The sequence below is a fragment of the Nocardiopsis sp. N85 genome (genome assembly GCF_028882275.1).
GTDB lineage: Bacteria > Actinomycetota > Actinomycetes > Streptosporangiales > Streptosporangiaceae > Nocardiopsis > Nocardiopsis lambiniae.
The window spans coordinates 341565-392618 of the sequence record NZ_JARBUT010000002.1; the positions used below are offsets into that span (position 1 = coordinate 341565).

The window sequence follows — 51054 nt, forward strand, 5'->3', positions numbered from 1 at the left end:
ATCACCCCGAGGGCGGTGACCGCCATTCCGGCGGTGCTCCACAGGCCGCGCACGCGGCTGGGCGAGCGGACGAACCACTTGAGCCGCACCATGTCGCGGTACAGCTCCTCGCGGACCCGGTCGACGCGGGCCGGGAAGTCGGTGGAGAAGCCGGGGGCGCCCAGGCGGGACAGGCGCACCGTGGGACGGTCTCCGAAGAGCGCGTCCAGGAGGAGCCACTCGGAGGGCAGCAGGGTCTCCTCCGCGGGCCCGTCCAGGCGGACCAGGCGCCAGTCGACGGAGGTGAAGTGCTCGTGCGGGAGCTCCTCCAGTCGGATGTAGCCGCGTACCGCCAGGTCCAGGACGGTGGCGGTGAGGTCGGCGATGTCGACCCGCTCGTCGATGAGCGTGCCGATCTGACCGGGGTGGACGTCGTCGGGCGGGGCGAAGCGCAATCGACCGTGCTCGCCCGTGGCGACGGGGGCGTGGTCCCCCTCGACGGCCTCTCGGCGCAGGGCCCGTTCGTCCCGGCCGCGGATCCGGATCAGGACGGTCAGGCCGCCGATGAGCACGACCAGCAGCACGCCGAAGACGCTCGCGGTGGCGGGGGTGACCTGGAAGGCGGAGGCCAGTGACCAGCGGCGGGTGAGGATGGGTTCGCCCTCGGCGGTGCCGGGCGGGTAGTTGACGACGATGTCCAGGCGGTCGTCGGGCTCCATGTCGGCCTGGAGGAAGTGGGCGACGGAGGACTCCGGGCCCATGTCGGAGGCGGTGCAGTACATGGCGCTGCGGGGTTCGCCCGCCAGGCAGGAGAGCGCCTCGGGGGGCATCGGGGCCATGACGGTGACGTCGGTGACCTCGACGGTGTGGCTGTAGGCGCCGATGGCGCGCCACTCCATCTGCACGCCCCGGGAGACCTCGCTGGCGGTGCCGCCGACCCGGTAGGTGAGCACGACCTCGTCCTGACCGCGCGTGGGGATCTCCACCACGACCGCGCCGGCCCGGTGGTCGACCTCGGCGTCCAGGGTCCGGCCCTCGGTGTCGGTGACCCTCACCCCGTTGATCTCGAACCGGCGATCGTGCTCGGTGTCGTAGAGCATCGTCTCGGTGAGGGCCCGGACGAACACCTCGGGGGCCTCCCCCTCGAAGCGGAGGGTCTCCTCGGCGTGCAGGACGCCCAGCGCGTCCAGTTCGAGCTTCACGGTGTTGGTGATCAGGGGGTCGTCACCGCTCCGGTGGCCGATGACGCTCGAACCCGCTGCCGGTACTGTGGTGGCCGGTGCCGCCACCGTCGCGGCGTGGGCCGCCCCCATGGGCCCCGCGGCGAACGCCACCGGCAGCGAGGACAACACGAGGAGGGCCGCCGCGATCGCGACGGCCGGGCGCCAGGAGCCGACCCACCACATGATGCGAGAGCCTATCCGGTCCCCCCGGGCGGCGATGCCCCCGGGCGGCCCGCGTACGACCACGTCATCCGCACGGGAACGTGGCCGGGGAGGGGCCCCGAGGTGAGACGCCCTCCTTCGCCCGAGGGCGAGTACTGGTCGGAGCGGCCCGGGTTCTTCCAGCGGATGGGGCTCGGGGTGTCGCTCTCCCTGGGCACCGGGCTGGCCGCGGTCGCGTTGACCGGTTTCCTGGCCATCTCCGCGATGATGCCGGGCGCGGACCCGGCGTGGTCCCATCCCGTGCCCCGGGGAGAACCGGTCATCGCGCAGGACGGCCGGGAGCCGGTCGAGACCCCGGACGGCGGGTCACCGGGGTCGATGCTCACCGACAGCCCGCTGTACCGGGCGGGCGAGCTGGGTCAGGTGACCTGTGAGGCACCGGAGCTGGACGAGGAGGATCCCGAGTCCGTGGAGGCGTTCGTCCACGCGATCGCCGACTGCCTGGACCGGGCCTGGGGCGTCTATTTCGACGCCGCCGGAATGGAGTTCACCTCGCCCAACCGCGTGTACTGGCACACGGCCGGGAACAGCCCGTGCGGCGCGTTCCCGATGGAGGGCGCGGCGGCGTTCTACTGTCAGGCCAACCAGGGGTTGTACCTGGGGGTCGAGGACATCGTGGAGGCGTCGGGGGGCAGCGATCGGCCGGAGGCGTACACGTTCCTCATCAGCCACGAGTACGGGCACCACGTGCAGGGGCAGTCGCGGATCCTCGCCGAGTTCCACTCGGCCCGGGCCGGGGTGCCGCGCACGGAGGCCGACGAGCTGACCCGGCGCAACGAGCTTCAGGCCAACTGCCTGGGCGGGGTGTTCGTGGGGGCCGCGGAGGAGCACCTGGGCTTCGGTCCGTCGGGTCGGGAGAATATCCTCGACGACGTCGGTCGACGGTCGGACCGGGGCCTGGGGCACACCCACGGCACGGCGGAGAACGGCCGGTTGTGGACCGCGCACGGAATGGACCGGGTGGATCCCGCGGCGTGCAACACGTGGGACGCCCCGGAGGACTTGGTGCGGTGAGGGTGCCGGCAGACGGATCGGCCCGGCCGATCCGGTGAGAACAGGGCGGTCAGGGGTGCAGGGTTCGGGTGAGGTGCCGGAGCACGCCCGGCGGGCACGGCGCACCGACCAGCGGGTCTTCACGCTGGTGACCGGTCTCCTGGTGGTTCTCTTGGCGTTGACGCTCCTGTCGTGGACCACGGCCGGGGATCCGTCCGACGAGAGGGCGTCCGGGGCCCTTGAGGACTGGGGCGCCGACTCCGATGAGAAGTCGGGGTGGGGGCCCTCGGGCGGGGAGCGGTCGGGGCCGCTGCCGGGAATGGTCGAGGAGCCGGATCGGCCTTCGGGGTACGCCGCGCTGGTGGCCAACCCGCTGTACGGGACGGGACGCCTGAGCCCGCTGCCGTGTCCGGCCCCGGAGCTGGACGTGACGGACCAGGACTCGATGGAGGCCTTCCTCCACCGTATGGCCGACTGCCTGGACGACGCCTGGAGCACCCAGTTCGAGCGGGCGGGGATCCCCTTCACACCGCCGCAGCGGGTGTTCTGGGACGAGCCGGGGGCGAGCCCGTGCCGAACCTATCCGTCGCAGGCGGGGGCGTTCTACTGCCGGGCGAGCGCGAGCATCTACATCGGTACGAGCGACGTGGTGGAGAAGTGGAACGGGACCCGCAACGGCGCGGTGTACGTCTCGTTGCTGGCCCACGAGTACGGGCACCACGTGCAGGGCGAGTCGGGGCTGTTGGAGTACTACCACGAGCAGCGGCGGTTGGAGGAGGACGAGCGCGCGCGCAACTCCTGGACCCGGCGCAGCGAGCTCCAGGCCAACTGCCTGGCCGGGGCGTTCCTGGGGTCGGTGCGGGTGGGGTACCCGCTGACCGATGACGACCTGGAGACCCTGATCACCGACGCGAAGGCGACGGCGGACCGGGCGGACGGCCCGGAGGAGGAGCGCACGCACGGGTCGGCGGAGAACAGCGCGCGGTGGATGCTCACCGGCTGGGAGGAGCAGACGCCGGGCGCCTGCAACACCTGGGGCGTGGCGGACCTCTCCCTGGTGGAGTGACCGGACGGACGCCGGTCGCGTTCCGTCCGCGCGGTGGGGCTCCGGGCCGCGCTCGGGTCGCGAGGACCGCCGTCCCACCCCGACGCGGGCACGGGACCACCCGTCGACGGTGACGGGCACCATGGCGGGCACAGCGCGCGAAGGCCCGGCGGGGGCCGACCCCAGGGCACCGGCTCGGGCACCTCGAACCCCACCGACGGCGACGGGCACCATGGCGGACACACCACGCGCGAAGCCCCCGCGAGGGCCGGTGTTCGAGGCCGGGGCGTTCTTCGGGCGAGGGCCCGGCGTCGTCGGGGACCGGGCGGCGGGGTTTTCCACAGGCCGGGGATCGGCGCTGTCGCGCGGACACGGAGCGTGGCAGGATGCAGGCATGTCGGATCACACGGAACCCCTCCGACCCCGCGTTCCCCCCTCCAGCGCCTCGACCCCCCTCCCCACCGTCTCCGCCCCCGACGACGTGCCGGCGGCACCGTCGACGGCGACCGGGCGGGATCCGGGCGACGCAGGCCCGTCCACCCGGCACGATCGGGTGGAGCTGAGGGTGCACGGGGTCAGCGGCGGCCAGGCCGAGGAACTGCTGGACGTCGAGCCGGCCATGCGCGTGGGCGGTGACCGGCTGGCCGGGTTCTTCCGGTGGCGGCGCGGCGCCGACACCGAGACCGTGCCCGGGGTGCGGCGGGAGATCTTCGCCTGGGGCAACCTCACCTCCGGCAGCGCCTCGCGCGCGTTCTGGCTCTTGCTGCTTCCGTTCATGCTGGTCAACGTGGCCTACTGGATGCGCCCCGGGCGGGCGGGGCGTGATCTGCGCGGACCGGCGCGGGTGGCCGACAACGTCTACGGGGCCGGGGTGCGGCTGTTGGCGTTGTCCCTGACGGCGCTCATCACGGTGGCCGCCGCCGGGGTCGGGGTGGACCTGTTGGGCTGGCAGTGCGCCGCCGGGCTGGGCGAGGAGTGCGTGCGGGCCCGGCCCTGGCTGGCCTTCTGGGCCTCACCGGAATCGGTGCTGTCGGCACCGGGGCCGGCCCTCGTGACGGGTGCGGTGGTCCCGTTGGCGGTGGTGGTGGTGCTGGGGCGGTTGTCGCGGCGCACGGCCGCCGACTACGAGATCGTCTCCTCCTCCGTGTCACCGGCCCACGATCCACGGGCGCCGCTGAGCCACGTCGACTTCTGGCGCAACAGCGAGATCATGGCGCGGCTGCGGTCGGCGCACATCGCCATGGCGGTCGGGGTGCTGGCCGTACTGATCGCGGTGCCGCCGCTGCTGCACGACCTGTCCGACGGCTCGCCGGGTCCCTGGGGTCCGGCACTGGCCGGTGCGCTGGGGGTGACCGTGCTGGTGAGCGCGGCGAGCGTGCTCGTACCCGGGGTGGATCCGCTGTGGAACGCGCGGGCCGACCGGTTGTGCCGGCTGCTGCGCGACATCACCCTGGTCTTGGCCGTGGCGACGGTCGTCTACGTGCTGTGGCCGCGGCCGGGGTGGGTGGCCGAGGGACGGCTCCCCGGGCACGCGGCGGTGCTCAACACCCTGTTCACCGCCCAGGTGACGCTGATCCTGGTGACGTTGGCCGCGGCGTTGGTGCTGTACACCGTCGACCGGGCGCACGACGGGGTGGCGATGAGGGGGATGGCCGGACCGGCCACGGCGGCGCTGGGCGCCCTGGCCGGCGGGGCGTTCTCGGCGGCGATGGTGTACCAGGGCGCGCTGTGGCTGAGCGAGTGCGGGTCGCTGTCCGCGCCCGGGGCGGACTGTCTGCCGCTGGCGACCCCCACGATCTACTCCTGGCTCCAGTTGGCGATCGCGCTGGAGGCGGTACTGGTGGTCATCGTGGCGGGGTTCTTCGCGATCCGGTTGCGGCGGGACACGCGGGCGCACGTGGCCGGGGTGACCGAGGACTACGCCCGCAGCGTGCGCGACCGGCGGACCTGGGACATCGCGCGGGCGCGGGCTCTGGGTCGGATGACGGAGGTGCTTCCGGCCGTGTTGACGGCTCTGCTGGTGCCGGCCGTGGTGCTGGGCGCTCTGGTGCTGTACTCGGTCATGTCCGGGCACCTGATGCCGGGTGGGCCGGAGCCGGCCGCGACGGCCGTGGCCGACCGGGTGCGGGTCCTCGCCCAGGGGGCGGTGTCGGTGCTCACCGGTGTCGGATCGCTGCTCGGCGGAGCCGCGCTCGTCGCCCTGATGTGGATCGGTCGCAGCGCCTATCGGGATCGGCCGACCCGGCAGGCGGTGGGCGCCCTGTGGGACGTGGGCACGTTCTGGCCGCGGGTGGCGCACCCGTTGGCGCCGCCGTCCTATGCGGAGCGGGCGGTGCCGCAACTGGTGGCCCGGGTGGCGCGGATGACCCGGGAGGGCACCGACGTGGTGTTGTCGGGGCACTCCCAGGGGTCGGTGTTGGCGGCGGCGACGGTGTGGCAGCTGCCCGACGACTGTCTGGGGCGGGTCGCGCTCATCACCCACGGCTCACCGCTGGACCGGCTGTACGCCCGCTACTTCCCGGGCTACTTCGGCCCGGGACCCTTCGCCGACCTGTGCGACCGGGTCGCGGGGTGGCGCAACCTGTGGCGGATCACCGACGCGATCGCCAGTCCGGTGCGGGTGCGTTCCGGAGAGGGGATCGCGACGGTCGGACCGGCGGAGCCGCTGCCCGATCCACGGTCCTACGACGCCCTCCCAGGGGAGGCGCGGCGTCCGGAGATCCTGGGGCACTCGTACTACACGGACGACCCCGCGTACTCCGGGGCGCTGCGCCGGACGCTCACGGAGCTGGAGGAGACCTACCAGGGGCCGTAGGGGCCCTCGTTGCGGTCGCCGCTCACGCCCTTGACCGCGGGGCGGACGTCGAGCAGGAAGATGAGGGTGGCGACCAGGCACAGCAGGACGAAGATGGCCACGTTGAAGAACACGGCGAGTGCGGACAGTCCGGTGGCGACGCCGGTGAGGGTGACCCAGAGCTTCTTGGTCTGTTTGTCCATGATCTCGAAGGAGGACGCCGGGGTCCGTACCGCCTCGATCAACGCGTACAGACTGGCCACGAAGGTGACCAGGTAGATCAGCTGCCAGATCACAACACACTCCCGATGACGTTCGCGAACGGAGATCCGCCCGTTCTCCACCGTAAACGGATCAGGGGAGGAAATCGTGCCCCGACGGGAGCGGTGTCACACGGGTTCCGATCACATCGGGGCGGATCAGATCGGGATGTGCCACAGGCAGGTGACCGAGGCCAGCAGGAAGGCCGAGGCGCCCATGATGACGGCGCCCGCGTGGTACGGGAGCTCGTCGTCGGGTCGCAGCAGGCGGTTCACCCGGCGCATGACCTCGGGTTCGGCCTCCTGGACGGCGGCCATCGCCCCGGCGGGCACCGGCGCGGGTCCGGCGGCGCCGAACCGGAGCAGCGCCATGGCCAGTTCGCGGGAGGAGCTGGTGCGGCGCGCCTGGTCGTCGGCGCACATCTCGATGAGCAGGGCGACGCTCTCGTAGTAGGTGCGCACCAGCCGCACCTTGGGAAAGGCGCGCTTGAGAGAGGAGAACGGCAGCAGCACCAGGTCGTGGCGCTGGCGCAGGTGGGCGTGCTCGTGGGCCAGGACGGCCGCCAGTTCGCGCTTGTCCAGCACGGCGAGGGCGCCGGCACTGATGACCACCTGGGAGCGGAGCACGCCCGGAAGACAGTACGCGGCGGCGGCCGGGTGCTCGATGACCCGGGCGCCCGGAACGTCCGGGTGGTCGCTGGCGACGAGTTCGAGCAGGTCGTGGTGGCGTCGGCGGACCCGCACCACCTGCACGAAGGAGGAGACCAGACCGGAGAAGAGGACCAGCGTGAGCACGATCGCCAGGACCACGGCGACCAGGTGGCTCACACCCTCCAGCCCCTGGGAGAGCTCGGCGAGGATGAGCTCACCGCTGAACAGATCCGTGGCCAGGGCCATGAGGCCGCCGGCCGCGCCCAGTCGGTACGAGGAGAGCCCGAAGGCCAGGAGCGCGCCGATCGTGGACACACCCCAGGCGAGGCCGAGTGCCTGCCAGGTGATCACCGCCGTGTAGGGCCCTCGGGAGGGCCACTTCGCGCGATGGAGCAGCGCCATCGCGATGAGACAGGAGACGGCGACGAGAGTGAGAAGGGCGGCACTGACCATACGGGTTAGTTCCTTGGCTGCTCGATTTCCGCGAGTGCGCGCCGGAGCGCTTCCGCCCCCTTGCCGTCCATGGACTGGACGAAGGCGGCGAGGGCCGCGTCACGATCACCCGTCTGCCCGAGAGCGTCGAACATCAGCTCCGAGACGTAGGATTCCCGGCTGGCTGCCGGACGGTACCGCCACGCACGACCTTCGCGTGCCCGAGTGACGACCTTCTTCTTGGCCAGTCGGTCGAGCACGGTCATGACGGTCGTGTGGGCCAGATCCCGATCGGCGAGTTCCCTGCCGACCTCACGAACCGTCATTGGTTCATTTCGTGCCCACAGTACATCCATCACCGCGCGTTCAAGTTCGCCGAGCCGATTCATGTCATCGAGTCTACTTGCGGTCGTACTACACAGCGTCGTACCCCCACGTTAAATCGCCGTGTCCTTGGGGACAAGGGCTTTCGGCCCCCGAGGCGGCACCGAAGGGCACCCCGTCCCGCCTCTCGGACCGGAGGTGAACCGAGCCGTCGGCGGGCCGATTCACTTCTTCGCGAGCCCTCGGGCACCCCGGAATGCGATACTGCCGCCCCACCGTGGAGAGAACGGGGACATGGGCACCACACCGAGCGGCCGGATGGCCATCGTCAAGGGCGACATCACCGAGCAGCGCGTGGACGCCATCGTCAACGCCGCCAACGGCTCCCTGCTGGGCGGCGGCGGGGTGGACGGGGCGATCCACCGCAAGGGCGGCAGGGCGATCCTCGACGAGTGCCGAAAGCTGCGCGCCTCCCACTACGGCGGCGGACTGCCCGCCGGTCGGGCGGTGGCGACCACCGCGGGCCTCCTGCCGGCCCGCTGGGTGATCCACACCGTCGGCCCGGTGTACAGCACCACCGAGGACCGGTCCGCCCTCTTGGCCTCCTGCTTCACCGAGTCGCTGCGCGTCGCCCACGGGCTGGGCGCGGAGTCGGTGGCCTTCCCGGCGATCTCCACGGGCGTCTACCGGTGGCCGATGGCCGACGCCGCCCGGATCGCCGCCGAGGCACTGCGCACCGCCCCGTCGCGGGTACCGGAGATCCGCCTCGTGCTGTTCGACGACGCTGCCCTGGCGACCTTCCGGTCCGCGTTCGGCCCCGTCTGAACCCCCGCTCCCCCTTCCGCTCGGTGGATCCGGATCGTCGGCGCCGCGCGGCGGGCAGGGAGGATCAGGTACCGGAGGGAGGAGAGGGAGGGGGACGACGATGGCGTACGACCGGCGATCGACGGTGGACCGGGCGGAACCGCAGCGCATGGCCGCCTCCTGGTTCCGGGTCCTCGGATACGAGGTGGAGGACCATCGGGACCTCGTCGACGGCCGGCCGCCAGGGCGCCATCGAACCCGATGGGCACACGGTCCCGGTGAACGGCCGGCGGACGTGGATCACCGCGGCCGCCGTGCGCGATCGGGCCGGTGGCCGCCGGCCGTCGTTCCCGAGCACCCCCGAACCCGGAACGGCGAGGAACCGCCGACACGTCGACGTCGACGTGGGCCCCGAACGCCGTGACACCGTGACGCCGAGGCCGGGCGCCACGGCGGCCCGGACCCCACATGGGCCCGAACGCCACGGCGGTGCGCACGGTCGAGGAGCCGGTCGTCCACCACGTGGTCATGCCGAACGTCGAGGGCGACGCGTTCCGCGTCCGGTGGGTCCGAACCCGGGTCAGGAACCCGGGGAGGCGATGGGCGGCGGGTAGTCGTCGGGGCCCAGGAGCGAATCCCACGGGGTGTGCGCGGCACGACCGGGCAGTTCGGCCACCTCGGGGACGTACCGGCGCACGTACACGCCCTCCGGGTCGAACCGCCGCGCCTGCCGGAGCGGGTTGAACGCCCGGTTGGGGCGGGTGTCGTTGCCGGTCCCGGCCACCCACTGCCAGTTGCCGTTGTTGTTCGCGACGTCCCCGTCCAGCAGGTGGTCGGCGAAGTGCTCCGCTCCGGCACGCCAGTGCACGCCCAGGGTGCGGGTGAGGAACGCGGCGGTGATCATGCGGGTGCGGTTGTGCATGAACCCCTCGCGCAGCAGCTGGCGCATGCCCGCGTCCACGATCGGCACTCCGGTGCGGCCCTCCTTCCACGCCTTCAGGGCGGCGGGGTCGTCGCGCCAGCGGGTGTCGCGGGGCCGATAGTCGCGGACGCCCATGTCGGGGAAGGCGGCGGTGACCTGGTGGTGGAAGTCGCGCCAGGCGAGTTGGCGGACGAACTCGGCCCCGCCGGGTTCGTCGCGGGCGAGCACCGCCGCCTCCAGCGGCGACAGGCAGCCGAAGCGGAGGTCGGCCGACAGGTGCGAGGTCGCCCCGGCGGGCAGGTCGTCGTGCCGGTCCGGGTAGTCGGCCAGTCCGCTGTCGAGCCAGGAGCACAACCGTTGGCGGGCGGCCGACTCCCCCATGGCGAGCGGTCGCTCGGCGAGGGAGCCGCGGCCCTCGTCCAGGCGCGCGGGGATCTTCCCGGGGTCCACCCCGTCGGGCGAGCGCACCTCGGCGGGCTCGGGGAGGACGGAGCGCCAGGGGTGCGCCTCCCAGGCCCGCAGATAGGGGGTGAACACCTTGTAGTGGTCCCCGCTCGCGGGGGTGACGTCGCCGGGCGGCACCACGGTCAGTCCCGGGTGGGAGACCACGCGCAGCCCCGCCTCGCGCAGCCGCTCGGCCCGGTTCGTGGCGGTGCGGGTGACGCCCTCGGTGACGTGGACGGTGTCGGCCCCCGTCTCCCGGGCCAGGGCGGCGACCTCGGTCACGGTGTCGCCGCGCCGTACGACCAGGTCTCCGCCGAGGGAGCGCAGGCCCTCGCGGAGGTCGTTGAGGATGTCGAGCAGGGCGCGTACCCGGTTGCGGGCGGACCGGCGCAGCAGCGCGGGATCCAGGACGAAGACCGGGAGCACGGTCTCCCCTTCGCGCGACGCCGCGTCGAGGGCCGGGTGGTCGTGCAGGCGCAGGTCCTGGGTGAACAGGACGATGGTGTGTGCCATGACACACCATCCTCTCACCCTTGGTGCGACGAATGACACCGTGAGTGGCGCGTATCGCCCCGACGGGGGGTCGAGCGTGGGAACGGGTAAGGGAAGAGCATGAACACTCTCGCTCTAGAGACGGAGAAGACCGAGGTCAGGCCGCGTTTGGGCGCCTCCAGCTGCCTGTTGGGCGTCCCCGTCCGGTACAACGGCGGTCATTCCCGGTATCGCTTTCTCACGGACGAACTCGACCGGTACGTGGAGTGGACGGAGGTGTGTCCGGAGGCCGAGATCGGCCTGGGCACGCCGCGCCCGACCCTGCACCTGCAACGCCGTGGCGAGGCGGACCGGGTGATCTCCAGCGGTGACGGCTCCGACCGCACCGACGAACTGGCGGGGATCGCCGATGCCCGACTGGCCGAACTGAGCGGCCTGGACGGGTACGTGCTCAAGAACAAGTCGCCCAGCTGCGGGCTGCTGGCCCTGCCGGTGTTCAACGAGGACAAACAGCGCGTGGACGGCAAGGGCCGGGGCGCGTTCGCCGGCCGCCTCACCGAACTGCTGCCCGAGCTGCCCGTGGAGGAGCAGGGGAGGCTGTCCGACCCGGCGCTGCGCGAGGCGTTCGTGGAGCGGATCTTCGCCCATGCCCGCCTGCGGGAGCTGTGGGAGGCGTCGTGGCGCCCCCGCGACCTGGTGGACTTCCAGACCCGGCACAAGCTCCAGCTGATGGCCCATTCCCCGGAGGGGTACCGGGAGACGGGGCGGATCGCCGCGCGCGCCGGGTCGGACGACCGGGAGGGCACCAAGCGGGCCTACACCGAGGCGTTCTGCAAGGCGATGGCCACGCGGACCAATCGGGGCCGGCACGCCAACGCCCTTCAGCACGCCTTCGGGATGATCGGCGACGGACTGGACGACGTGCGCAGGCACGATCTGCTCGCGGCGATCGAGGACTACCGCGAGGAGCGGGCGCCGCTGAGCCTGCCGGTGGCGCTGCTGCGCCACCACGGGGCGGCGGACGGCCCGGACTGGTTGCGGCGGCAGACGTACCTGCGTCCTTACCCGGACGACCTGCGTTTGAGGCATGCCTTGGCGGTGTGACGGATAGGGGAATTCCCTGTACGGAGAAAACACGGATGACTACAATGAGTGACATCCCTGATTCTTCGACAGGGCGTTCCCTGACTCCCGACCCCTCCCGAGGTCACCGGTGTTCACCACGTTCTCCCGGCGTGCCTTCGTGCTCGTCTCCTCCGGCATGGTCGTCATGGCCGCCGCCGCGCTCGGCACGCTGCCCCCCGAGGGGCTCGCCGAGCGGCTCGGCGCCCACCTCGGCCCCGATCCCGCCCTGACCACCGCCGCGGTCCGGCTGCCCCCGGGTGGAAGCCTTCCGGCTCCGCTCCCCCGCCCCGGGCAGGTCTCCACCTGCGTCCAGTCGGGACCGACCGAGGTCGTGACCGTACCCGACGAGACCGCGCCCGGCGGCGAACGGGAACTGTGGGTGCGCAGACCGCCCGGCCCCGACAGCGCCGACCTGCCCGTCCTGTACCTGCTGCACGACGGGGATCACCGCACCGCCGTGGACGAGGAGGCGCGGAGCGCGCTGGACCGGGAGATGTGCCGTACCGGGGTGGAGTTCGTCGTCGCCGTCCCCGAACGGGTCTCCGGGGAGCCCGGCGTGCTCACCCGGGCCGTCGTGCGCGCGGTCGAGGGCGGCCGGGAGCGCCCCCGCACCCTGCGCGCCGTCGGCGGCACCGGCGACGCGGCACCGGCGGCGGTGGCCTCGCCGTCGGTCGCGCAGACCGTGCTCTGGAACCCCGAGGGGACGGAGGTCACCACGGCCGAGGCGACGAGGATCCTGCTGGTCGGCGGCGACGTCGACGGCATGGCGGGCGTCCTCTCGGACCTCGGTATGACGGTCACCACCCGCTCCTCGGACGAGGATCACGCCACCGATCCGTGGGGGCCCTCATTGCCCGAGGCCGTGGACTTCCTGGTGTCCGGCTGGGCCACTACACCCTAGATCCGAGCCCGTCAACACCCACACCCCTGGGAGCATCCGCTCGGGAACACTGTGTACCTTCGTCGCTGTTGACGACAGACGTGTGCACACGACCTGGAGGGCCCGGCGGTGTCTGGAATCGTTCCCGTGGGAGGGCCGGCGGCGTTCCCGTCCCGTGTGGCGACGGTCAGCCTCCACACCTCGCCGCTGGACCAGCCGGGCACCGGTGACGCCGGCGGACTCAACGTCTACGTGGTCGAGGTGGCCCGGCGCATGGCCGAACGCGGTGTCGCCGTGGACGTGTTCACCCGGGCGACCTCCCCCGACCTGCCCCCGGTCGTCGAACTCGCCCCCGGGGTCTCCGTCCGCCACCTGGCCGCCGGACCCTACGGCCACCTGGACAAGAACACCCTGGCCGAGTACCTGTGCCCGTTCATCTTCGGGATGCTGCGCACCGAGGCGCGCGGCGAACCCGGCCGCTACGACCTCGTGCACGGCCATTACTGGCTGTCCGGCAAGGCCGGGGTGTCGGCCGCCCGCCGCTGGGGCGTGCCCATGGTGCAGTCGATGCACACCATGGCGCGCGTGAAGAACGCCGCCCTGGCCGAGGGCGACCTGCCCGAACCCGACGCCCGCGTACGCGGCGAGGACCAGCTCGTACACCAGGCGGACCGGCTCATCGCCAACACCGACGACGAGGCCCACCAGCTCAAGGAGCACTACGGGGCCCGGGACCCGCAGATCAGCGTGATCCCGCCCGGGGTCGACCTGAACGTGTTCACGCCGGGCTCCCGACGCGCCGCCCTGGAGCGGATCGGCCTGGCCCCGGACACGGAACTGCTGCTGTTCGTGGGCCGAGTGCAGCGGCTCAAGGCTCCCGACGTGCTCATCCACGCCGCCGCCCGGCTGCTCGAACGCGACCCGTCGCTGCGCTCGCGGCTGGTGGTGGGCGTGGTCGGCGGCCTGTCCGGCGCCGGCATGCGCGAACCCCGCCTCCTGGCCGACCTGGCGCGTTCGCTGGGGGTCGCCGACGTGGTCCGGATGGAACCGCCGCAGTCGCGCGAACGGTTGGCCGACTACTACCGGGCGGCGACGGCGACGGTCGTGCCGTCCCACTCCGAGTCGTTCGGGCTGGTCGCGGTGGAGTCGCAGGCCTGCGGCACCCCGGTGGTGGCCGCCAAGGTCGGCGGGTTGACCACGGCCGTCGCGGGCGACCGGTCGGGGATCCTGGTGGAGGGGCACGACCCGGCCGACTACGCGTCGGTGCTGCACCGGTTGATCGCCGAGCCGGCCTGGCGTGCGAGGCTGGCGAAGGCGGCCCCGATCCACGCCGCCACCCTGGGCTGGGACCGGACCGTGGACGAACTGCTCGACGTGTACCGCGAGAGCATCACCCCGTACGGGATGCCGACGGGGTTGCCGCTGGCCGCCGCGCGCTGACGCGCGGCGGGGGAACGGGAGGGACGGGACGACGTGGGAGAACGAACCGCGCGCGCGGCGGCGATCGAGACGATCGCCTTCGCGGTGGCCGAGGCCGACCTGGAGACGGAGCGACCCCGCGAGGAGTCGTTCCTGGTGACCCTGCCGGGCAAGGCCAAGATCAAGACCCTGGTGTGGCTGGAAGTGGGACCGCACAGTCTGACCCTCACCTCGTTCTTCTGTCGGCAGCCCGATGAGAACCACGCGGAGTTCTACCTGTGGTTGATGCGCCGGAACTCCGACATGTACGGGATGGCGTTCGCCGCCGACGAGGTCGGTGACGTGTACATCCGGGGACGGCTGCCTTTGGAGGGGGTCACCCCGGACGAGGTCGACCGGCTCCTCGGCTGCGTGCTCACCTACTCGGACGAGAACTTCAACGGCGCCCTGGAGCGCGGGTTCGCGTCGGCGATCCGCAAGGAGTGGCGGTGGCGGGCCGAGCGCGGTCACGACATGCGCAACCTCCGCGCGTTCGCGCACCTGGCGCCGGAGGATCACCTGGGCTGACACCACCGGAGGGCGGCGGGGGCGCGTCCGGGGTGCCCGACGCGGCGGAGGAGACGCGAGGGCCGTCGGACGCGGGTGGCCCGTCAGGGGTGAGGGGCCGGGCCGGAGCGAAGCGGGGAGCCCGAGAGAGCACGGCTCCGAGGAGTCGCCCCCGGGCCGGTCCCCGTTCACCGCCAGGCACTAGGCTCTTCCCCATGGGAACTCTGGTACTGCTTCGACACGGTGAGAGTGTCTGGAACGCGAAGGGCCTGTTCACCGGGTGGGTGGACGTGGACCTGTCGGCCACGGGCGAGGACGAGGCCCGCCGGGGCGGCGAGCTGCTCAAGGAGGCCGGTGTCAGGCCGGACATCCTGCACACCTCGCTGCTCAAGCGCGCGATCCGCACCGCGAACCTCGCGTTGGAGACCGCCGACCTGCACTGGCTGCCGGTCCGGCGCACCTGGCGGCTGAACGAGCGCCACTACGGCGCCCTCCAGGGCAAGGACAAGGCGCAGACGCGCGACGAGTACGGCGAAGAGCAGTTCATGACCTGGCGTCGTTCCTACGACACCCCGCCGCCTCCGATCGCCGACGACGACCCCTACTCCCAGGCCGGGGACGCCCGCTACGCGGACCTGCCGCCGGAGCTGCTGCCGCGCACCGAGTGCCTCAAGGACGTGCTCGACCGGGCGCTGCCGTACTGGTACGACGAGATCGTCCCGGATCTGGCCGCCGGCAGGACGGTCCTGGTCACCGCGCACGGCAACTCGCTGCGCGCGCTGGTCAAGCACCTGGACGGGATCGGTGACGACGCGATCGCCGGACTGAACATCCCGACCGGCATCCCGCTGGTCTACGAGCTGGACGACGCGTTCGAGCCGAAGACGGCGGGCGGCACCTACCTCGACCCCGAGGCCGCCAAGGCCGCCATCGAGGCGGTCGCCAACCAGGGCAAGAAGTAACCCCCGAGCGTTCCCGTGCCCGTACCGCCGGCGGCGGTACGGGCACGGTCGTGCCGGGGGCCGGTGTCTCAGTAGACCAAGGGCTTGGCGCCCTCGGCGACGACCTCCTCGACGAAGGCGGCGGCGCCCGCGATGCGCGCCCCCTCGACGAGGTCGGCCTCGGTGAGGTCGCGTCGGGCCGCGCACTGGGTGCACACGGTCACCGTGCCGGCGGCCAGGACGGCGGCCAGCAGGTCGGCCAGGGGGGCGGCGTGCGGGAGGGAGAACTCCTCCGCGCGTCCGGGGACGGCGAACCAGGCGGCCTCACCGGTCAGCCAGAGGGAGACGGGCACCCCCGAGGCCACGGCGGTGGCGGCGACGGTGAAGGCCTGGTTGCAGCGTTCGGGGTCATCGGCACCGGCCGTGACCTTGATCACCAGGGAAGCGGACATGGCGGTCAGCCTACCGGCGGAGGGTCACAGCCCCAACAGGACCAGGAGGATTCCGGAGAGGGCGCACACCACGCAGGCGACGTTGAGCAGCAGTGCCTCGCGGCGCCGGGGGGAGGTGTGATCGGTGCGGTCGGCGACGCCGTGCTCGACGGTCAGCGCGCCGTCCCGGGGGGCGGTGAGGACGATCCGGCCGTCCCGCTCGCTCAGTTCCCCGGTGACGCGCACCCGGGAGCCGGGGCGCACGACCCACTCGCGGTACTCGAACTCGATGGTCTCGCCCCGGAAGACACCGGAGATGCGGCCCCGTACCCGGGGGAGCAGGTCGTCGGCGGGCGAGGCGACACCGGGCTGGGGGCGGCCCACCACGCGCTTGAGGCACAGTTCCGCGTCGCGCACGCGAGGGGCGTCGCGGGGGTCGACGAAGATCCGGTCGCCGTCGAGCCGCCGGCCCTCGGCGACCAGGCCGAACAGATCCTCGGAACCGTAGTCGGCGATGGAGTCGCAGGTGCGCTCCTGCACCGCGCCGTCCCGCTGGAGGGGGATGTAGTGGCGCAGCACTTCGTGACCGTGCCAGACGCACTCCACCCCGGCCAGGCCGGAGGTGACCGCACCGGCGGGTCCGGGGGCGGCGACACCGGTGAGCGTGACGCGCTGACCGGTCCGGGCGGCCAGCGCCGCCGGTTCGATCCGGGACAGTCCCTGTTGACGCCGCCATCGCCGTAGGCCCAGGATCGCGACCGGGAGCAGGGCCAACGCGATCACGAGCAGCACAGAACCGATCACCAATAACACAGGCCGCCCCTTTGACGCGCTTCGGAGATGGGGACGCGGGCGGGTCGACACACCCCGGGGACCGCACACCACGTCGATCACCATCTTTACCAGTTCTCCGAGAAAGCGGGGCCAATTGGGCATGTCCAGTCCACCACCCCGGGATGGCGTTGGACGTCCCATGCCCGTGACGCCGCTACGCTCTGGTGTCATGCACGCTGATGTTCACGCCGATCTGGCGAAACTGTCCTTCCTGATCGGCCGCTGGGAAGGTGTCGGCGTCGCCGGATACGCCGACGAGGAGGAGTTCCAGTTCGGCCAGGAGCTCGTGTTCGAGCACCGGCCCGGACTCCCCTATCTGAACTACCGGGGCGCGGCCTGGCGGATGAGGCCGGACGGGACCCTGGGCGACCTGGTCACCGAGGAGTCGGGGTACTGGCGGGCGCTGTCGGAGGAGGACACCGCCGACCGCGAGGAGGGCGCCCCGATCGTCCACCTCGAAGTGCTCATCACCCACAACGAGGGCTTCATCGAGTCGTACGCGGGCACGGTGTTCGCGAACCGGGTCGAGATGGCCACCGACGCGGTGCTGCACACCTCCACCGGCCTCGACGTGAAGGCCTCGCACCGGCTCTACGGCCTGTTCGGCGACAACCGGGAGACCCTGGGGTACGCCTGGGACCTGGCGGCGCGCGGGCACTCGCTGCGCTCCTACATGTCGGCGCAGCTCAAGCAGGTGGGCAAGGGCGCCGAGGAGCGGTAGGGCCCGGAGAAGAGAAACGGACCCCGGGCCGCTTCCCGCCGGTGTGGGCGGGGCCGGTCGGACTACTTCCGGCGGCCCGGGATCCAGGTGTCCGTTAGGGATTCGCCGCGAACGAACGTCGCGCGAAACGCGAGCTCGTCCTAGCGGACGGCCACCTCGCCAGTCCTGAGAGAAATCATCTTCGGGACCACCTCCTTTCCTGCGTGACACCGAAGGTACGTCCTGCCGGACCCTCGGGGCAAATGTTTTTCTCGCGAGCGAAACAGCAGGTCAGATACGTGTTCTCGGTTCTCTCAACAAGAGGGCTAGGCTCGGTCGTATGACTTCGCCGCTGTTGAGCACACCGGGCGCCGTGAGCGCCGAGTCCCCCGACTCCGGGGTCGCCGCGCACTATGGCGACCCGGCCCACGAGGGCCGCGCCATCGAACGGTCGAGCGCGTGGGTGGACCGGAGCAACCGGGGCGTGGTCACGGTGACCGGACCCGACCGGTTGACGTGGTTGAACGACCTCACCAGCCAGCTCACCCGGGATCTGCGGCCGGGCGCGGGCACCGAGGCCCTCGTGCTGGACACCCGGGGGCATCTGCGCCATCACCTGTCCCTGGTGGACGACGGCGTCACCACGTGGATCCACACCGAACCGGGCGAGGGCGCCGCACTGGCGGCGTTCCTGGACTCCATGCGGTTCATGCTGCGGGTCGAGGTGACGGACCGGAGCGCTGAGCGCGCGGTGCTCACGGTGGCGGGGCCCGAGCGGGAGAAGGCCGTGGCCGCCGTCGGGGTCGAGGACGTGCCGGCGCGCGCCGCCGACGACGAGATCGACCTGTTCCTCCCCGCCGACCGTCTGATCGCCGTCGCCGAGGCGTTGACGGCCACCGGCGCGCGCCCCGCGGGCCTGTGGTCGTACGAGGCGCACCGGATCGAGCACCATCGGGTGCGCCCGGGGTTGGACACCGACGACCGCACCATTCCGCACGAGGTGGACTGGGTGGGTCGGGCGGTGCACCTGACCAAGGGCTGCTACCCCGGCCAGGAGACCGTGGCCCGGGTGCACAACCTGGGTCGGCCGCCGCGCCGGTTGATCATGCTGCACCTGGACGGGACCGCCGAGCGGCTGCCCGAGGTGGGCGCCCCCATCGAACTCGACGGCCGAACGATCGGCCGGGTGGGGACCTCGGCCCGCCACCACGAGCTGGGGCCGATCGCCCTGGGCGTGGTCAAGCGGTCCGCGCCGACCGACGCCGAACTGGTGGTGGAGGGGATCGCCGCGGGCCAGGAGGTCGTGGTGGACCCGGACACGGGCGCCAACGCCAAGATCGACCTGCGCCGCCGCCCCCGCTAACCGTGTTCCCTTCGGACCCGCGCCCCGCTTCGTTCCGTGCCCGGCGCGCCCGGAGAACGGGGACCCTCGGCCCGCCGCCGGCCTCCAGAACCCCTGGGCGCCCTCACCGGTCCTCGACGGGAAAGGGCGTGCGGTGTCCCTGAGACCGTGGATGCTGGTGGTGCGGCTGCTGCTGGAGCTGGCCGCGTTGGTCGGGTTCGGCTCTGCGGCGTGGCACCTTCTACCGGATCTGCGCTGGTCGGCGACGTTCGCGGTGCCGTTGCTGGTGGCGGCGGTGTGGGGGACGTTCGCGGTCCCCGGCGACCCGTCCAGGTCGGGGCGGGCGCCGGTGCCGGTCCCCGGGCCGGTGCGGCTGCTCGTGGAGTGGGCGGTCCTGTTCGGTTCCTCGGCGGCGCTGGCCTGGGCCGGCGCGACCGGTGCCGCCCTGGCGTTCGCCGGGGTGCTGGTGGTGTACCAGGCGTGCGCCTACGACCGGGTGCTGTGGCTGCTGGGGCGTGGGGAGGGCTCGGGCCGGGAGATCAGTTCGGGGTGAGCGGTGCCGTTCCACCGATCCACACCTCGGAGAACTCGGTGTTCTCCGGTGCTGTGAAGACGACATAACTGGTGACGGTGGTGTCGGGGTTGATCTCGTCCCAGTAGTAGTCCGAGGCCACCGTGAACTCGGCCTCGTCGTCGTTGAGGTACTCCTTGCCCTCGGTGGTCAGGGCATAGGTCCCCCACGTGTCGAACGCCGTGGGGGAATCGCCCTGGTTGGTGACCAGGAGCCGGTAGATGTGGTACTCCATTCCGGACGGAGCCGTGGACTGCATCGCCATGCCGTCGGTGATGGTGGTGTCGGTGTAACAGATGTCCACCAGGATCCGGAGCGACCCGAAGGTCGTGGAGGCACCGGTGTAGGACTCCGGTGGCACGCTCGGCGTGTGCGATCCGGCGTCCTCCCGGCCGGTCGCGGGCTCCTCCGGTTCCCGGGGCCCGGGGTCGGCCCCCGAGCCCTCGGGCGACGGGTCGGGGTCGTCCTCGTCCGGGGAGACGATCGGCGTCTCCTCGCCCGCGGTCACCCGCACCGTCGGGATCGGGGCGGCGGTGAGGGCGACCGTGGTCGCGATGCATCCGGTCCCGGCCACGAACACCGCGACGGGGATCGCGATGGCGCGCAGTACGCCACCCGACCCCCGGGATCGGTCATTGGCATCCATGTACCTGTGACACAGAACACATGTCATTCATTCCGTACAAATCATCTGAAACCACTCATACGGTGAGCACGATCTTTCCCCGGGTCCGCCCCTTCTTGCTCAACCGCCAGGCCTCGGCCGCCTCCGCCAACGGCAGTTCGTGTTCCACGTGGACGGTCAGCACCCCGGCGTCGGCCATCCCGGCCAGCTCGATCAGGTCGTCGGTGGAGGGGCGCACCCATACGTAGTGGCCGCCGAGCGCGGCCACCTCCGCGTCCGCGACGGAGAGCACCCGGCCGGGGGACCCCACCAGGGGCAGGCTCTGCGCCGCCGCCCCCGAGCCGACGAAGTCCAGCACCGCGTCCACCCCGTACGGGGCCAGAGCGCGGACCCGCTCGACCAGCCCGTCACCGTAGGTCACCGGCTCCGCGCCGAGGGAGCGCACGAAGTCGTGGTTGCGCTCGCTCGCGGTGCCGATGACCCGGGCGCCCAGCGCACGGGCGATCTGCACGCCCATGGAGCCCACTCCCCCGGCCGCCGCGTGGACGAGCACCGTCTCCCCGTCGCCCACCCGAGCCCGGCGCATCGCCTGGAGCGCGGTGAGCCCGGCCAGCGGGGCCCCGGCCGCCTGCGACCAGTCCATCGACGCCGGTTTCGGGGCGATCAGCCGTACGCTCGCCGACACCAGTTCGGCGTAGGAGCCGTTCCGCGCCCAGTCCTTGCGGACGTAGCCGTAGACCTCGTCCCCGACCCGGTACTCCGGCACGTCGAACCCGACGGCCTCGACCACACCGGCCACGTCCCATCCGGGGACCATGGGGAAGCCGGCCTCCATGACGGGGTCGAGTCCGCCCGCCGCCAGCTTCCAGTCCACCGGGTTGACACCGGCGGCCCGCACCCGGATCAGGACCTCGCCGGGGGCCACCTTGGGGTCGGGAAGCTCCGTCTCCCGCAGTCCGTCCTCTGTCCCGTACTGCCGCAACGCCATCGCCTTCATGGACGCGACCATATCCGTCCGGGGTGCCCCGGGCCGGGAGCCCGCGCCCGACCCCGGCGATCGGAGTACGGCGTCGGGATCGTCCCCGCCGTGGGGTCCGGCACGCGACCACGGGCCCCGCGCGGGGCGGCTCCGCGAGACCTCGCCCCCTGCCGGGAGGAGGGCGGCCCACTCCCGCAGGACGCCTCCACCATAGCCTTCACCTTCAATCCATTGCAACGAACAGAGCCTTTCCGTTGCATTACCTTTCATTGCCATTGCAACAGTTTCACTGCTTTCAACTGCGTCAATGCTCGTTTGGTGCGACAGGCGCGTTGCCAGATCTATGAACGCAACGTAGCTTTTCCAATATAAGAAACAGCGGGCCGATCAGGCGGACGCTGTGGAAGAAGGAGAGCACCATGCAGAGGTTCACCACCCCCGCCCCCGTATCCGTCGTTCTCGACGTCCCCACGGGGCACATGCGGTTCATCGCCGCCGACCGGACCGACACCGTGGTCGAGGTCCTGCCCGCGAACGCCTCCAAGGGCCGCGACGTCAAGGCCGCCGAGCAGATGGAGGTCTCCTACGACGACGGTGTCCTGCGGATCGAGGCCCCCGAGGCGAAGAACCGGCTCCTGGGCGACTCCGGATCCATCGAGGTGGTCGTCCGACTGCCCGCCGGCTCCCGGGTCAAGGCCAAGGCGGCCGACGCCGAACTCAGGGGCGTCGGACGGCTCGGTGACGTCGCCTTCGAGGGCGCGCGGGCCACCGTCAAGCTCGACGAGACCGCCGAGGCGCACCTGACCCTCCAGGCCGGCGACGTCTCCGTCGGTCGACTTGGCGGCTCCGCCCGGATCGACACCCACAAGGGCGACATCCACGTCACCGAGGCCGTGCGCGGCACCGTCGTGCTGAGCACCGGGTCCGGCGATATCTCGGTCGGCGCCGCCGCAGGGGTCTCCGCCTCCCTGGACGCGGGCACCTCCCACGGCCGCGTCCACAACGCGCTCAAGAACACCGACGGCGCCGCCGCCGGCCTGAACATCCACGCGACCACCGGGTACGGCGACATCACCGCCCGCGGTCTCTGACCCGCGCCCCCTCACCACCTCCGAAGAAGCCTCCCTGCACCAGCCCGGTCCGACCCCGCGCAGGGCCGGACCGAAACCACGAAGAAAGGCAGAACCCCATGACAGTCCCGAACCCGACCGCTCCGGCCTCCGCATGGTCCGGCATGGTGCCGATCGAGGACACCGCGCTGGCCGTGACCGACACCGGCGGCTCCGGCCGCCCGGTCCTCTACCTCAACGGCGCCTACGCCGGGAAGCGGCACTGGCGACCCGTGATCGACGCGCTCGGCACCGGGACGCGCCACATCACCTACGACGAACGGGCCCGTGGCCGATCGAAGCGGTCGGCGGACTACTCCTTCGAGGCGTGCCTGCGCGACATGGACGCCGTCCTCGACGCGAGGGGCGTGGACCGGCCGATCCTGGTCGGCTGGTCCTACGGCGCAGCGCTCGCGGTCCACTGGGCCGAGCGGAATCCGGACCGTGTGTCGGGGGTGGTGTGCGTGGACGGCGGCATCCCCTACGGTCTGACCGGCGAGGAGGGGCGGGAGCGGATCCGCGGACTGTTCCGTCGGATGCGGTGGCTGCTTCCGCTGGCGCGTCCGTTCGGCTTGGCCGCGCGGATGAGCGCCGACCGGCACGCCGACGTCAACATCGAGATCAACGAGGTCAACGCCGCCATCGGGCCCGTCCTGGACCGGGTGTCCTGCCCGGTCCGGTACGTCCTGGCCACGGGCGGCAACCTCGGCGCGGGCGAGGAGGAGATGGAACGGCTGCGCACCGCACTCGACACGGTGCTCGCCCGCAACCCGGGCATCCGGGTGAGCGCGAAGGTCGAGAGCAACCACTCCCACATCCTGCGCAAGGACTTCCGCGCGGTCGCCGACGCGGTGCGCGAGTTGACCGCGGCCCACGACCGCGAAGTCCGCTGAACGGACGAGGGGACACCGCCGGCCGTGTCGGGCGGTGTCTCCCGGCTCCGGCCGGGAACGGGCCCCGGCCGGGCGGGGCCGTCGGGCCGGGCCCGCTCGACAGTGTCGGACCCGTTCGGAGCGCGCGCCGCCCCGGTGACGTCGCCGACTTCGGTCATCGGCTCCGGGGGCCTCACCCGAGGCAGGGCCCGCCCTCCTCAGAGAACGACGTGGTGGTCACGACCTCACGAAAGTCGGGATGCCGTGACCACCACAGGGACCCGAGGATCACCGGGCCGTGCGCGTTCGCCTCGCGTCCGCCCGTCTCAGGCGGACAGTGCGGCCGACAGGCGCTCCTCGTGGAGTCGGTCGCCCCAGGCCTGCGGCAGCGGGGCCAGCTGCCCCACCCGCCAGCGCAACAACAGGTCGGCGAGCTGCGGGTTGCGCGGCAGCGCCGGGCCGTGCAGGTAGGTGCCCAGCACCTGGCCCTGGTAGGCGCCCTCGGTCCGGTCGTCGTTGCCGATGCCGCGCACCGTGGTGGACAGCGGGAGGGCCGACGGGCCGATCTCGGTGCGGCCCTGGTGGTTCTCGAAGCCGGTGATGCGGCCCACGCCCAGCGACGGGTCGACGTCGGCGACGATCTCGCCGACCGCGCGGGCCTGGCCCCGGCCGCTGCGGATGTCGAGGATGCCGATCCCGGGCAGCGGGTTGGCCTCGTCGTCGCCGTAGCTCTCGCCGATGATCTGGTAGCCGGCGCACACCGCGAAGACGCAGGCGCCGCGGGCGGCGGCACGGGCCAGACCGCCGTCGGCGCGCAGGCGTTCGGCGGCCAGGATCTGGGGGCGGTCCTCACCGCCGCCGAGCAGGTAGATATCGCCCTGCTCGGGGACCGCGTCGCTGGAGTGGACGTGCACGACCTCGGTGGGGATCCCGCGCAGTTCGGCACGGCGCTGGAGGATGAGGACGTTGCCGCGGTCGCCGTAGGTGCTCAGCAGGTCGGGGTAGATCCACACGATCCGCAGGGCGCTGGTGTTCGTCATGGGTATCTCCTACTGGACGCGGCCGTAGGCCGTGCGGATCTGCTGGAACGCCGTGTAGTTGGCGATGAGGTCGACCTTGGTCAGTCCGGGCTGCTCGGCCTTGAGCCTGCCGAGGACCTCGTCCACCCGGTCGGCCACCTCGAAGCGCACACCGTCGGTCTCCAGGCGCAGGGCCAGGTCGGTGCGGCGCTCGCCCATGACGAACACGCGGCGGTCGCGCAGCACCGTGTAGTCGACGTCCCACAGCCAGGAGGTGTCCTTGCCGTCGGGGATCTGCGCGTTGACCGACAGGATCACCGGGGTGCGGGGCGGGTCCAGGACGGCGAAGGACTCCAGCCACCCGGCCGGGTTCTTGGCCAGCAGCAGGCGGACCTCGACGCCCATGGTGACCACGGAGGTGTAACGGCCCGCGACGGAGGTGATCTCGCGCAGGCGCTCCACGGTGCGCTCGGGGTCCAGTCCGTAGCCGGTGGCGGTGGCGGCGGCGATCGCGGCGTTGGAGCGGTTGGCGTCACCGGGCAGGTTGAGCCGGAGCTTGAGGCGGCGGCCGTCGGGGGTGACGAGCACGTCGGAGTCGTTGTCCACGCCCCAGGTGGTCTGGGGGCGGGCCAGTCCGCACTCGGGGCAGGCCCAGTGCGGGTCCTGCTCACGGTGCAGGTGCCCACCGCACTCGGGGCAGCACCAGGAGTCCTCCTTCCAGCGCTGCCCGGCCGAGACCCAGGTGGCGTTGGGGGCTCCCAGCCCCGCCCAGGCGACGAGCGGGTCGTCGGCGTTGGCGATGACGTGGGTGTCGCTCTTGCCCAGCGCGGTGCGCCAGCGCTTGGCGAGCAGGTTGATCTCCGAGGCGCGGTCCATCTGGTCGCGGCTCAGGTTCATCAGGACCACGAACGAGGGCTGGGTGGCGACGAGGACCTGGGGCAGGTACTTCTCGTCGACCTCCAGGACGCCGTTGACGGCGGACCGGTTGTTCGACAGCGCCGTGATGTGCCCGGTGGGCATGTTGGCGCCCTGCTCGTTGGTGGCGACGTCGCCGAACTCCCGCAGGGCGTGGGAGATGAGACGGGTGGTGGTGGTCTTGCCGTTGGTCGCGCTGACCAGGGCGAGCCTGCGCCCCCTGGCGAGCTTGGAGAGCAGGTCGGGTTCGACCTTGAGCGCGATCTTTCCGCCGATCACGGAACCGTCGCCGCGCCCGGTGGCACGGGACAGGCCGGCCGCACTCCTCCCCAGTACCGATGCCAGTTGGGCGCGCAAGGGAAGCTCGCTCATGTACTCTCCACGATCGCTTGATCACCTGCGCCGATGCGTTGCGGCGGCGGGCGATGTGTCGGGCCAAGCCTATTGTCCACCGGCTATCGGCTCCGCCAGTCCAGCCGCTCCGGAGGAGGGCCGAGGTTGGGCGGCACACGCCCCACCGCCCCATCGGTCCCCACCGGGTCCGGTACGGCCCCGACGGGCGTGTCGGGAGCGGCGACGGGAGGAAGGATGCGGGGGCGGACCCCGCCGTCGTGGCCGCGTCCCTCCGTCGACGCACCGGCCACCGCGCCTGTTTCGTCACCACTGATCCGGGAGTCGTCCACTGTGGCCAGTGTTGCCGTGGACAGGGTGAGAATACCCGGATTGGTGTCGGCCAGGACAGGTCCGTCGGGGCCCAGAACGAGGGCGGCCGTGGCCGGCAGGGCGCACAGCGCGTCGGCGTCGGGGGAGAACGGTCGGGTGTGCCGGGTCGGATCGTCCTCGGCGGACAGGGGTGCGTCGGCCCACTCCTGTCCGGCCGTCGCCCGGCCCCACACCGTGGCCGATCTCACATGGCGGACCAGGTCCAGGGGGGCGACGGCGGCGGCCGCGTTGCGGATGACGGCGCCCGAGTCGGTGTGCGGGGAGGCGAAGAAACGGTCGTCGGCCGCCACCTCCGCGTCGGGGTCCTCCTCCGGCGCGGTGGCGCCTTCGCCCACCTCCTCGGCGACCGTCTCGGTGAGCCGGTGCAGCGCCGACCGCGCCGCGCCTCCCGACCGCCCGTCCGACGGGTGGACGGCGATCGCGTCGGCCACCGCCGCGGCGGTCCCCTCCTCCTGGCGCATGACGACGGGCAGCCGTCCCGGGCCGGTGAACCGCGTCAGGGCGGCCGGCACGGCGGTCCGGAACATGAGGACGACCTCCACCCCGCCGCTCCCCGCGGCGGCCAGGACCTGGTCGATCTCCCCCTCGGGCAGGGTCTCGGCGCCGCACACCACCACCGTGCGGCCGCGCCTCCCCCGGGTGCGACGGGCCTCGTCGGCCGGGACCCCGGCCACTTCCAGGAGTTCGCTCAGGGCGGCCACCGCGTAGGTGCCGTACACGCGCGCGGCGACCTCGCCCGAGGCCCGGTCCGTGGAGATGATCTTGACCTGGGCGTAGGCACCGTCCTCGGCGCGCGTGCCGACCGCCTCGAACGGGGAGAGGCGGCGTTCCAGTTCCCAGGCCCGGTCCCAGTGGCCGCCGGCGCAGCGTTCGCGGACCCGGGCGCGCTGGTCGGGGGTGAGCAGGGCGAGCGCCGGGTCGTCCTCTGCGGCGTCCCCCTCGGGGGTGATGAGGGCCCGCAGACCACCGATGAGCTCGGCGATGCCCGCCCGGGGGCCGAGCACCTCCATGAGCCGCAGCAGGAGGGTCTCGTCGGCGTCGACGTCGTCGACGGTCCCGGAGGCCGCCGCGACGGCGGAGAGGATGCGGGCGCGCTGACCGGCGTCCAGGTCGGTGCCGAGCGTCATGCACGGCAGGTCGGCCGGCAGCACCCACCGGCGCGGGGCCACCGCACAGCGCCGTGCCAGGCGGACCAGGTCGCGGGTCACCGAGCGACCGGTGAGGTCGACGACGGTGAGGTCGCCGCCCTCGCGCAGCCGGGACACGCCGATGGTGGTGAGCAGCGCCGACCATCCGGCGTCGGCCCCGCCGACGACGATGATCGCGCCCGTGTCGGCGGGGGCGGTCACCCCGTACCAGAGGGGTCGGGCCTCGAAGGCCCGGCAGGCGGCCTGCCAGGCGGTGTGCTCCCGGGCGTGCTCGTCGAGGCGTTCGCGCAGCGCGTTCTCGCGGGCGGCGCGTTCGGCCTCCAGGCGTTCACGGGCCAGCATGAGCCGGCCGGCGATCACCTGTCGGCTCTGGAGCAGGGCGAAGACGATCGGGGCGGCGATGGTCACGCAGGCCAGGACACCGCCCACCGCGAGGTTCCCGGGCAGGACCCGCAGGGACCACAGCAGCGGGCACAGCAGGGCGAACGCGCCGAGTCCGACCAGCGCGACGTGCAGCGGCCGGTTGGTGCGGGCCTCGCTGTCGCGCTGGTCGGCGATCCACTGCTCGTCGACGCCCTCCGCGTCGGCCGGGGTCGGCCGACGCGGGGGCGGGCCGGGCGGGGGCATGAGCACGGTGTACCGCCAGCCGACATAGGTACGCGCGCTCACGCCGTCCGGCCTCGGGGTGGGGGGCACCGTCCGAACACCTCCTGATCGACCGCCCGAGCGGGCGGCCGGGGACTCGGTTCACTCGGGGCACGGCCGACCCGGGCCGGCCCGTGTGGGCACGATGCTGTCACCACCGGGCCGGCTTGTCACCGTCGCGGCGTGTCTCCCGGCGACCGGGCGGTCCGTGTCCGTCGGAGGCCGTGTCCCCGAGGGATCAGTAGGCCGGGCAGCTGAGGCCGGGTTCGGGGACCTCTCCGCGCAGAAGGTAGGCGTCGATCGGGTCGTCCACGCAGGGCATGCCGTAGCCGTAGGCGGTGTGACCGGCGCCCTCGTAGGTGACCAGGGTCGCGGTGTCCAGCTGGTCGGCCAGTTCCTCGGCCCAGGCGTAGGGTGTGGCGGGGTCGCCGATGGTGCCGACCACCACGATCGGGGGCGCGTCGGGCGCGGTGAACCCGGTCGGGGCGACCTCGGTGTCGGGCCAGTAGGCGCAGGGCAGCTGTCCCCACACCAGGTCGGGGCCGAAGAACGGCGTGTCGACGGCGATCCTCTCCGCGGCGTCCCGGTAGACGTCGAGGTCGGTGGGGTCGACCCGGTCGGCGCAGTTGATGGCGGTCAGCGCCGCGTCGGCGTCCTCGTGGAACCCGTCCCCCTCCTCGTCCTCGTTCCGGGCGGCCTCTCCGCCCTCATCGGCGGTGTCGTCCTCGTACGAGGACCCGTAGGTGAGGTCGTAGAACTCCGCGAGGAGTTCGTCGGCGTCGGCGGTCTCCTCCTCCAGGGCGGTCAGGGTGTGGGCCATGTCGGTCCAGACGGTCTCGTCGTAGAGCGCCTGGCCCACCATCCCCAGCATGGTGCCGGCGTCGATGGGGGTGTCCTGGACGACGGGCGGGTCGGCGTCGAGTCGCAGGAGGAGGTCGGTCATCTCGTCCTCGGCCGCCTCCGCCCCGGTGAAGGGGCAGGTCCCCTCGCCGGAGCAGTCGGTGACGAACAGCTCCCAGGACGTCTGGAACGCCTGTGCCTGGTCCAGCGCGACCTCCACGTTGGGCCGCTCGGTCTCGACCGCGCCGTCCAGCACGAGGGCGCGGGTGTTCGCGGGGAACATCTCCGCGTACAGGGCGCCGATGTAGGTGCCGTAGGAGTAGCCCACGTAGCTCAGGGCCTCGTCGCCCAGGGCGGCGCGGACGAGGTCGAGGTCGCGGACCACGTTGACGGTGCCGATCTCGGCGAGGAACTCCTCCCCCACCGTCTCGGCGCAGTCGTCGGCGTAGTCGCGGGCCGCCCGCTCCAGGCGGTCCAGGTCGGCGTCGGTGACGGCCGCGGGGTCGTCGACCTCGTACTGGGCGGCGGCCAGCGCGTCCCAGTTCCCGCAGGCGAAGCCGCCGCTGTCGCCGACCCCGCGCGGGTCGAAGGAGACGATGTCGAAGGCCTCTCCGATCTCCTCGCTCAGCTGGGGGTGAGAGAGCATCTCCAGCCCCGACTCACCGGGGCCGCCCGGGTTGAGGACCAGCGAGCCGATCCGCTCGTCGGGACCGCCGGTGGCGGGCACCCGGGCCAGCGCGATGTCGATGGTGTCCCCGTCGGGGGTGTCGTGGTCGAGGGGGACCGCGAGGGTGGCGCACTCCAGGGCGGTCACCCACGCGCCGTCGCCGTACTCCTCGGCTGCCTCCTCGGCCTCGTCCCCCTCGTAGCAGGGCATCCAGTCCAGAGTCGTGACCGCGACGTTCTCCGCGTCCTCCGGTCCCGCCGGTGTGATCGCCGTACATCCGGCGACCAGCAATGTCACGACGCCCGCCAGCGCCGGCACCCCTGTGTACCTCACGTGTTCGCGCCCCTCTCCGCACGGCCTCGTCGCCGTGCCCCGTTTCTCGGACGGGGGATGGGACGGGGCCACCGCGAAAGTGGTTTCGGGCTCATCACGGAATGGAGCATGCCGTACGACACAAAGGGGACACGAAGGGGCGCCGGGGGAGCCACCGGCTCCCTCCGACGCCCCGTGTCGTCTCGGTCCGGCCCGGCCGGAGCCGGACGGGATCGGATCAGGCCTGGACCTGGAGGTCGATGACCTTGCCGACCTCGGCCCGCACCGGGTACTCGCCGGTGAAGCCCTGGGAGGCCAGGACGCGCACCTTCCAGTCGCCGTCGGCGGCGAAGAACCGGAAGGTCCCCTCGTCACCGGTGGCGACCTCGCCGACGAAGTCGTCGGAGGCGTTGAGGAGTCGCGCGTAGGCGCCGCGCAGCGGCTGACCGTCACGCGTCACCGTGCCCTGGATGACCGCCTGGTCTCCGGCGTCGACGTCGGCGAGGGCGACCCCGCCGACCGGTGCTCCGCAGCTGTCGCTCACTTGGTCTCCGCCTCTCCGAGCTCGACCGGCACGCCCACCAGGGAGCCGTACTCGGTCCACGAACCGTCGTAGTTCTTGACGTTCTCCAGGCCGATGATCTCGTGCAGGGCGAACCAGGTGTGCGAGGAGCGCTCGCCGATGCGGCAGTAGGCGATGATCTCCTTCTCCAGGTCGACCCCGGCCTCCGTGTAGAGCTCGCGGAGCTCCTCGGCGGTCTTGAAGGTGCCGTCCTCGTTGGCGGTCTTCGCCCACGGGATGTTGCGCGCGGTCGGGATGTGGCCCGGACGCTGCGAGGACTCCTGCGGCAGGTGCGCGGGGGCCAGCAGCTTGCCGACGAACTCGTCGGGCGAGCGCACGTCGACCAGGTCCTTGGTGCCGATGGCCTCGACGACCTCGTCACGGAAGGCGCGGATGCTCAGGTCCTGGTCCTGGGCCCGGTACTCGGTGGCGGTCCGCTCGGGGACCTCCTCCACCAGCTCGCGGGAGTCCAGCTCCCACTTCTTGCGGCCGCCGTCGAGCAGACGGACGTTGTCGTGGCCGTAGAGCTTGAAGTACCAGTAGGCGTAGGCCGCGAACCAGTTGTTGTTGCCGCCGTAGAGGACGACCTGGTCGTCGTTGGAGATGCCCTTGGCGGACAGCAGCCTCTCGAAGCCGGTCCTGTCCACGAAGTCACGGCGGACCGGGTCCTGGAGGTCCGTCTTCCAGTCGATCTTGACGGCGCCGGGGATGTGTCCCTTGTCGTAGGCGGACGTGTCCTCGTCGACCTCGACCAGGACCACGGTGGCGTCGTCCAGGTGAGCCTCCACCCAGTCGGCGTCCACAAGGACGTCGGAGCGGCTCATGGGGAACCTCCTGTTGTTTCTTTGCGTGCGGTGTCGCGTGGGCTGTTCGGTTCCCACCGGACACGGGGTCCGGTGGGCACGGAGGGGGATCAGGCCGGCTTCCCCGTCGCCAGGAGACGGCGGCCGAGAAGGTACATCTCGCATCCGGCGCAGAAGGCGAAGGCGGCGTTGAGGAAGGCGGCGGTGAGGGCGAGGGCGGTCGCGCCGATACCGAGCCACTCGGGACCCACCAGGTATCCGATGAGTCCGAGGGCGGCGAAGGCGAGTCCCACCCCTTGCGCGAACCGGGGCGGCCGGGCGTCCTCCGTTTCGGAGGGCGGGCCCAGCCGGGGCCGTACGACGGTGGAGAACAACAGGGCGTAGGGCGAGTGGCGCACACCCGCGAGGACGCCGATCGCGAACACCACGGCCTGGAACCCCAGGATCCAGGGTTGGGCGAAGGCGAGGGCGGCGGCCAGCACGAGAGTGGTCAGGACAGCGGCGAAGCGCTGTCCGCGAGGGTCGACCTGCATGACGAGTTGTCCCTGGCGTACACGAGGAGAAGGGTCGGTCGCGCGAGGAGGCGGGGGCTCAGGGGCCCGCACGCCCTAGGGACACAGACAGAGCGCGGCGGCGACGCGGCAGAAGTCCACCGCCCGTCGCTTCGTCAGATACGCGCTCGTCAAGGAAGTCACGTCCTTGACGCTACAGGCCTCTCAACCCGTTGTCACGGGTGGCCTGGATCACAGAAGGGCCCATCCGGGCCGGTGAACGGGTGTGCGGCCCGCCGCTCGGGGCCCGGATGGGGAGGCGGGTTCCCCGTATTCCCTGGTGATCCGGTCGGAAAGGGTGGTCTGAGGTTCCGATCCCCCGGGTCAGGAGACCGCGAGACCGATGGCGGCGATCACATCGGCCTTGCGCGGTTGGCCGCTCGCCCGGCGCGTCACGCGCCCCCGCGCGTCCAGGACCAGGACCGTGGGGGTGCGCATGACGTTCAGCCGACGCACCAGGTCCAGGCGGGACTCGGCGTCGATCTCCGCGTGCGCGACGCCCTCGACCATGTCCACGACCTCCGTCAGGATCCGACGGGTGGCCCTGCACGGCTGGCAGAAGGCGCTGGAGAACTGCACGAGCGTGGCCCGCTCCCCCAGGGCGGCACCGATGTCCTCGGCGGTCAGCGCCGTCGCGTCGTCGGCCTGATCGCCGGTGTCGGTGCGATCGGTCGGTTCGCCCATGGGCCCCGGCTCCTCCCCCACGGCCACCGTGCCGTGGAACGCGGACTCGTTCGCGGGGGCGGGCCGCCCCTGCTCGCGGAAACGGCCCCGCCCCCGCCGCCACAGCAGGCCCACGGCGGTGGCCGCGAGCAGCGTGACGGCGAGGGCGGTCAGACCGACGGGGTCCATCAGGCGGCCCCGGACCCCATGAGGGGCACGTTCTCGGCGACACCGGTGACCCGCAGGCCGCCGGAGACGGCCTCGGCGTCGGTGACGGTCATCCCGAACGGCATCTGCGGCATCGGGAAGGAGACCGTGATCATGTCCGAGACGACCCCGGTGAGGTCGATGGGGGCACCCTCGACCTGGATGTCGGTGGGCGTGGCCGAGACGACCCCGTCCTGGACCGAGATGTCCAGGGCCGCGGAGACCGGAACGCTGATGCCCAGGTTCACCATGGCCAGCTCACCGCTGGCGTAGGGCTTGCCGCCCTCGGTGGAGACCGTGATGCCCTCGGGCAGGAAGGGGTTGAGGATCGCGTAGGGCAGGACCGCCGAGCCGTCGATCCGACCGGCCGTGACCTCGGGCTGGTCGAGCAGCTCCGCCAGGGGCGCGTCGACGTCCTTGGCACGGACCTCGATCTGCTCCACGGGGTACTCCCCGAAGGTCGCCGAGGGAGCGGTGATGACGATCTCCTCGTAGGTGCCGCCGAGCGCCTGGGGCAGGAAGGCCCAGCCCTCGATGGAGACCGCGGGGTCCTGTTCCATCTGGAACTGCTGGGCCACCTGGCCGGCGATCATGTTCTGCGCGAGTGCGCGTCCTCCCACGTCGGCGCTTATGACGAGGACCGCGAGGAGGATGAGGAGGACGACGAGAAACTTACGCATCTGGAATCCCAGCACACTTTCTTTCGCTCCGGCGCGCCTCTCGGCCGGATGAGTCCGGCCGGTCATCGTCACACGCCACCGGCGCCCGGGGGACACCGGTCAGGAGGAACCTGTAGGGAAGGGTACTTCACCGGACTTGGACGCCCCGGCGCGTCCGACGGTTCTCCGACACATGGCCGTTTCGCCGGACCTCACGAAGTCGACGGGGTTCGCGGGGCGCGGATCCACCGGATAGGGAACTCCGCGCACGCGCACGCCGCCCCGGCACACCCTAGGGCATGTTCCGCGGACACCCACCCTGCGGCGGGACACCCCGACACCCGCCGAACACGCCCTAGCGGGGCATGAGCAGCGCGGCCAGGCCGTCGCTGGCGGCGGCCCCGGCGAGGGAGAGTTCGATCACGTTGGTGGCCACGACGTGGGAGGCGGAGCGGCGGGCGAACTCGATCACGTGCGGCTGCTGCTCGTGCTCCTCCTTGGCCAGGTCGTCGCGGTAGATCGCGTAGACGATGCGCTGGAGCGGCGCGCTGGGCACCGTGTGGCAGGCGAACAGGAGGGTGTCGGGCTCACGGTCGGCGACCTGGGCGACGACCGCCTCGGCGACGCGGTCGAAACCGGTGCCCTGGCCGTCGGCGAGGGTGTAGATCGTGATGACGCCGCGCAGTTTGGCGGACGGCGCCTGACGCACGGGCGGGCCGTCGTAGTAGTCGTCGTACGGGTCGGCGTTGCGACGCTTACGGCGCACGGGCTCCTCCAGGAGTTCGTCTTCGGGGTCCGCGTCGTCGTCGTAATCGTCGTAGTAGTCGTCGTCCTCGTAGTCGTCGTGGCGGCGCGGGCGCGCGTCCAGGGCCGCGGCGCCCCAGAGCGCGGCGACGGCGCCGAGCATGAGCAGCGGGCCTCCGGCGCCCAGGCCGAAGCGGCCGACCACGACGGACAGGATCACGGCGAGCGCGATCAGGCCGAGGACCCCCAGGCGGAGGTTGCGGTCGGCGGAGGAGCGACGGGCGACCGCGACGAGGGCCGTGACGAGGAAGACCGCCACGACGACCTGCGTGACGTTGACGAGCGTGCGCGGAATGAGATCGTAGTGGTCGCCCAGGGCGGGGAGGGTTCTCCCGAACCGGCCGCTGAGCCGGTCGGCGCTCAGGATCACGAGGGGGACGATGGTGAAGGCGCTGAGGAACAGGCGCGAGGCGAACCGCCCCTGCGCGGAGCGGACGCCGTACTCCAGGGCGCCCCAGGCCATGTAGAGCGGGCCCAGGAGGCTGATGCCGATGTGGAGCAGGCGGAACGTCGGGCCACCGAAGCCGAACATCGCGCCGATCACGGCCGCGCTCAGACCCACGGTCATCGTCAGGCCCGCGACGAGCCATCCGATGATGACCACACCGGGGCGACGTTGGGCGTACGCGGCGAGCGCGGCGGTGGCGCTCCAGCCCACCAACGCGCTCATGAATGCCAGTCCTACCGTCACCATCCCGACAATGATGATGCACGTGAACGGGTGGGTGTGCACTCCGTACCGGTACGTGGAGACCTTTTCAGGGAAGATCCCGCAGAATGACGGGCAAACCCGCTTTCTCTACTGTGAGCTTCATCACGTGAATTCACGGCCTCTCCCAGAGGCTCCGAGGGACCCGCCGGTGGTCGTAGGCTCGCAATTACGCGGGGAGCACGTCGTCGCGGACGACGCTGAACGCCTCCCCCACCCGAGCCAGGAGAGAACCGTGTCACACGACGTCGTGTCCCCGACGCCGGCGGGGGCCGCCTTCTTCGATGTGGACAACACCCTGATGCGGGGAGCGTCGATCTACCACTTCGCCCGCGGCCTGGCCGCCCGCGATCTGTTCACGACCCGCGACCTCCTGCGCTTCGCGTGGGGCCAGACCGTGTTCCGGGTGACCGGGAGCGAGCAGCCCGAGCACATCAACGCGGCGCGCGAGGCCGCGCTGGCGTTCGTCGCCGGGCACGACGTGCAGGATCTGGTCGGCCTGTGCGAGGAGATCTACGACGAGACCATGGCCGACCGCATCTGGGAGGGCACCCGGGCCCTGGTGCAGCGCCACCTGGACGCGGGCCAGTCGGTCTGGCTGGTCACCGCCACACCGGTGGAACTGGCCCAGATCATCCGCCGCAGGCTCGGGCTGACCGGCGCGCTGGGCACGGAGGCGGAGAGCATCGACGGGGTGTACACCGGACGGCTCAACGGGGACCTGCTGCACGGCCCGGCCAAGGCCGTGGCGGTGCGGGAGCTGGCCGCCAAGGAGGGATGGGACCTGGCGGGCTGCGCGGCCTACAGCGACTCCTCCAACGACCTGCCGCTGCTGTCACTGGTGGGACGGCCCAACGCGGTCAACCCCGACGGGGACCTGCGCCGGTACGCGCGCACGCACGGGTGGCCCGTGCACGACTTCCGTACGCACCGCAGGGCGCTGAAGGTCGCGGTCCCCGCGGCGGCCGTGGGCGCGGCGGTGGGCGCGATGGCGATCCGCGCGGCCGTGCAACGCAGATCGGGCTGAGCGGACACGGGAGCAAGGGGCACGGGGGCACGGGCGGGATCGGTTCCCCGAACCCTCCATGGGCCGCCGCGCGCACACCCGGGCGGACCCGACCGGAGCCGGAGAGCACCACCGGACCCGCGCGTACACGGACGGACGCGCCGAACGGCCCGGAGCACGACCGGACCCGCGCGCGGACGCGCCGAGAGGGCGGGATCCGATCCGCAGGACGACAGAGCCCGCGCCCACGCGCGTGAACCCTGGTCGGGAAGAGGCCGGGACATGGCGGGGCCCCTCCCACGGGGAGGGGCGGAGCCCGGGAAAGGCCGTCAGCGGCCCAGGGTGGCCTTGGCCAGGGCCAGCACGTGGACCGGCCGCAGACCGGCGCCGCGCGAGCGCCGCGGGCCGCCGTGGCGGTTCCCGGAGGTACCGCGCGGAGCACGGGTGTCGGCATAGGAGTCGAAGGCCGCCGCCGAACTGTGCGAGGGGGCCCACTCCAGGACCCGCTCCAGTTCCCGGGTGTCCAGGGAGGCGGCCAGCCCGGCCCGTACGGCCCGGGTGACGCTGGCGGTGGCGTAGTCGATGCGTCCGCGTCGGGCGACCCCGCGCAGGACGCGCAGTCCGGAGGCCGGGACCGGGAGCCGGCGACCGCCGATGCGGCGCAGGCAGTGGGAGAGCGGGACGGAGTCCTTGCCGGCCACGTCGAAGAACCCGGTGCCGTCGTTGAGCGCCATCCGCACGAGGGCCTCGACGCCGTCGTCCTCGTGCAGGAAGCGCACCTGTGGATCGCTGCCCAGCACGGTCGGCACGACCCGGGAGTCGAGGTACCGGGTGAGGGGGGTGTCCACGCCGGGACCGATGAGGTTGGCGAACCTCAGGAGCGCCACCTCCATGTCGGGGCGGCGACGTTGCAGGCCGCGGGTGTGCCGTTCGACCTCGGCCGCGTCGTCGGCGTCCAGGGTGGCGCTGGAGCGCACCACCAGCCGGCGCACCGTGCCGGAACGCTGGGCCGCGGCGAGCACCCGCATGGTGCCCAGGACGTTCTCCTCCCGGTGGGCACTGTGCGCGGTGTCCAGTCCCAGGTGCAGGACCAGGTCGGCGCCGGAACCGGTGACGATCCGGGCCAGGCTCTCGTCGTGCAGGTCGACATGGGCGTATTCGAACCCCGTCGTGGCGGCGGGCGGCGCGGAATCGACGCCGATCACCCGGCGCACGCCGGGCTCCGCGCCCAGAGCCTGAGCGACTCTGGCGGCCAGGGGGCTGGAGACCCCGGTGACGAGTACGACACGAGCCATGGCGACACGTTCCTTGGGAGGAGACGGTGAGTGACGGTGCGCGGACCGTTCACCACGAGGGTGAATCGGTGTCCGCGACCCGTGAGACACAACGATGTCGCGACCGGAAAATTCCGTCACGTTGGTCGAGGCATCGCCGAGGAGGGGAATTTTCTCCGCGTCCGGGGCACACCGAAGCACGCCCACGCCCGCGGAGAGACGACGACCGCCGCGACAGGTACTACTTCTTGTTGCGACGCGCGATACGCGTGCGCTTGAGAAGCTTGCGGTGCTTCTTCTTCGCCATGCGCTTGCGACGCTTCTTGATGACGGAACCCATCAGGGATCACCCTCTCGCTGACGATGGATACAGAGCATGCCGCACCGCCGTGGCGGAACCGGCAAGGGGCTCGGGTGCGAGGGCCACCGGGTCCTGCGCGGTACGCGCACCCCGGGGTCCGGGACCGTCCGAAGACTCTCGCCGATGGGTGTGCGCCCAGAGGACGTGCACCCAACGCACCCGAAGCCCCAGCTTACCGCTCCGGGTGCGCGCTCCGGGTCAGGCCCCCGGGACGGAGGGACCTTCCTGGTAGAGCGAGGCGGCCGGCTCCGCGTAGCTGACGCTGGCCAGGCGCTGCTCGACGAACGTCAGCGAGGTGACACTCGCGAGGTTGCATTCGCGCAGGTCGGGGCGGTGCCACAGGCGCCTTCCCTCGGCGGCCCGGCGGGCCATCCAGATGGGCAGCTGGTGGCTGACGCACACCGCCTCACGCCCCCAGGCGGCCCGGCGGGCGACCTTGATCATCGAGACCATGCGCTCGACGATCTGCTTGTAGGGCTCACCCCAGGAAGGCAGGAAGGGGTTGTACATGCGGCTGACGATGCGCGGGTCGCGCACCGAGCTCCGGGACAGGGAGAGACCCTCGAACTTGTTGGCCGCCTCGATGAGGCGGTCGTCCAGGGTGACCGGCAGGTCCAGCATCTTCTGAAGCGGGACGGCGGTCTCCTGGGTGCGGTCCAACGGCGAGGAGAACAGGGCCGCGATGTCGTGGCCCTCGAACCAGTCGGCGGTCATCTCGGCCATCTGCTGCCCGCGTTCGCTGAGGTGGAAGTCCGGGAGCCTGCCGTAGAGCACCTTGTCCGGGTTGTACACCTCGCCGTGCCTGAGCAGGTGCACGACGGTGGTCGTCGTCATCGTGTGCGTCTTTCCTTCGGGGATCGGATGGTGCCGGCGGGCCGGTGTGCGGGGCGACGCCGGACGTTTCGGTTCAGCCCTGCCCGGTCCGGCCCGGCGCCTCGGCGGCGGCCCGGGCGGCGGCCGGGAGGGCCTCGATCACTCGCGCGACGGCCGTCTCGTCGTGGGCCGCGGAGAAGAACCACGCCTCGAAGGCGGCGGGCGGCAGGTAGACGCCCTGGTCGAGCATGGCGTGGAAGAAGGCCGCGTAGGCCTTGGTGTCGGTGGTGCGGGCGGAGTCGAAGTCGACGACCTCGGTGTCGGTGAAGAACACCGTGAACAGGTTGCCGCCGCCCTGGACGCGGTGGGGCACCCCGGCGGCGCTCAGCGCCTTGGACACCTCGACCTCGACCTGCGCGGACACCCGGTCGATGTGCGCGTACACCTCGGGGGTGGCGCCGCGGAGGGTGGCCAGCCCGGCGGCGGTCGCCAGCGGGTTCCCGGACAGGGTGCCGGCCTGGTAGACGGGGCCGTTGGGCGCCAGTCGGTCCATGATCTCGGCGCGACCGCCGAACGCGGCGGCGGGCAGGCCGCCGCCCATGACCTTGCCGAAGGTCATGAGGTCGGGGGCGACCCCCTCCAGGCCGTACCAGCCGGAGGCGCTCACGCGGAAACCGGTGAGGACCTCGTCCAGGACGAGCAGCGCGCCGTGGGCGTGCGCGATCTCCTTGAGGCGGGCGTTGAACCCGGCCTTGGGCGGGACGACGCCCATGTTGGCGGGGCAGGCCTCGGCGATGACGCAGGCGATGTCCTCGCCGTGCTCGGCGAAGGCCCGCTCGACGGCCTCGACGTCGTTGTAGGGAAGGACCAGGGTGTCGGCGGCGCCGGCGCCGGTCACGCCCGGGGAGTCGGGGAGGGCGAACGTCGCCAGCCCGGACCCGGCGGCGGCCAGGAGGGCGTCGACGTGGCCGTGGTAGTTGCCGGCGAACTTGACGATCTTGGCGCGCCCGGTGAAGCCGCGGGCCAGGCGGATCGCGGACATGGTCGCCTCGGTGCCGGAGTTGACCAGGCGGACCTTCTCGACGGGGGCGCGTTCGACGATCAGCTCGGCGAGTTCGACCTCGCCGGGGGTCGGTGCGCCGTAGGAGGTGCCGGCGTCGACGGCGCCGTGGAGGGCGGCCACGACCTCGGGGTTCGCGTGGCCGAGGATGAGCGGCCCCCACGAGCAGATGAGGTCGACGTAGCGGCGGCCCTCGGCGTCGATGAGGTAGGGGCCCTCGCCCTTGACGAAGAAGGGCGGGGTGCCGCCGACGGCGCCGAAGGCGCGCACCGGGGAGTTGACCCCCCCGGGAACGACGGCGGTGGCCCGCTCGAAGAGCTCTGCTGAAGTCTGTTGAGTACCCACCTCACCAGTGTGTCAGCTGTGTCCCGTACAGGGACCGTGACCCGCCCCGCACCCGAACGCCCCGTCGGCCCGCCCCCGCCCTCGGGGACGTATCCGCACGTCACGGCGCGTTCGGCCGGGGCGGTCGTTCGGCGGGAGGCGTCGGGGCGCGGGCCGGAGGCGGGAAAAGCGGGTTCCTCCGGTCCGGCGGAGCCGGACCGGCGTCCCGCGCCCGGGGCGGGCGGGTCAGCCGGTGCGGAGCAGGGCGCCGACGAGGAGGTGCACGGAGGTGCAGGGGTCGCACCCGGAAGGGAGTCCCTCGGCTCGGGAGCGGGCCTTGTCCAGACCATGGGCGAAGTCGGTGAAGTCGGTCGCGCCCTTGCTCCAGCGGGGCAGGAGGGCCTTGAGTCTCCGCTCGGCCTTGTCCCCGGAGAGCAGGGGGGCACGGTGGTCGTCGAGATGGAGGATGAGCCAGGTCTCGAAGGTGGGGGTGGAGGGGACGGGTTCGACGTCCTCCTTGTGGGCCCGGGCGACGAGGTCCCGCACGTCCGCGCCGTCGGTGTCGAAGACGGCCCAGACCCTGGTGTACGCGTTCTCCAAGGCCCGGGCGGCGGTCGCGACCACGACCTCGCGCTGGGGGTGCTTGGCTTTGCGGGTACGGACGGTGTGCAACCGGACTTCGGGATTCCGGTGGAGGGAGTCGAAGTAACCCTTCTCCGTTTCTCCCTCGCAGACCACGAGGTGGACCTCCCGTTCCTCTCGGCACCGACCCCGGCGTTCGAGATGGCTTTCGCGCCTGTTCGCGTCTCTCCTCGCACGTTTGTTCACCAGAGGGATTCCTCCGTCGACACCGGTTCCGCTCCGCTCTCGGTCTTCTCCGCACGGCGACGGAGCGCTTCACGGAAAAGCTCGTCGTCCACCTCGGGCACGGCGCCGTAGCGGCCGACGAGGTAACGACGGACTCGGTTCTCGTCACCTCGGGGCTTGAAGTCGCTGAGCGGATAGAGGGACGTGCGGGCCTGTCCGTCCTTTTCCACGAACCAGACGTGATCGCGTTGGAGGACCTCCTCACCTCTGATGTTCCCCAGAAGGGCGGCATCATGGCTGGTGAAGATCAACTGGGCGCCCCCGGCGTTGTGCTCCTCATCCTGGAAGAGGGAGACGAGCGTCGCGGAGAGGTGAGGATGCAGGCTGGCGTCGATCTCGTCCACGACGAGCACACCACCGTTCTCCAGCACACGTTGTGCCTCGAAGCCGAGCGTGACGAGCGCTCTCGTCCCGGAGGACTCCTCCTCCCAGGGAAGAAGGGGGTCGGCCCCGCTCCCCCGGGAATGGCGGAAGAGGATTTCGGGAGCCCTGCGCATGATCAGCGCATCGGAGCGAAGACCCTTCGGATTTCCGTGGTATCCGCCTTCCCGGTGCTGAACGGGCACCTGGACCTCGGCGTATCCGATGTCGGGGTCGCCGTCCGAACCCGTCCGCGTTTCTTCGAGGTTCTCGACCGGGTGCGAGGGACTGGAAGCGGGCCCGGGAGGGACTGTGGACAGTTCGACGCCGAGAACACCGGTACCGGCGGACGCGAGAAGGTCCGCCAGGGATCGCAGAGCGCCTCGGGACACGCGCCCGTCGCGCAACCAGACGGGCTGTTCGCAGCGGTGTTCGGAGGCGAACACGAGGACCTCGGAGAACCAGCGGTAGATCGGCTCCACCTCCTCGTTGGAGGTGCGGGCCGCGACCGTGAGGAAGAGGGTGTTCTCGGCGGTGATCGCCTCGACCTGACGAAGTTTCGCGGGGGTGTGGTCACCGAACGAGAAGTCACCGACCTCTCTTTCGAAGAGCACCCTCTTTCTCTTCTTCGGGTAGGAGTACAGCCACTCCTCGACCACGCGCTCGTCGTCGATGGCGAACCCGTAGGTGTACCGCACGCCGTCGAGGACGAGGTCCACGACGAAGGTGGACGGCCGTTCCCGTGCTTCGGCTTCGAAGGCGAAGGGGTACCGGAGTATCCCCCCACCCGGTTCGTTACCGCTCATCGACCATCTGACCGTGTCCCGCATCAGCGCGAGCGCGTTCAGGAAGTTGGACTTGCCCGAGGCGTTGGCGCCGAAGATCCCGGCGACCGTGACGGCCTCCCAGTCGGCTTTCCGCGGACGGGCGTCGTCGTAGACGGGAGTGAGCAGGAGCTGCTGCTCTTCGCGAATGGACTTGTGGTTTTCAACGCGGAAACTCAACAGCATCGCAGCCTTCTCCCTGATATCCGAGCGGCTTCACCGTCTTCTGTGCGGAAAATTCGCACACGCCAAGAATGCCACGGCTCCATGGCCACGCACGTGTGGAATGACGAACGCCCCGGCCGGAGGCGGCCGGGGCGTCGGGGCGCGAGGGCCTGTCAGGCGTCCGCGTGGGCGCGGGGTCCGGTGGAGGCGTTGGGGCCGTGCGGGGTGCCGGCGGACGCGGAGCGGACCAGGGGCCTGAGGTGTTCGTGCTCGGCGGCCTTCTCGACCAGGGCCGTCAACGGGCGGGCCATGGCGAGCGAGACGGCGGTGGCGACGGCCGCGCCGAGGAGGAGTCCGACGGTGACGTCGTGCGGGTAGTGAGCGCCCACGAGGACCCGGGAGAAGGCCTCCAGGACGGCGAAGACCACCGCGATCGGGGCGGCGCTCCTCCAGGCGATGACGACGGCCGCGGCGGCGGCGCCGGCGATCGCGGAGTGGTTGCTGGGGAAGGACCAGTCGCCGAGGGGGTCACAGGTGGCGATGGTGGCCAGGTCGGTCATGGCCTGGCAGGGCCGCAGTTGTTCGAAGAACGACTTGACGGTGCGGCTGACGCCGTAGGCGACGACGGTGGCGATCGGGGCGAACAGCGCCAGTCCCACCAGGCGCGCGTCGATGGAGCGGGCGCGCCACCAGGCGGCGACGAAGAGGACCGCGAACACCACCAGGAACAGGTCGGTGCCCAGGTGGGTGGCCTCACGCGCCCAGGGGTGGAGCCCTCCGGCGAACTCGATCACGGCACGGGACCAGGCGGCACTGATGGCGAGGATCTCAGAGATCATCTCTCTCCAGGGGGTGTCGGCGGGGAGGGTCGCGCGAACGGCAGGGGGAGAGGCCGGGCGACGTGGAGTCGACCGAAAGGTGACGTGACTCCCACGAATTGATGACGTCTACTGTCCATCCTGGCACCGAATCGGGGACGGGAAGGCCGCAATGGGCCCCGGTTCGACGAAAGAGAGGGGCGTCCCCGACGAAAGAGACGCCCTACCACTGGGTAACTTGAGTGGGGTCCACCCGCTTCACACCAGACCGGAGCCGGCATGACCACGAACTTCACCACGGCGGACCTCATCGACGACCACGGCGACACCCTGCGGAGCTGCTCGACGCAGTTCCGGGGGTACGGAGGCCGGCCCGGGTTCGGCGGCCCCGTCCGCACCGTCAAGTGCCACGAGGACAACGGTCTGGTCAAGCAGGTCCTCAACACCCCCGGCGACGGTGCCGTGCTGGTCGTGGACGGCGGCGGCTCCCTGCGGTCGGCCCTGATGGGCGACATGATCGCCGAGGCCGCCGTGGCCAACGGCTGGGCCGGGGTCGTCATCCACGGCGCGGTCCGCGACACGGTGGCCCTCGGGCGGCTGGACCTGGGGGTCAAGGCACTGGGCTCCAACCCGCGCAAGTCCGCCAAGGACGCCGCCGGCCGCCTGGACGTACCGGTGACCTTCGGCGACGTCACGTTCGTCCCCGGCGAGTGGCTGTACGCGGACGAGGACGGCATCGTGGTGAACGCGGAGAAGATCTGAGTAGAACGACGGATATGTCGCTTATGTGCAGATCATGAACGGCGAGGGCCCGTGCGGGCCCTCGCCGTTCATGTTCCCGTTCGCCTGTTCCACGGTGCCCGTTCCCGGCCGGGGAGTGGTGCGAGGGCCTGCGACTCCGAATACGGCGAGGCTACGATGGAGGCGTCACCCGCCCTCCTCCACCGCCCCCACCCCGGACCGGCGCACGGTCCAGCGGGAAGGAACACCGTGGCCGAACCCCCCGAGGACGCACGCCCCTCCACCGCGCTGCTGTTGGCGGCGGTGTGCGAGAACGCCGATGCCATCCGATCCCGGCTCTCCCGCCGTCCGGACGGACCCGCACTGCTGGAGGGGGTCCTGGACCGCGCGGTCGAGGGCGAGGACCCCCGGGCCGCGCTCGACGTCCTGCACCAGGCCTTGCGAGCGCTGGGCGCGACACGCGGTCTGCACGGGTACACGAGGACCCGGGGGCCCGGGGAGGGCGGTGGCGTCGGGGTCCCCGGGCTCGGCCCCGCCCGGCCCGCCCCCGGCACGCTCGGGTGCCCGCGCGGGCGGTGTGCCCGCGCGTGGAGGCCCACCCCCGCCGAGGACGTGCCGACCTGCCGGATCCACGGTGAGCCGCTGGCTCCCGCGTCCGGGGGGTAGCCGTGGGTCCCATGCTCACCGAACTGGGCAGGCGGCTGACGGACAAGTGGCTGACCCTGCTCACACTGCCCGGTGCCCTCTTCCTCGCGGTGGCCGCCGGCGCCCTCGTCCTGGGCCGCGACCACACCTGGGACGCCGCCCATCTCGTACACCGGATCACCGCCTGGGCGGAGGACCCGCGTGTCGACACGGTCGGAGGGCAGGTGGTGGTCTTCGCGGCCGTCATCGCGACCGCCACCCTGGTCGGTCTGCTGGCCGACGGGCTGGGAACGGCCCTGGAGCGGGTGTGGCTCGCCGCCGACTGGCGCTCCTGGCCTCGGCCCGCCCGGCTCCTGGCCCGATGGCGGGTACGGGCCCGCCACCGCCGCTGGTCCCGGGCCCACGAACGGCTGAGGGCGGCCCTCGCCGAGGGCGGCGGGGACCGGGAGACGGATGCGGACGCCGAGCCCGCCGAGATCACCGTCGCCGAGCCCTCCGACGCCCCGGAGGCCGAACCCGCCGCGACCGCGGGGAACACGGACGCCGCGCACTCCGTCCCGGCCGGGACGGCTGTCGCCGGGCCCTCGGGGCCCTCCGACGCCACGGACGCCGAGCCCGCCGACCCCGAGGACGGGCGGCCGTCGTTCGACGAGGCCTACGACCGGCTGGTGCGGATCGCCCCCGAGGAGCCCGACCGTCCCACGTGGTGCGGCGACCGGCTCCACGCCGTCGCCGTCCGGTTCCGCCGGGAGCACGCGCTGGAGTTGGCCGTGGTGTGGCCGCACCTGTGGCTGATGCTGCCCGACGGCGTGTGCGAGCAGATCCGCGCGGCCCGTCAGGACCTGGCGCGGGCGTTCGTCCTGGGCGCGTGGAGCCTGGTCCACCTCCCGCTGGTCCTCTGGTGGTACCCGGCCGTGATCGTCGCCGCCGTCCTGGCGGCCGTCGCGTGGTGGCGCGTCCGCTCGGCGGTGGAGACCTACGCCGTGCTCCTGGAGGCGGCCGTGCGACTGCACGTGGCGGACCTGGCCGCACAGGTGGGTGTGGAGTACACGGGTCCCCTCAGCCCTGCGGCGGGGCGGGCCCTGACCCTGCGGCTGCACGCCGGCGTCCCGCCGCGCCCCCGCGACTGAAACCCCGGTGACCACTTCCGGCCTTCGTCCGCCGACTCCCTTCGCCGGTACCGGTCCCGCCGGCATCCTGACGCCGACAGCGCGGATCCAGCCGGAGGGTACCGGATGCGGGAGAGACTGCTGGGAACCGTGTTCGAGCGTGTGAACCGGTGCGTGTCGGGCGCGGACCCGGCCGAGCTGCTCGAACCGGAGGCCGCCGCGGAGATCGACCGGCTCATCGAGCTGCACGAGGCCGCACCGAACGACCCGGAGATCGCCTTCGTCCTCGGCTGGGCGCGCTGGGCCCGGTCGGAGGCGGTGTCCGGAGACGGGCGCGAGGCCGAGCGGACCGCCGCCGCGAAGCTCCTGAGGCAGCACTTCATCCACGGCTGGGAACCACTGCCCGGCGACCTGTTGCCCCTGATCGCCGAACGGGTCTTCCCCAGCGCGGTCGTCATGCTGGACATGGCGGCGGCCTTCCAGGACGTTTCGATCCTGGACTCCGTGGTCGACCAGTGGGAGCGCATCGCCTCCGCCACCCCACCGGAGGACGTGGACAGGGCCGCGGCCCTGAGCAACCTCGGCAAGGCCCTGAGCATGAGGGCGGGGCGCACCGACGACCTCGCGTCCCTGGACCGCGCCGTGCTGGTCACGACCGCCGCGGTGCACGTGGCCGAGCGCAGGACCCGACCCTCCGAGGATCTGGCCGGATTCCTGGCGAACCTGGGTCTGATCCGGATCGTCCGGTCCTGGCGCACCGGGGATCGGGCGGACCTGGCCCAGGGCATCGGGCGCCTCGAACAGGCCGCCGAGGCCGCCCCCGAGGGCGACCCCGTCCGGACCAGGGCCCGGATCAACCTCTGCGTGGCGCTGCGCACGAGCTTCGAGCGCACCGGCTCCGAGGCCGACCTCGACCGGGCGATCCGGTTCGGCCGCGACGCCATGCGCGCCTGCCCCGACGACGGGGCCGAGCGGGCGCTGGCCCTGCACGCGCTCGGCGGCGCCCTGCACGCGCGCTACCTGTGCACCGGGGACACCGGGGATGCGAACGACTCCGTCGGCGCCCTGCGCGCCAGCGCCGCCGCGCTCGCGGAGGACGACCCGCACCGGGCCACGGCCTCCCACGCGCTCGGCGCGGCACTGGTCTCGCGGTTCTTCGGCACGGGTGACCGGAACGACCTGGAACAGGCGGTGGAGGCGACCGGCGCGGCGGTCATGGCCACTCCGGGCGACCACCCGGACCTGCCCGTCTTCCTCAACGGCCTGGCGCGCGCCCATCTGGCCCGGTATCGCGCCGGTGACGGCGGCGGCCTGGACCGGGCGGTCCTGGCCATGCGCCGTACCGTCTCATCGGTACCGGACGACCACGCCATGCTGCCCACCCACCGCGCGCTCCTGGCCGAGGCCCTGCACGCCCGCTTCACACACGGCGGCGACCCGGAGGACCTGGACGAGGCCGTGGAGGAGTTCCGGGCCGCCACGTCCGAGGGCTTCGACGAGACCCCCGACGGGGCCCGGGTCCTGCTCGAACTGGGCGGCGCCCTGGACGACCGGTGGCGGCTCACGGGCCGGCCCGCCGACCGCGAGGCCGCCCGCGTCGCCTTCGAGCGGGCCTGGAAGCCGGAGTCGGCGCCCCCGACCCTGCGCATCAGCGCCGCCCTCGCGGTCGCGGAGACCACGACCGATCCCGTACGGGCGTCCGAGGTCCTGGACGCCGCCGTGCGCCTGCTGGTGCGGGCGGCACCGCGCAGCCTCCGTCGCGGCGACCAGCAGAGCACGCTGGAGCGCTTCCCCGGTCTGGCCGCGCGGGCCGCCGCAGCGGCACTGAACGCCCCGGGCGGCACGTCCACCGACCGGGCGGTGCGCGCGCTGGGGGCGCTGGAGACCGGTCGTGGGATCCTGATCGGCCAGGCCCTCGACGTGCGCGGCGAACTCTCCGACCTGTGGCGCGATCACCCCGCGCTCGCGGAGCGGTTCGTCAGGCTGCGCGACGCGCTGGACGGGACCGCGTTCGGGGCCTTCGATCCCTCCTCACGCACTCTCGCCGCCGAACCCGCCCTGGCGGCCGTGGCCGGCGGGCCCGGGGCGGCCGACGCGGGGCGGACCGCGCGGGCCTGGGCCCAGAGCGCGGTCCGGGACCGGCACGAGCTGACCCGTGAACTCGACTCGCTCATCGAGCGCATCCGCGACGAGACCGGTCTGACCGGGTTCGGTCTGCCGCCCGGCCTGGACGAACTGCTGGCCGAGGCCGGCCGGGGCCCGGTCGTGGTGCTGACCGCCGCCCCCCGGCGGTGCGACGCCCTCCTGCTCACCGAGTCCGGGGTCCGGCACCTGCCGCTCCCCGCCCTGACCCACCGCGAGCTGGCCGACCGGGTCGACCGGGCGCGCGCCGTGACGGCACCCGGCCGGGAGTCGGACGACGACACCGAAGCCCAGGAGGTGCTGTCGGACACCCTGGCGTGGCTGTGGGACGTGGCCGCCGGCCCCGTCCTGGAGGCGTTGGGTCTCACCGACGAGGCCGCACAGGACCCGCCCCGGATCTGGTGGGTGACGGGGGGTCTGCTGGGACGGCTACCGCTGCACGCGGCGGGCCACCACACGGACACCGCCGACGGCCCGCCGCGCACGGTGATGGACCGCGCGGTCTCCTCCACCGCGCCCAGCGTCCGCGCCCTGCGCCACGCACGCGAGCGCGAGGAGGCCGCCGCGCTCGGGGAGGGCGGTCACGCGCTGGTCGTCGCGATGCCCGGGGTGCCGGGCCTGGCCGGAGCCCCCCTGCTCCAGCACGTGGAGGAGGAGGCGGCCAAGGTGGTCGGGCACCTGCCCGGCGCGGTCGTGCTCGGGGCGGATGGGACCCCGGTGAGCAGCGACGCGGTCCTGCGCGCCCTGCCCGACTGCGCGGTGGCGCACTTCGCCTGCCACGGCGCGGGCCACCCCGAGGACCCCTCGCTCAGCCGTCTGGTGCTCGCCGACGACGCCTCCTCCCCGCTGACGGTCGCCCGGTTGGGCACGGTCGGCCTCGACCGGGCCCGCCTCGCCTACCTGTCGGCGTGCGAGACGGCCGCCGTCCAGGTCCCCGACCTGCTGGACGAGTCCATCCACGTCTCCACGGCCTTCCAACTGGCGGGGTTCCCGCACGTGGTGGGCACGCTGTGGGCGATCGACGACGAGGTGTCGGTGGTCATCGCCGACGAGTTCTACGCCCGCCTGCGCGAGGACGGCGGCGGGCCCGATCCCGCCCGCGCGGCACGGGCCCTGCACGGCGCGATCCGCGCGGTCCGCGACGGTGCGGGCCTGCCGCCGGAACTGGCCGGGTGGGACCGGACGGCCGCACCGATGCTCTGGGCGGCCCATCTGCACATCGGAGCCTGAGGACCCGCTCCCGGACCGCCGGCGCGCGGGGGTGCGGGGGTCCGGGGACACCTGCCCTCTAGGACGTGCCGACGGAGGAGCCGGTCGCGGCGTCCCACCCGCGCACACGGTGGATGTGGGCGGTCTTCGGGTAGGCGGCGTCGGTTCCCGAGCGGGGACCGATCTCGAAAAGGTCGATCATCAGGAAGAGCGGGTAACCGGGAGACCGGGGGACCCGTTTCACGATGACGCCGTCACAGCCGATGATCGTGCCCGCCGCCCCCACACGGCCGTCCAGGTGTGCGGCTTCGACGCGTCCAGGGGCAGGGCGACCTCGGTCATGTCGGTGATCAGCCGCGCGTCCGAGTGCGCCTTCACCCCGCATCGCGCACGACTCACCCTCTCCCCGACGGCGGCGGCGTCGATCTCGAACACGCAGACCTCGCCGCTGTCGTCCTCGGAGAGGTGCTCGGTCCCCACGAGCCACGCCGCGAGCATGCATCCCTCGTCCACGCTCGCGCTCACGGTGACGTCCACACGCCCGGCGGTGGGCGCCCACAGCAAACCCTCCGGTGTGTTCGTGCGGACGACGAGTCCATCCGGACGGTGCCGGTGCGTTCCCCGCCGAGAGCCCACCGGACCGGAGAAGACCCCGGTCTGAAGGTTGGACACGCGAAGCGGGGCGTCCTCCTCCCGCCAGTCCGGCTGGTCGGCGTCGATACGCAGCCGCAGCCCGGAACCGTCGATGTCGTAGCGCGCCCGAGACCGTTCGGGCGATGTCCAGTGCGGCAGGTAGTGGTCGACCCAGCGGTCCTCCCTGAGCCGCGGAGCGGTGAAATCGTCCTCGAAATCGGGCTCCCGGTCCGGAGGCTCGGGAAGACGGGCGTCAGCGATCATGACCTCGTCCCGTCTGACGACGGTGCTCTTCACGGCAACGCAAGGGGCCTCCCCCTGAGTGGTGGACACGCGGATACCGGATCGGCTCGATTCGAGGGAAGCGGGACACCGCCGACGGCGATGAAGGACGGGTCGAGGGCCGATGCGGTCGCAGGGTCATCGCGTGAACGGGGCACACCCGGTCCACGGGTCATGTGAGTGACGTGGAGTCGTGTCCGTTGTGCCACAGGTCACCCGGGCGACAGGACGGGCACGGCGCACCGGCGGCGGAAGCCGCACGACGGCCGATGTTCGGCCACCGGCGCGGGGAGCTAACCGTCGAGCATGCGCCGCATGCCGTCCAGCGCGGCCGGCGCCACTCGGTGGTAGATCCAGGTGCCACGGCGCTCGGACGTCAGCAGTCCGGCATCGCGGAGCTTCTTCAGGTGGTGGGAGACCGTGGACTGGGAGACGCCGACGTCGGAGATGTCGCAGACGCACGCCTCACCGCTGGGATGTGCGGCGATGCGGGAGAACAACCGCAGCCGCACCGGATCCGACAGTGCCTTGAACATGGCCGCCCCCTGGAGGGCGTCGGCCTCGGAGAGGGGGGCCGAAGCCAGCGGTGGGCAGCAAGGGCCGGCCTGCTCCTCGGCGACCGGGAGGACCTGCGGCTGATTATTCGACATGTATCTATATTGACAGACATCGATATTCGAGTCCAGAGTATATATCGACAAACGTCGAACCAGCGGGTCACCGCCGGCCGGCGATCCTCTCCACGAAAGGCGTTCACCCATGAGTGAGCCGACCACCCTCACGCCGTCCTGCTGCGGCCCGCAGCCCTCGGCCCCCGCCGCCGAGCCCGAGGCCGCCGCCTCTCCCTGCTGCGGCACCGGTTCCGCCGCGACCGAGGCCGGCGCCTGCTGCGACCCGGCGGCGAAGGAAGAAGCACAGCTCTCCGGTGCCGGCTGCTGCTGACCGTCCCGGACAGCCCCGCTCGCCGCGTTCGCACCCCGGCGAGCGGGGCCCGCACGAACTCTCACCACTCGGTGGGGCCGGGCCGGCGATCCGGCCCGTCCCCACCGACAGGCAAAGGAAGAACACCGTGACCTCAGCACCAGCAGACCGAGGCGACCTCGCCCGATTCCCGGATGACTGGGAGACGGCCCTGGCCATCGTGGCCCACCCCGACGACCTGGAGTACGGGGCGGCCGGAGCGATCGCGTCATGGACGGCCGCGGGAAAGAAGGTCGCCTACCTCCTCGCGACACGAGGCGAAGCCGGTATCGCGTCCATGGCACCGGAGGAGGCCGCGAAGCTGCGTGAAGCCGAACAGGTCGCGAGCGCGGCGATCGTCGGCGTCACCTCGGTCGAATTCCTCGACCACCCGGACGGACTGATCGAGTACGGCCTGCCGCTGCGCCGGGACTTCACCGCCGCCATCCGCAGACACCGCCCTGACCTCGTGGTCACCTTCAATCACCATGAGACCTGGCCCGGACCGCGCTGGAACACCCCGGACCACCGCAACGTCGGCCGCGCCGCCCTGGACGCCGTCGCCGACGCCGGAAACCGCCACCTGCACACCGACATCGGCCCCGCTCCGTGGGAGGGGGTGCGCTACGCCGCCGTCGCGGGCTCGCCGTCCGCCACGCACGCCGTCGACATCACCGGCACGCTCGACACCGCCATAGCCTCGCTCGAAGCACACCGGGCCTACCTCGACGGGCTCGGCAGCGGGAACTGGATGGCCGACGCCCGTGGACTGCTCACCGCCATGGCGCAGTCCGCGGGCGAGCGCTACGGCGGCCGACCGGCCACGGCCTTCGAAGTCATCCTCTGCTGAGCCCGTCATCGCCCCGGCAGGGACGAGGACGGCTCGCCGTCGGGCGCGGACACGACCTTGGACGTTCGTGCCCGACGAAGTGGAGGGGGTGGTCGGCGGCGACCGACGCGAGGCTGTGACCCGCCCCTACGGGATGAACATGCCTCGCGTGCGATCGCTCCCCCATCATGGACCGAAGGGCTCCCCGTGGGGTGGGGAGCCCGTGCCGGTCATCGTGTGGGTGTGAGGGTGAAGGTGGCCCAGGTGTGGGTGCCCAGGTCACCGAACGGGCACACGGGTGAGTATCCCCAGGCTGTGGACGACTCCTGCACCATCAGCAGTCCGCGTTGGCCCTCGGCCCGTTCCCACTCGTCGGTCGTCCTTGTCGTGGGGATGCGGGGCACGGTGCCGCCGAGGCCGTCGTCGGTGAACCCCAGGGTGAGGGA

At 72.1% G+C, this 51054-nt stretch carries 51 protein-coding genes and 1 pseudogene (1 of these 52 cut by a window edge); 21 read left to right on the forward strand and 31 right to left on the reverse strand.

Annotation, left to right across the window (positions count from 1 at the left end):
* On the reverse strand, nt 1-1385 hold the 5' portion of the coding sequence (locus PWG71_RS05555) for a DUF2207 domain-containing protein (RefSeq protein ID WP_274808422.1). The gene continues 469 nt to the left of window position 1, outside the view; 1385 of the gene's 1854 nt are visible here — the first part of the coding sequence; it begins with the start codon at nt 1383-1385; its stop codon lies off the left edge, out of view.
* Between the two features lie 165 nt (nt 1386-1550).
* Here PWG71_RS05555 and PWG71_RS05560 point away from each other — a divergent pair, with 165 nt between their 5' ends.
* From PWG71_RS05560 to PWG71_RS05570, 3 genes are all read left to right on the forward strand, one after another.
* On the forward strand, nt 1551-2438 hold the full coding sequence (locus tag PWG71_RS05560) for a neutral zinc metallopeptidase (protein ID WP_274808488.1): 888 nt from the start codon (nt 1551-1553) through the stop codon (nt 2436-2438).
* A gap of 73 nt (nt 2439-2511) precedes the next feature.
* Nucleotides 2512-3483: a neutral zinc metallopeptidase gene (locus tag PWG71_RS05565; RefSeq protein WP_274808423.1), complete on the forward strand. Its 972-nt coding sequence runs from the start codon at nt 2512-2514 to the stop codon at nt 3481-3483.
* A gap of 373 nt (nt 3484-3856) precedes the next feature.
* On the forward strand, nt 3857-6277 hold the full coding sequence (locus PWG71_RS05570) for a hypothetical protein (RefSeq protein WP_274808424.1): 2421 nt from the start codon (nt 3857-3859) through the stop codon (nt 6275-6277).
* Here PWG71_RS05570 and PWG71_RS05575 read toward each other — a convergent pair.
* The 3 genes from PWG71_RS05575 to PWG71_RS05585 all read right to left on the reverse strand — a co-directional run bounded on the left by PWG71_RS05575 (nt 6262) and on the right by PWG71_RS05585 (nt 7988).
* Entirely contained in the window at nt 6262-6552 is a 291-nt protein-coding gene (locus PWG71_RS05575; RefSeq protein ID WP_274808425.1) for a DUF2516 family protein, read from the reverse strand. The genes PWG71_RS05570 and PWG71_RS05575 overlap by 16 nt on opposite strands.
* Nucleotides 6553-6675: 123 nt before the next feature.
* Nucleotides 6676-7620, reverse strand: coding sequence for a M56 family metallopeptidase (locus PWG71_RS05580; RefSeq protein ID WP_274808426.1), 945 nt, complete (start codon nt 7618-7620; stop codon nt 6676-6678).
* A 5-nt stretch (nt 7621-7625) separates the two neighbouring features.
* Complete coding sequence (locus PWG71_RS05585) at nt 7626-7988, reverse strand: BlaI/MecI/CopY family transcriptional regulator (RefSeq protein ID WP_274808427.1); 363 nt, start codon at nt 7986-7988, stop codon at nt 7626-7628.
* Nucleotides 7989-8217: 229 nt separating this feature from the next.
* Between PWG71_RS05585 and PWG71_RS05590 the strand changes: the two genes are divergently transcribed.
* A complete protein-coding gene (locus PWG71_RS05590; protein WP_274808428.1) occupies nt 8218-8748 on the forward strand; it encodes an O-acetyl-ADP-ribose deacetylase in 531 nt (176 codons plus the stop codon).
* A gap of 559 nt (nt 8749-9307) precedes the next feature.
* Here PWG71_RS05590 and PWG71_RS05595 read toward each other — a convergent pair.
* Nucleotides 9308-10606, reverse strand: a complete 1299-nt coding sequence (locus tag PWG71_RS05595; protein WP_274808429.1) for a cryptochrome/photolyase family protein — start codon at nt 10604-10606, stop codon at nt 9308-9310.
* A gap of 99 nt (nt 10607-10705) precedes the next feature.
* Here PWG71_RS05595 and PWG71_RS05600 point away from each other — a divergent pair, with 99 nt between their 5' ends.
* From PWG71_RS05600 to PWG71_RS05620, 5 genes are all read left to right on the forward strand, one after another.
* The gene (locus PWG71_RS05600; protein ID WP_274808430.1) at nt 10706-11689 is read left to right on the forward strand and encodes a YbgA family protein; all 984 of its coding nucleotides are present in this window, start codon (nt 10706-10708) and stop codon (nt 11687-11689) included.
* Nucleotides 11690-11798: 109 nt separating this feature from the next.
* A complete protein-coding gene (locus tag PWG71_RS05605; protein WP_274808431.1) occupies nt 11799-12611 on the forward strand; it encodes an esterase in 813 nt (270 codons plus the stop codon).
* A 108-nt stretch (nt 12612-12719) separates the two neighbouring features.
* On the forward strand, nt 12720-14030 hold the full coding sequence (gene mshA / locus PWG71_RS05610) for a D-inositol-3-phosphate glycosyltransferase (protein ID WP_274808432.1): 1311 nt from the start codon (nt 12720-12722) through the stop codon (nt 14028-14030).
* A gap of 33 nt (nt 14031-14063) precedes the next feature.
* A complete protein-coding gene (locus PWG71_RS05615; protein ID WP_274808433.1) occupies nt 14064-14576 on the forward strand; it encodes a YbjN domain-containing protein in 513 nt (170 codons plus the stop codon).
* A 194-nt stretch (nt 14577-14770) separates the two neighbouring features.
* Nucleotides 14771-15517 carry a phosphoglyceromutase gene (locus tag PWG71_RS05620; protein WP_274808434.1) on the forward strand — a complete coding sequence of 249 codons (747 nt, stop codon included), beginning with the start codon at nt 14771-14773 and terminating at the stop codon, nt 15515-15517.
* A gap of 68 nt (nt 15518-15585) precedes the next feature.
* Here PWG71_RS05620 and PWG71_RS05625 read toward each other — a convergent pair whose 3' ends face one another.
* Nucleotides 15586-15948, reverse strand: coding sequence for a DsrE family protein (locus PWG71_RS05625; RefSeq protein ID WP_274808435.1), 363 nt, complete (start codon nt 15946-15948; stop codon nt 15586-15588).
* Nucleotides 15949-15972: 24 nt separating this feature from the next.
* Nucleotides 15973-16740, reverse strand: a complete 768-nt coding sequence (locus tag PWG71_RS05630) for a GIDE domain-containing protein (RefSeq protein WP_274808436.1) — start codon at nt 16738-16740, stop codon at nt 15973-15975.
* A gap of 190 nt (nt 16741-16930) precedes the next feature.
* Here PWG71_RS05630 and PWG71_RS05635 point away from each other — a divergent pair, with 190 nt between their 5' ends.
* The 3 genes from PWG71_RS05635 to PWG71_RS05645 all read left to right on the forward strand — a co-directional run bounded on the left by PWG71_RS05635 (nt 16931) and on the right by PWG71_RS05645 (nt 19356).
* The gene (locus PWG71_RS05635) at nt 16931-17482 is read left to right on the forward strand and encodes an FABP family protein (protein WP_274808437.1); all 552 of its coding nucleotides are present in this window, start codon (nt 16931-16933) and stop codon (nt 17480-17482) included.
* A gap of 319 nt (nt 17483-17801) precedes the next feature.
* Nucleotides 17802-18824: a CAF17-like 4Fe-4S cluster assembly/insertion protein YgfZ gene (gene ygfZ, locus PWG71_RS05640; protein ID WP_274808438.1), complete on the forward strand. Its 1023-nt coding sequence runs from the start codon at nt 17802-17804 to the stop codon at nt 18822-18824.
* Between the two features lie 133 nt (nt 18825-18957).
* On the forward strand, nt 18958-19356 hold the full coding sequence (locus PWG71_RS05645; RefSeq protein WP_274808439.1) for a YrdB family protein: 399 nt from the start codon (nt 18958-18960) through the stop codon (nt 19354-19356).
* Here PWG71_RS05645 and PWG71_RS05650 read toward each other — a convergent pair.
* Nucleotides 19343-20020 carry a DUF4352 domain-containing protein gene (locus PWG71_RS05650; RefSeq protein WP_274808440.1) on the reverse strand — a complete coding sequence of 226 codons (678 nt, stop codon included), beginning with the start codon at nt 20018-20020 and terminating at the stop codon, nt 19343-19345. The two genes, PWG71_RS05645 and PWG71_RS05650, sit on opposite strands and share 14 nt — an antisense overlap.
* Before the next feature lie 55 nt (nt 20021-20075).
* Nucleotides 20076-20996 carry an NADP-dependent oxidoreductase gene (locus tag PWG71_RS05655; RefSeq protein WP_274808441.1) on the reverse strand — a complete coding sequence of 307 codons (921 nt, stop codon included), beginning with the start codon at nt 20994-20996 and terminating at the stop codon, nt 20076-20078.
* A gap of 401 nt (nt 20997-21397) precedes the next feature.
* Here PWG71_RS05655 and PWG71_RS05660 point away from each other — a divergent pair, with 401 nt between their 5' ends.
* Together PWG71_RS05660 and PWG71_RS05665 are read left to right on the forward strand one after the other, a co-directional pair.
* Nucleotides 21398-22069, forward strand: coding sequence for a DUF4097 family beta strand repeat-containing protein (locus tag PWG71_RS05660; RefSeq protein WP_274808442.1), 672 nt, complete (start codon nt 21398-21400; stop codon nt 22067-22069).
* A gap of 98 nt (nt 22070-22167) precedes the next feature.
* Nucleotides 22168-22980 carry an alpha/beta fold hydrolase gene (locus PWG71_RS05665; protein ID WP_274808443.1) on the forward strand — a complete coding sequence of 271 codons (813 nt, stop codon included), beginning with the start codon at nt 22168-22170 and terminating at the stop codon, nt 22978-22980.
* Nucleotides 22981-23285: 305 nt separating this feature from the next.
* On the opposite strand, the gene PWG71_RS05670 is transcribed toward PWG71_RS05665, so the two are convergent.
* The 11 genes from PWG71_RS05670 to PWG71_RS05715 form a co-directional block, all read right to left on the reverse strand.
* Complete coding sequence (locus tag PWG71_RS05670; RefSeq protein WP_274808444.1) at nt 23286-23999, reverse strand: type 1 glutamine amidotransferase; 714 nt, start codon at nt 23997-23999, stop codon at nt 23286-23288.
* A 9-nt stretch (nt 24000-24008) separates the two neighbouring features.
* Nucleotides 24009-25265 (reverse strand): Mur ligase family protein, encoded by a 1257-nt coding sequence (locus PWG71_RS05675; protein WP_274808445.1) that lies wholly within the window; start codon nt 25263-25265, stop codon nt 24009-24011.
* 83 nt (nt 25266-25348) lie between these two features.
* Nucleotides 25349-27391: a hypothetical protein gene (locus PWG71_RS05680; protein WP_274808489.1), complete on the reverse strand. Its 2043-nt coding sequence runs from the start codon at nt 27389-27391 to the stop codon at nt 25349-25351.
* A 256-nt stretch (nt 27392-27647) separates the two neighbouring features.
* Entirely contained in the window at nt 27648-29249 is a 1602-nt protein-coding gene (locus PWG71_RS05685; protein WP_274808446.1) for an alpha/beta hydrolase, read from the reverse strand.
* A gap of 217 nt (nt 29250-29466) precedes the next feature.
* Entirely contained in the window at nt 29467-29772 is a 306-nt protein-coding gene (locus PWG71_RS05690; RefSeq protein ID WP_274808447.1) for a DUF1416 domain-containing protein, read from the reverse strand.
* The gene (locus tag PWG71_RS05695) at nt 29769-30614 is read right to left on the reverse strand and encodes a sulfurtransferase (protein WP_274808448.1); all 846 of its coding nucleotides are present in this window, start codon (nt 30612-30614) and stop codon (nt 29769-29771) included. The genes PWG71_RS05690 and PWG71_RS05695 overlap by 4 nt, the downstream gene beginning before the upstream one ends.
* An 89-nt stretch (nt 30615-30703) precedes the next feature.
* The gene (locus PWG71_RS05700; protein ID WP_274808449.1) at nt 30704-31126 is read right to left on the reverse strand and encodes a DUF4395 domain-containing protein; all 423 of its coding nucleotides are present in this window, start codon (nt 31124-31126) and stop codon (nt 30704-30706) included.
* Between the two features lie 75 nt (nt 31127-31201).
* Entirely contained in the window at nt 31202-31288 is an 87-nt protein-coding gene (locus tag PWG71_RS28750) for a putative leader peptide (RefSeq protein WP_352983320.1), read from the reverse strand.
* 180 nt (nt 31289-31468) lie between these two features.
* Nucleotides 31469-31828: a thioredoxin family protein gene (locus PWG71_RS05705; RefSeq protein ID WP_274808490.1), complete on the reverse strand. Its 360-nt coding sequence runs from the start codon at nt 31826-31828 to the stop codon at nt 31469-31471.
* 167 nt (nt 31829-31995) lie between these two features.
* The gene (locus PWG71_RS05710) at nt 31996-32694 is read right to left on the reverse strand and encodes an LmeA family phospholipid-binding protein (protein WP_274808450.1); all 699 of its coding nucleotides are present in this window, start codon (nt 32692-32694) and stop codon (nt 31996-31998) included.
* 334 nt (nt 32695-33028) lie between these two features.
* Complete coding sequence (locus tag PWG71_RS05715) at nt 33029-34147, reverse strand: putative quinol monooxygenase (RefSeq protein ID WP_274808451.1); 1119 nt, start codon at nt 34145-34147, stop codon at nt 33029-33031.
* A 274-nt stretch (nt 34148-34421) separates the two neighbouring features.
* Between PWG71_RS05715 and PWG71_RS05720 the strand changes: the two genes are divergently transcribed.
* A complete protein-coding gene (locus PWG71_RS05720; RefSeq protein WP_274808452.1) occupies nt 34422-35213 on the forward strand; it encodes an HAD family hydrolase in 792 nt (263 codons plus the stop codon).
* Nucleotides 35214-35521: 308 nt separating this feature from the next.
* Here the strand turns inward: PWG71_RS05720 and PWG71_RS05725 are convergent, their stop codons facing one another.
* The 7 genes from PWG71_RS05725 to PWG71_RS05755 all read right to left on the reverse strand — a co-directional run bounded on the left by PWG71_RS05725 (nt 35522) and on the right by PWG71_RS05755 (nt 42079).
* Nucleotides 35522-36487 (reverse strand): NAD-dependent epimerase/dehydratase family protein, encoded by a 966-nt coding sequence (locus tag PWG71_RS05725; protein ID WP_274808453.1) that lies wholly within the window; start codon nt 36485-36487, stop codon nt 35522-35524.
* Between the two features lie 220 nt (nt 36488-36707).
* Entirely contained in the window at nt 36708-36806 is a 99-nt protein-coding gene (locus tag PWG71_RS05730; protein ID WP_017621272.1) for a 30S ribosomal protein bS22, read from the reverse strand.
* A 219-nt stretch (nt 36807-37025) separates the two neighbouring features.
* Nucleotides 37026-37661, reverse strand: a complete 636-nt coding sequence (locus PWG71_RS05735) for a histidine phosphatase family protein (protein ID WP_274808454.1) — start codon at nt 37659-37661, stop codon at nt 37026-37028.
* Between the two features lie 73 nt (nt 37662-37734).
* Nucleotides 37735-39045, reverse strand: coding sequence for a glutamate-1-semialdehyde 2,1-aminomutase (gene hemL, locus PWG71_RS05740; RefSeq protein ID WP_274808455.1), 1311 nt, complete (start codon nt 39043-39045; stop codon nt 37735-37737).
* A gap of 225 nt (nt 39046-39270) precedes the next feature.
* Entirely contained in the window at nt 39271-39762 is a 492-nt protein-coding gene (locus PWG71_RS05745) for an RloB family protein (protein ID WP_274808456.1), read from the reverse strand.
* An 86-nt stretch (nt 39763-39848) separates the two neighbouring features.
* Nucleotides 39849-41261: an AAA family ATPase gene (locus tag PWG71_RS05750; RefSeq protein ID WP_274808457.1), complete on the reverse strand. Its 1413-nt coding sequence runs from the start codon at nt 41259-41261 to the stop codon at nt 39849-39851.
* A gap of 152 nt (nt 41262-41413) precedes the next feature.
* Nucleotides 41414-42079, reverse strand: coding sequence for a phosphatase PAP2 family protein (locus tag PWG71_RS05755; protein ID WP_274808458.1), 666 nt, complete (start codon nt 42077-42079; stop codon nt 41414-41416).
* A gap of 258 nt (nt 42080-42337) precedes the next feature.
* On the opposite strand from PWG71_RS05755, the gene rraA reads away from it, so the two are divergent.
* The 4 genes from rraA (at nt 42338) to PWG71_RS05775 (ending at nt 47925) form a co-directional block, all read left to right on the forward strand.
* Entirely contained in the window at nt 42338-42820 is a 483-nt protein-coding gene (rraA, locus tag PWG71_RS05760) for a ribonuclease E activity regulator RraA (protein WP_274808459.1), read from the forward strand.
* A 228-nt stretch (nt 42821-43048) separates the two neighbouring features.
* The gene (locus tag PWG71_RS05765) at nt 43049-43465 is read left to right on the forward strand and encodes a hypothetical protein (protein WP_274808460.1); all 417 of its coding nucleotides are present in this window, start codon (nt 43049-43051) and stop codon (nt 43463-43465) included.
* A gap of 11 nt (nt 43466-43476) precedes the next feature.
* Complete coding sequence (locus PWG71_RS05770; protein ID WP_274808461.1) at nt 43477-44574, forward strand: hypothetical protein; 1098 nt, start codon at nt 43477-43479, stop codon at nt 44572-44574.
* 105 nt (nt 44575-44679) lie between these two features.
* Nucleotides 44680-47925, forward strand: coding sequence for a CHAT domain-containing protein (locus PWG71_RS05775; protein WP_274808462.1), 3246 nt, complete (start codon nt 44680-44682; stop codon nt 47923-47925).
* 58 nt (nt 47926-47983) lie between these two features.
* Here PWG71_RS05775 and PWG71_RS05780 read toward each other — a convergent pair whose 3' ends face one another.
* From PWG71_RS05780 to PWG71_RS05790, 3 genes are all read right to left on the reverse strand, one after another.
* Nucleotides 47984-48106 carry a hypothetical protein gene (locus PWG71_RS05780; protein ID WP_274808463.1) on the reverse strand — a complete coding sequence of 41 codons (123 nt, stop codon included), beginning with the start codon at nt 48104-48106 and terminating at the stop codon, nt 47984-47986.
* Nucleotides 48107-48144: 38 nt separating this feature from the next.
* On the reverse strand, nt 48145-48801 hold the full coding sequence (locus PWG71_RS05785) for a glycoside hydrolase family 16 (RefSeq protein WP_274808464.1): 657 nt from the start codon (nt 48799-48801) through the stop codon (nt 48145-48147).
* A 311-nt stretch (nt 48802-49112) separates the two neighbouring features.
* Nucleotides 49113-49469 carry an ArsR/SmtB family transcription factor gene (locus tag PWG71_RS05790; RefSeq protein WP_274808465.1) on the reverse strand — a complete coding sequence of 119 codons (357 nt, stop codon included), beginning with the start codon at nt 49467-49469 and terminating at the stop codon, nt 49113-49115.
* A gap of 109 nt (nt 49470-49578) precedes the next feature.
* Here PWG71_RS05790 and PWG71_RS05795 point away from each other — a divergent pair, with 109 nt between their 5' ends.
* Entirely contained in the window at nt 49579-49761 is a 183-nt protein-coding gene (locus PWG71_RS05795) for a hypothetical protein (protein ID WP_274808466.1), read from the forward strand.
* Nucleotides 49762-49888: 127 nt separating this feature from the next.
* Entirely contained in the window at nt 49889-50629 is a 741-nt protein-coding gene (locus PWG71_RS05800; protein ID WP_274808467.1) for a PIG-L deacetylase family protein, read from the forward strand.
* A 209-nt stretch (nt 50630-50838) separates the two neighbouring features.
* On the opposite strand, the pseudogene PWG71_RS05805 reads toward PWG71_RS05800, so the two are convergent.
* Nucleotides 50839-51054: pseudogene (locus PWG71_RS05805) on the reverse strand (ATP-binding protein); the annotation flags it as partial.

What these genes read in the sequence shown, in the direction of transcription:
- PWG71_RS05585 (WP_274808427.1), bottom strand. Translation starts at nt 7,988, where the DNA reads ATGAATCGGCTCGGCGAACTTGAACGCGCGGTGATGGATGTACTGTGG.
- PWG71_RS05620 (WP_274808434.1), top strand. Translation starts at nt 14,771, where the DNA reads ATGGGAACTCTGGTACTGCTTCGACACGGTGAGAGTGTCTGGAACGCG.
- PWG71_RS05725 (WP_274808453.1), bottom strand. Translation starts at nt 36,487, where the DNA reads ATGGCTCGTGTCGTACTCGTCACCGGGGTCTCCAGCCCCCTGGCCGCC.
- ygfZ (WP_274808438.1), top strand. Translation starts at nt 17,802, where the DNA reads ATGACTTCGCCGCTGTTGAGCACACCGGGCGCCGTGAGCGCCGAGTCC.
- PWG71_RS05790 (WP_274808465.1), bottom strand. Translation starts at nt 49,469, where the DNA reads ATGTCGAATAATCAGCCGCAGGTCCTCCCGGTCGCCGAGGAGCAGGCC.
- PWG71_RS05635 (WP_274808437.1), top strand. Translation starts at nt 16,931, where the DNA reads ATGCACGCTGATGTTCACGCCGATCTGGCGAAACTGTCCTTCCTGATC.
- PWG71_RS05785 (WP_274808464.1), bottom strand. Translation starts at nt 48,801, where the DNA reads ATGATCGCTGACGCCCGTCTTCCCGAGCCTCCGGACCGGGAGCCCGAT.
- PWG71_RS05655 (WP_274808441.1), bottom strand. Translation starts at nt 20,996, where the DNA reads ATGAAGGCGATGGCGTTGCGGCAGTACGGGACAGAGGACGGACTGCGG.
- PWG71_RS05695 (WP_274808448.1), bottom strand. Translation starts at nt 30,614, where the DNA reads ATGAGCCGCTCCGACGTCCTTGTGGACGCCGACTGGGTGGAGGCTCAC.
- PWG71_RS05590 (WP_274808428.1), top strand. Translation starts at nt 8,218, where the DNA reads ATGGGCACCACACCGAGCGGCCGGATGGCCATCGTCAAGGGCGACATC.
- PWG71_RS05675 (WP_274808445.1), bottom strand. Translation starts at nt 25,265, where the DNA reads ATGAGCGAGCTTCCCTTGCGCGCCCAACTGGCATCGGTACTGGGGAGG.
- PWG71_RS05710 (WP_274808450.1), bottom strand. Translation starts at nt 32,694, where the DNA reads ATGCGTAAGTTTCTCGTCGTCCTCCTCATCCTCCTCGCGGTCCTCGTC.
- PWG71_RS05700 (WP_274808449.1), bottom strand. Translation starts at nt 31,126, where the DNA reads ATGCAGGTCGACCCTCGCGGACAGCGCTTCGCCGCTGTCCTGACCACT.
- PWG71_RS05665 (WP_274808443.1), top strand. Translation starts at nt 22,168, where the DNA reads ATGACAGTCCCGAACCCGACCGCTCCGGCCTCCGCATGGTCCGGCATG.
- PWG71_RS05775 (WP_274808462.1), top strand. Translation starts at nt 44,680, where the DNA reads ATGCGGGAGAGACTGCTGGGAACCGTGTTCGAGCGTGTGAACCGGTGC.
- PWG71_RS05670 (WP_274808444.1), bottom strand. Translation starts at nt 23,999, where the DNA reads ATGACGAACACCAGCGCCCTGCGGATCGTGTGGATCTACCCCGACCTG.
- PWG71_RS05750 (WP_274808457.1), bottom strand. Translation starts at nt 41,261, where the DNA reads ATGCTGTTGAGTTTCCGCGTTGAAAACCACAAGTCCATTCGCGAAGAG.
- PWG71_RS05795 (WP_274808466.1), top strand. Translation starts at nt 49,579, where the DNA reads ATGAGTGAGCCGACCACCCTCACGCCGTCCTGCTGCGGCCCGCAGCCC.
- PWG71_RS05735 (WP_274808454.1), bottom strand. Translation starts at nt 37,661, where the DNA reads ATGACGACGACCACCGTCGTGCACCTGCTCAGGCACGGCGAGGTGTAC.
- PWG71_RS05770 (WP_274808461.1), top strand. Translation starts at nt 43,477, where the DNA reads ATGCTCACCGAACTGGGCAGGCGGCTGACGGACAAGTGGCTGACCCTG.
- PWG71_RS05730 (WP_017621272.1), bottom strand. Translation starts at nt 36,806, where the DNA reads ATGGGTTCCGTCATCAAGAAGCGTCGCAAGCGCATGGCGAAGAAGAAG.
- PWG71_RS05570 (WP_274808424.1), top strand. Translation starts at nt 3,857, where the DNA reads ATGTCGGATCACACGGAACCCCTCCGACCCCGCGTTCCCCCCTCCAGC.
- PWG71_RS05660 (WP_274808442.1), top strand. Translation starts at nt 21,398, where the DNA reads ATGCAGAGGTTCACCACCCCCGCCCCCGTATCCGTCGTTCTCGACGTC.
- PWG71_RS05650 (WP_274808440.1), bottom strand. Translation starts at nt 20,020, where the DNA reads ATGGATGCCAATGACCGATCCCGGGGGTCGGGTGGCGTACTGCGCGCC.
- PWG71_RS05680 (WP_274808489.1), bottom strand. Translation starts at nt 27,391, where the DNA reads ATGCCCCCGCCCGGCCCGCCCCCGCGTCGGCCGACCCCGGCCGACGCG.
- PWG71_RS05600 (WP_274808430.1), top strand. Translation starts at nt 10,706, where the DNA reads ATGAACACTCTCGCTCTAGAGACGGAGAAGACCGAGGTCAGGCCGCGT.
- PWG71_RS05560 (WP_274808488.1), top strand. Translation starts at nt 1,551, where the DNA reads ATGGGGCTCGGGGTGTCGCTCTCCCTGGGCACCGGGCTGGCCGCGGTC.
- PWG71_RS05715 (WP_274808451.1), bottom strand. Translation starts at nt 34,147, where the DNA reads ATGAGCGCGTTGGTGGGCTGGAGCGCCACCGCCGCGCTCGCCGCGTAC.
- PWG71_RS05705 (WP_274808490.1), bottom strand. Translation starts at nt 31,828, where the DNA reads ATGGGCGAACCGACCGATCGCACCGACACCGGCGATCAGGCCGACGAC.
- PWG71_RS05780 (WP_274808463.1), bottom strand. Translation starts at nt 48,106, where the DNA reads ATGATCGACCTTTTCGAGATCGGTCCCCGCTCGGGAACCGACGCCGCC.
- PWG71_RS05580 (WP_274808426.1), bottom strand. Translation starts at nt 7,620, where the DNA reads ATGGTCAGTGCCGCCCTTCTCACTCTCGTCGCCGTCTCCTGTCTCATC.
- rraA (WP_274808459.1), top strand. Translation starts at nt 42,338, where the DNA reads ATGACCACGAACTTCACCACGGCGGACCTCATCGACGACCACGGCGAC.
- PWG71_RS05625 (WP_274808435.1), bottom strand. Translation starts at nt 15,948, where the DNA reads ATGTCCGCTTCCCTGGTGATCAAGGTCACGGCCGGTGCCGATGACCCC.
- PWG71_RS05755 (WP_274808458.1), bottom strand. Translation starts at nt 42,079, where the DNA reads ATGATCTCTGAGATCCTCGCCATCAGTGCCGCCTGGTCCCGTGCCGTG.
- PWG71_RS05595 (WP_274808429.1), bottom strand. Translation starts at nt 10,606, where the DNA reads ATGGCACACACCATCGTCCTGTTCACCCAGGACCTGCGCCTGCACGAC.